Below are 57,244 nucleotides of genomic sequence, written 5' to 3'. Positions count from 1 at the left end.
AGCTCCGTGCGGCCGGCACCGACAAGGCCGCCGATACCGAGTACCTCACCGCGATGCAGATCGAAAGAGACGTCCTTGACCTTCGGAAGCCGCGTCAGCCCAGCGACGGAGAGGACAGCTTCGTTCCGCACATAGTCCTTGTGGTGGCTGAGCTTTTCGACTGCACCGCCGACGATTGCCTCGACAAGGCTTGCGCGCGTGAGATCGGGCTTGTCGATGACTGACACAAAATTGCCGTCTCGGAAAACGGTCACGGCGGCGCAGAGCCTCAGAATCTCGTCAAGCCGATGCGAGACATAGAGGATCGCAACGCCGGAATCGCGCAAATCCTCGACGATCCTGAACAGCTTTTCGCTTTCAGCCGCAGAGAGCGAGGCTGTCGGCTCGTCCATCACGATCAGCCGTGCCTTGCGCATCAGCGCCCGGCAGATGTTGATGAGCCAGTTTTCGGCCGTCGATAGATCCTTCACCTCCGCATTCAGCGGCGCGGTGATGCCGACGCGCCGGGCGATGGGCTCGACATCCCGCGCGATCGCCTTCCAGTCGACGAAGCCGAAGCGTGTCTTCTTCGGCAGCCCGAGCATGATGTTTTCCAGGACAGTCATGCCCGGAATGAAGGCGAGTTCCTGATGGATAAAACTCATGCCGAGATCGGTAGCGGCAGCCGGATTGGCAATCGTTACGGGGCTGCCATCGATCAGGACTTCGCCGGCGTCGGGATGGGTCAGTCCCGCCAGCACCTTGATAAAGGTTGATTTCCCGGCGCCGTTGGCGCCGACCAGCCCGTGGATTTCACCGGCGCCCAGCGTCAGCGACACGCCCTTCAACGCTTGTGCGCCACCATAGGCTTTCCTGATGCCATGGGCAACGAGAAGCGGAGGCGTTACGGACGCCTCCTTTTCCGGATTGGACGCGAGCATCGCTACTCTTCCATTTCCTGTTTCAAGCCGGCTTACTGCACCGCGTCCGGATGCTGCTTCAGGAAGTCCGCCACCGTATCCTTGGTGATCAGGACGGCAGGCACTTCCACCGCCTTTGGCTTCCAGTCCGCGCCGGCTTTTTTGATGTCAGCCACCAGCTTAATCATATTGTAGCCTTCGGTGTAGCTGTCTTCCCAGGCGGTCGCGGTCATGTGACCGTTCTTGATGTTTTCGATAGCCTGCGCATTGCCGTTGACGCCGTAAACGGTCACGTCGTCGCGGCTCTGGGAGCGAAGCGAACCGATCGCGCCGATCGCCGGATCGTCCCAGCAGCCCCAGATGGCGAGCTTGCCATCACCGGGGGGATGCGATGCCAGCCATGCGTTGGCATATTGCGCGCCATCCTCGAAATAGCCGGGGATACGCACCTCGTTCTTCGCGACCTTGATGTCAGGATATTTCTGCAGCATCTGATCCATCAGCGCTTCGCGATTACGGCAGACCTCGCCGGTATGATAGGTCAATGCCAGAAGCTCGCCCTTGCCGCCCATGTCGTCGATCATCTTCTGGATGACCGGTTCGGCGATCGGTGCACCGGATCCATTGGTCGCAGCCACGCTCAGGCCGAGGCCGCCGCCCCAGGTGACGACAGGAATGTTGGCTTGCTTTGCCGCATCGAGACCCGCGCCGATCGACGAGGCAGGAAAGACGAGATCGGCAATCGCGAAGGCGCTGCGCTGCGCGAAATTCTGGATCGCCGCATTCGCCTGGTCGGCGCTGCCGGCGGCATCGACCACAGAAACATCATAGCCGAGTTCTTCCGCCGCCTTCTTGGCGCCGTTGATATAGCGAACGTTGTTCGCTTCGGTTGCGGCGATCGAGACGATGCCGATCAGCGGCTTGTCCGCCGCATGTGCCTGAAAGCCTGCCATGGCCGCTGCGGCGACCAGGAAACCAAACCCAACGAATTTCATGGAACTCCTCCTCCCATCCAGCCGGCTTTGTTTGGCAAACACCAGCTAACCGTTTTGCTAGCATTCTCGATTTCTGTTGGTTTCGCAAGCGGATTTTCAGTTTTTTCTGGACAAATTCGCCGAATTGCCACAGCTTATCAGCGAAACGATTAGTTACAATGCTCCGGGTGGCGAATGGCGACAATCAGGGATGTGGCAAACCGGGCGCAAGTCTCGACGGCAACGGTGTCGGCCGTCGTCAATGATTCCGCCTATGTCAGCCCGGAATTGCGCACCCGGGTGCTTGCCGCGATCAACGATCTCAATTATGCGCCGTCGCAGGCGGCGCGCAGCCTGAAGCGCGGGCGCAGCCAGCTGATCGCGCTCGTGGTCGCCGATCTTGCCAATCCCTTCTTCGCGCGTCTGGTCTGGGCGGCGGAGGCGGCGGTGGCCGCCTGGGGCTATTCGCTCGTGCTCTTCAACAGCGACGAGAAACCGGAAAACGAACGCCGAATCCTCGCCCGCATCCGCGCACTCTCCTGCGACGGCATCATCCTCGTTCCAGTCGACGTGGTCACGGCGCAGCCGCAGCGCGACAGCGAGGGCGAGCAAATCCCGACCGTTCTGTTCGGCCGCACGGTCGAGGGACAAAAGACGGATACGATCACCATCGACAACATTTCCGCGGCCCGTCAAGTGACCAATTACCTCATGGATCTCGGCCATGTTAGGATCGGCACCATCACGGGCCCGTTGCATCTTACGACAGGACGTGGTCGTCTCGACGGCATGCTGGAGGCCATGCGGGCCCGCGGGCTGGAGCCGGCGCCCAATCACGTCAGGGCCGGTGAATTTCGCGAAGACACGGCCTATTCGGTCGCCCGCGAGCTGCTGACGCAGGCCGAACCGCCGACGGCGCTGTATGTCGCGAACGGTGTCATGGCACTGGGCGTCATGCGCGCTCTGGCGGATCTCGGCCTCAAATGTCCCGACGACATCTCGATCGCTTCCACCGACACCATTCCCGGCATCGGCGGACTGCGTCCGCGGCTGACCCGCACCGAGCATCCTGTGATCGACATGACCAACGAAGCTCTACGGCTGCTTGTCGACCGGATCAATCGCGGGACCAGCGTGGATGCCCGCAACGTCGTCTTCCAACCCTCGCTCGTCGTCGGGGAGAGCTGCGCGCCACTGAGGAACTTGGGAAAGTAGGCCTCGGCGCTAACGTTCCATTGCCCGCAAGATGCGATCGCATCGTCAATCCGGTCGCGACAGCTGGTGCGCTGCACCTAGACCATTCAACAGAAAAGCGCCGTCAATTATCGGTGGCGGGAGCGTGCGAGCACTCCAAGAAGTACGGCAAAGAGCACGACCCCTAACAGGAAACCGATCGATCCGCCCCAAACCTCGCCTGATGTCCCACCCAGCACGCCGCCGAGAACTCCCCCAATCAGGAGCAGAAGAACCGGAAACACGCAACCAATCATTGTTGAGATCCTGCGAACGATTGTGTTGATGGTCGAAATTCTAGGCCCATTGGGGCTGATGGTCATAGATAGCAATTGATATCAGATTGTCAGCGTGGACAAGCAGAGACACTGATAGTAGCTATACTTGTGTCTTCGACCGAAAGCACGGCTGGTGAAATACCGAGGAGACGCGTTTCGATGAAATCATGCGGACATCTGACGTTGATCCGGAATGTTGCTCCCCGGACGCTTGGTTGCGAAGAATGCCTCGAAATCGATCAGGGTTGGGTCCATCTCCGCCTCTGCAGGGAATGCGGCCATGTTGGCTGTTGCGACGATTCCGTAGGCCGTCATGCGACGGCGCATTTCCGAGAGACGGGTCATCCCATCATCGAGGGCTACGACCCGCCAGAGGGCTGGGGATGGTGCTATATCGACGAGACGGTGGTGGAGCTGCCGAACCAGACGCCACAGAGCGGTCCCATCCCGCGATATATTTGAGACCGAACACGATTATCGGAGGGCCGCCATGTCGACTTCTAGCAGCCGCATTGAGCAGATGTTCCCCGTTCTCACCGCCCGTCAGATGGCGACGGCCCGGCGCTTCGCGAGCGCGGATGCCCGCAAATTCGAAGCGGGCGAAACCATCTTCGGCTTCGGCGAAAAAGCCGCACCCATATGGATCATTCTGGAAGGCTCACTTGAAGTCTTCCGCCACGACGGCCCGTTGAACGAAACCGAGGTCGTCGTCCACAAGCCCGGTCACTTCACGGGCGAGGTCAGCCAGCTCGCCGGCCGGCCCTCGCTCGTCAGGGGTGTCGCGGGTCCCGAAGGATGCGTCGCCCTGCCCTTCGATGGCGCACATCTTCGCGCGATGGTCATCGGCTCGGCCGATATCGGCGAGCTGGTCATGCGCGCTTTCATTCTGCGTAGGGTGGCGCTGATCGACACGGGCGGCGCGGGCTCCATCCTTCTCGGGGTGCCGGGCAGTTCAGCCTTGACCCGCCTTCAGGGCTTCCTGACCAGGAGCAATTATCCGCATCTGGTCCTCGACTGCACGGTCGACGAAGAGGGGCAGGCCCTCGTCAAGAGGTTGGGGGTCGCACCCGAGGATGTCCCGGTAATGGTATGTCCGAACGGCACTGTTCTGAAACATCCGACTGAGCTCGAAGCGGCCATGTGTCTTGGCATCACGCCCGACATCGACCCCGAAGCGCTCTACGATGTCGCGATCGTCGGCGCGGGTCCTGCCGGGCTGGCATCCGCGGTCTATGCCGCCTCCGAGGGTCTGAAAGTCATTGTCGTGGACGAGCGTGCGGCAGGCGGACAGGCAGGCGCATCGGCGAGGATTGAAAACTATCTTGGATTCCCGACGGGAATTTCAGGCCACGCCCTTGCCGGACGCGCATTCAATCAGGCGCTCAAGTTTGGCGCCGATATCGCGCTACCCCTTGCCGTGCTCGACTTCCGGCCGGCCCAGCAACCGGGGGAGCCGCATTTCCTCCAGCTGACTGGGGAGCGATCCGTCCGCGCCAAGACTGTCGTCATCGCGTCAGGAGCACGCTACCGACGCCCGGCGGTCCAGAACATCGACACTTTCGAAGGAGCGGGAATTTCCTACTGGGCGACGCCCGTCGAGGCACGGTTGTGCCAGGGCGAGGAGATCGCCCTCATTGGCGGCGGCAATTCCGCCGGGCAGGCTGTCGCATATCTGGCGCCGCAGGTAAGAACGCTCCATCTCGTCGTGCGCAGGCCACTCGAAGAGACGATGTCGCGCTATCTGATCGACCGCATCGCCGCCCTTTCGAACGTGGTCCTTCATGTCGGCTGCGAGATTGCATCCGTGTCCGGAAACGATCGCACGGGACTGTCGGGCGCTGTCTTGCGCGATGCGGCGGCGGAACGAAGCCTAGAGCTCGCGCTGAGGCACCTCTTCCTGTTCATCGGAGCGGATCCGAACGCTGATTGGGTCAGATGCCGTGTTGCTCGCGACAAAAGCGGTTTTATCCTGACCGGCACCGACGCGGCGGCAGATCGGTCCGGCCAGCATCCCCATCCCCTGGAGACAAGCGTCCCCAACCTCTTCGCGATCGGCGACGTCCGGTCGGGTTCGACGAAGCGCGTGGCGGCGGCGGTTGGCGAGGGCGCGGCGGTCGTCGCCCAGATCCACGCCGCGCTCAAATCGATGAACAATCTTGCCGAGCAGCCGACCCTTCGGAGATAACCCGGACGGCGGGCCGTCGATCCCTCGACGGCGCCGAAACGCTCCTGACTGGCAAATGCCGCGCCGGTGGCAAGCGCGAATAGCCTACGCCCACCTGTAGCGGCTACGGCATTTTCGGTTCACGCACCTGTTCGGTGCGATATGCCGGAATTGGCCGCGACAGTATCCTTCATCGCGGCATCAGCGGCTTCCAGCGCCCGATCAATGTCGGCCGGCTGGTGTGCGGCGCTCAGAAACATATTGTGCTTCGGATGGAGGTAGATGCCACGCCGGAGCGCTGCTGCGCAGAAGGTGTTCGCGATCTTCAGGTCGGGATCGTTCTCGAAGCGCAGTATCGGCATTTGCGCCGGTCCTGTCTGATGCAGAACGACACCATGCCGTTCGGCGACGGATGCCAGCCCCTCTCTGAACCTTAGGCCCATTGCTTCCATATGCGCCAGAGCGTTGGTGCTCTTGAGGATGCCGATGGTCTTGATGCTGGCGGCCATCGCCGCCGAGCCGTACCAGAAGGAACCCGTAACGAAGATCTTTGACGCCCCGTCCAGCATGCGGCGATTTCCGGCAACGGCCGCAAGAGGCCAGCCATTGGCAATCGCCTTCGAATAGGCGCCGAGATCAGGCTTGACCCCGTGCATCGCCCAGCTGCCACGCACATCGAGGCGGAAGCCCGCGCGCACGTCATCGAGGATGAGAGCAGCACCGGTGCGGTCGCATATGCTTCGGGCATGCCTGAGGAACGCCGGATCCGGCATCTCCTGATCCCGGTTCAAGTCATGGCGAAATGCCGTGAGCAGTATGGCAGCCAGATCGTCACCGGCGCCGGTAACCGCTTCATCGAGGCTCTGGGCGTTGTTGTAGTCGAAGAAAATAACGTGGGCGCGGTCCTCTGCCGTCACGCCGACCACCGAGGGCGAACACCACGGAACCGCACCGTGATAGGAGCCGCGCGCGACCAGGATCTTGCGCTTGCCGGTGGTGGCGCGGCCTATGGTTACGCAGGTCGTTGTCGCGTCTGTGCCGTTCTTCTGGAAAAGAGCCCAGTCGGCATAGTCAATCGTATCGACGAACAGCTCGGCGAGTTCGACCATCCGCTCCGTCGGACCATTGGCGATATCACCCCTGGCGATTTCCGCGAGCGCGGCGGTATTGACCTCCGGATGTCTGTAGCCAAGGATATTGGGGCCCCAGGCACACATGAAATCGATATATTCGTTGCCTTCAGCATCCCAAACGCGGCAACCGTCGGACTTCGAGAAAAATTGCGGATACCCTGGGCCGATAGCACGGGTCGCCATATGGCCCCACATACCGTTCGGCACGACCTTGCTTGCGCGTGCGAGAAGCTCGCTGTCCCGGCTATTGGTCAAGCTTTGTTCCATTTTATTCTCCCTCTATTGCTGTCTAGCGCCGCAGCGCCTGTTTTTGTGAAACGAAGGGCGTCCAGACCGGCCCCGACGGCAAATCCGGTTTAGTCTCAGGCTCGGTGGTTGGCGGCGCAGTAATCACGGTTTCTCCGGCTCGATCGGATGGCCGCTGAAGAGTTGGCGAAGGATGGATTTCAGGATGCACGCACGGCCTGTCGACCGTAGGTTTTGTAACGCTCCTTGACCTCCGCCAGGTCGTCTGGGGTTAGAACCACGGGCTGCGCGAACGAGCGGCAGAGAATGTATTGGCGTGCCAGCGTTTCCAATTTCAGCGTCCGGCCGAAAGCCTCGGCGACTGACGTGCCGACCGCGACCATTCCATGATTTGCAAGCAGGCAGGCCGTGCGGCCCTCAATCGCTTCGACTGTCGCATCGGCAAGTTCGGGAGACCCGAAAACGGCATATTTGGAGCAGCGAATGTCATCGCCGCCAAAGCCGGCGATCATGTAGTGAAAGGCCGGCAGAGATTCGCGCGCGCAGGATAAAGCCACGCAGTGATCCGGATGGGCGTGGACGATCGCCTGGACTTCCGGGCGAGCCTTGTAGATCGAGGCATGCAGCGCCCATTCACTGGAGGGCGTTACCTCACTCGACCAGGTGCCGTTGAAATCCATTGCGACGACAAGCTCCGGCCGGAGCGACTTTGGGGGTACGCCCGTCGGCGTGATCAGCATGCCGGCCTCGAGCCTGACGCTGATATTGCCTGATGTCCCTGCATTCAGTCGAAGCGCCTCGGCTTCGTTCGAAGCGTCGACCAGGGATTGGCGAAGTCGTTCAGCACTAGCGTTCATGGATCAGCCTTTCGGGGGCCAGCGGGTTAGAAGGGGGTCTTCGGCGATGGGGTGACACATGTCCTCCAGAGCCGTGGCGAAGAGGTCGATGCTGCCGAGCTTGCCTGACTTCAGCATCAGTGCGATCGGGAAAGGCTCCGTCGCAACCGCACGGGAAAAGCCCGGTTCGCGATAAGGCCCGGGCTGCAGGTCGCGAATACCAAGCGCCCTGACGATGGCCCCCGACGTCTCTCCACCAGCAACGACCAATCGGCGAACGCCGAGCTCCAGGACGATGACTTTCGCGATCTCGGAGAGGATGCCTTCCGCTCGCGCGCCAAGTTCGAGCCGCCCATGGGCCGATTGCAGCTCATCGATACGATGCTGCGGCAACGCAGTGCTGATCGCGAAATTGCCTCCGCTGGCGATGGCGGAAACGGCAAACCGCCGGGCTTCCTCCACGAGGTCATGGCCGGCATAGGCCCGTGCGATATCGACGGTGCAGACCGGGCTCGTTGCACTGAACCGTTTGAGCTGGGCGGCGCTCTGTGGAGCAACACTGCCGACCAGCACTGCGCCCGGGCCATCCACCGGTGCAAGTCTTATCGCTGAAGCCTGTTCGACAAGCCCGCGTTCCAGCCATATCGGCGGCAGATGGGCTGTCACCGACGAATTGCCGGTCAGGAAGCGCATATCGGCGCTGGCGCGTGCCAGGGCCGCAAGATGGTGTTCGTAAAGCGTATCCGCGATGAAGAGCGACTTTCCGGCTCGGGCTGCCTGGTCCTGGGCGTTGGACCTGATAGCGTCCGGCCCTCGGTCCACGACGGTGTAGTCGATCAGCCCGACAGACCTCCGGCTTTGGCCCTGCAGCACGCGCACGAGGTTCGAATCCGTCATTGGCGTCAGTGGATCAAAGCGCTTCGACGATTCTCCGAGGAGTTCCTCGCCTCCGAACATGTGCCCCTGGTAGACGGTTCGCCGGGTCTCGCAGAGCGCCGGCACGAAGAAGGCCTGATCCGTGCGCAGCCGCTCCATGATGGCTTCAGCACAAGGCCCGATATTGCCACCCGGCGTGGAGTCGAAGGTCGCGCAGTATTTGAAGAATATCTGCCGGGCGCCGCGGTCGAGCAATATGTCGAGGGCTGCAAGCGTCGACCGGACGGCATCCTCCACGGGGGCAACACGTGACTTCAGAGCGATGACGTGGGCGGTCCGAATATCCGCCGGCATCTCGATCCCCACGGATAGGGATGTCGGAATTCCGCGCGCGACCAGCATTGAGGCCAGTTCGAGCCCGCCGGTCAGGTCGTCGGCGATCACGCCGAACACGAGGCCGGGTCGGGTGCCGTTGTTCGTTTCCATCACGCCACCTCTCCGAGATTGGTTTCGGGGAAGTGGCAAGCAGCCTTGTGTCCGTTTTCGATGTCTCCGAGTTGCGGAACGACCGTCGAGCAAATCTCCTGCGCTTTCCAGCAGCGCGTGCGGAAAGGGCAACCGGAGGGGACATTGAGCGGACTGGGCACATCGCCTTTCAGCGTAATGCGCTGGCGCACGCGCTCGGCATCCGGGTCAGGCAAGGGAGCGGCGGAAAGCAGCGCCTTCGTATAGGGATGGGCCGGGTTTTCATAGATCTGCCCGGCCTTGCCGATCTCGACGACCTTGCCGAGATACATCACCGCGACGCGATCGGACACATGCCGGACGACGGCAAGATCATGCGCGATGAAGACATAAGCGATGCCAAGTTTTTCCTGCAACTCCTCAAGCAGGTTGAGCACGCCTGCCTGCACAGAAACGTCAAGCGCCGAGACCGGCTCGTCCAGCACGAGGATTTCCGGATTGAGCGCCAGGGCGCGAGCGATGCCGACGCGCTGCCTCTGCCCGCCGGACAGTTCATGCGGGAAGCGTTGTCCGTGCTCTGGCGCCAGCCGGACGAGGTCCAGCAATTCCGCCGCCCGCTCCAATGCCGGTTTGCCGGTAGTGCCTATGAGACGCAGCGGCTCGGCGATGATGTCTCGAATGCGCATGCGTGGATGCAGCGATGCGAGCGGGTCTTGGAATACGATTTGCAGATGGCGCCGGAACAGACGCATCTCGTCGGCGGAAAGCGTGGCGAGATCGGTGCCCTTGAAACGCACCTCGCCGGATGTCGGCTCGACGAGCCGCAGCAGACAGCGGCCAAGTGTCGATTTCCCGCAACCGGACTCCCCGACCACGCCCAGCGTCTCACCCTTGAGAAGATCGAAGGAGACACCGGCGACCGCTTTGACCGTTCGGACGGATTGCCATCCGAACAACCCGCCCTTGATTGCGAAATCCTTGGTCACATCACGGACGGAAAGGACCGCCTCGGCGTTTTGGGGTTCCGATAAAACAGTGGAATTCATCATCGTCCCACGCTCGAAATCTGTTGATCGGAGGCGCTGCCGTGGAGCTCCCCGGCGAAATGGCACGCACTCATGACGCCATCGATCTGCTTTAGCGGAGGCTCATCCGACCGACAGATATCGCGGGCCATCGAGCAGCGGGGATGGAACGGGCAGCCATGCGGCCGCGTGCTCAGCAAGGGAGGGCTACCGGGAATGGGCTGAAGCGTGCCTTCCCTGCCGCTGATGGTCGGAAGGCAGGACAACAGCCCGCGCGTGTAGGGGTGTCTCGATCGATAGAAGATCTCGCGAACCGGTCCCTTTTCCATCACCTTGCCGGCATACATCACGATGACAGTGTCTGCCGCGCCCGCCACGACGCCGAGGTCATGCGTGATCAGTATCAGCCCCATCGAGAACTGATTTTGCAGATCCTTGAGGACTTCGAGGATCTGAGCCTGCACGGTCACGTCGAGCGCGGTGGTCGGTTCGTCGGCGATCAGGACTTCGGGATTGTTTGCGACAGCCATGGCGATCATGACGCGCTGGCGCATGCCGCCGGAGAACTCGTGGACATATTGGTTGGCCCGGACCTCCGGCTGCGGAACGGAGACGAGTTCGAGAAGCTCGATCGCCTTCTGCTTTGCTTTTGCTGCCGACATGCCGGGATTATGGAGGCGCAGCGCTTCGGCGATCAGTTTGCCGACGGTGATGACAGGATTGAGCGCCGTCATCGGGTCCTGGAAAACCAGGCCGATCTTGCTGCCCCGCAACTGCTGAAGCCGGCGTTTGGAAGCGCCGATAAGTTCCTCGCCGTGAAGCTTGATCGAGCCCGAGAGCTTCGATTGTGACGGCGGCAATCCCATCACCGCGCGCATGGTAATGGATTTGCCGGAGCCGGACTCGCCGACGATCCCGACGACCTTGCTGGCTTCGGCAACGAAATCGACGCCGCGGACGATTTCGACGCCGTTGCTGAGGGTCACGCGGAGATCGCGAACGTCAAGCAATGGTTCATTGTTCACCATTGATCAACGCTCCCTCGGATCGAGTATGTCGCGCAGCGCGTCGCCAATGAAATTGAAGCCGAGGCCAAGGGACAGGATTGCGATGCCGGGCCCGAAAGCGATCCACCAGGAATAGAAATGGGCGGCTCCGTCGGAAATCATCGCACCCCATTCAGGGCTTGGGGGCTGGGCGCCAAGCCCGATGAAGCTCAGCGAGGCTGCCAGCAGCACCACCTGCCCGAAGTCCATGGTCGCGCTGATGATCGTTGGGGTCCACGAAAGCGGGAGGATATGCTTGGTCAGCAATCGGAAAGATGTCGCGCCGCCGGCGCGCGCAGCCTCAATATGATCGCGTGATATGACATCCAGCACCTGCCCTCGCATCAGCCGGGCATAGACCGGCCACCATACGGCGATGACGGCGATCGCGGCGTTCTGCAGCCCAGGCCCGAGCGATGCCGCAACGGCCATCGCCAACAGAACCGGTGGAAAGGCAAGCGTCACATCGACGAGACGCATGATCACGCCGTCGACCCAGCCTCCGAAAAAGCCGGCAATTGCCCCAAGCGCCGAACCGATCAGCACCGAACAGATCACGACCACGGCGGAAATCGCGATGGAGTAACGCGCGCCATAGAGTGTGCGCGTCAGCACGTCACGGCCCAGCGCATCCGTGCCCAGCCAATGTTGCAGCGACGGTTCCTGCAATTTCCGGCCGATGAGCTTCAGCGGATCGTAGACGCTCCACATATCGATGGTCAGGGCGACGAAGATCCAGAAGACGACAATCGCCAGGCCGATGATCAAGACCGGCCGCATTGTAATACCCGACTGTTTTGATGTTCTTGCGCTCGCAGAGATGGACATTCGATCACCCCAGCTCCAGACGCGGATTGGCAAAGGCGTAGGCGACATCGGTCACCAGGTTCGCCAGGAGGAAGGCGGAAGCCCCGATAAGGGAAACACCGATGATTGCCGGGTAGTCCAGCGTCCGTGCGGAATCGACCGCATAGGAGCCGATGCCCGGCCATGCAAAGACCGTTTCCGTCAGAACGGCTCCGGTGATGAGATAGGCGAAGGAATATCCAATGATGGTCAGGGTCGGTATCATGGCGTTCGGAAGTGCGTGGCGTAGAAGGGTCCTTGCCTCACCTGCGCCCTTGGCCCGTGCGGCCAGGATGTAATCCTGCCCCAGGGCATCGAGCATGCTTGCGCGCACCAGCCGCGAGATGATGCCCGTCACCGACCAGCCAAGGACGAAGGCCGGCAGGATGAGATGATGAAGCGCATTCAGAAAGGTGCCGAACTGCCCGGCAATCAGCGCATCGACCGTATACATCCCGGTCACGAAATCCGGCGGGATCGCACGGGCGTCGAGTCGGCCCGGCCCCGGTATGACCCTGAACTTCACGGTGAACAGATAGAGGAACAACAGTCCTGACCAGAAGACCGGCACGGTGGACCCGAACAGGGCCACGAATCGCGCAAGATAATCCGCTGGCCGATCGCGGAACCGCGATGCGAGGACGCCGAGCGCAATGCCGCTCAGCGTACCGAAGAGCATCGCGAATATGACCAGTTCCAGCGTCGCGGGAAGTCTTTCGGCGATATCGGTCAGCACCGGCCGGCGCGTTCGGAAGGATGTCCCGAGATCGCCCGTCACGAGATTCCCGATATAGACGACATACTGTTCGGGCAAGCTCCGATCGAGACCCCATCTTTGCTTGGCGGCGGCAACGACCTCGGGATTGTTCATTTGCCGCTCGCTGACCAGAGCGGAAAGAGGGTCCGCCTGCGTAAAGTGCGACAGAAAGAAAGCGACAGTCGCCACGCCCAACAGCAGCAGGGGGATCGAGATCAATCGTCGAAGGACATATTGGGTCATGGCACTCGGAATTTCCTTGTTATTTTCCCTCGTCGGCCTGCAACCATGCCAGAAACACGGACGAGGAATAGCGAGGGTTTCGAACCCCGCGTCAGGCGCACGGAGCCGATGGTACACATTGGCACGGCTTCGCCAACGATGACGACGTCGATCCCCTTCTCGGGAAGACGATTTAGATCCGAGACAACCAGCGCCCACGCACCGGAGGCCTAAGCCTCCGGTAGGTTCTTGATCGGCGACATCAGGTCCTTACTTGGCCGTGATGTCCGAGAGTACGATATTGCAGCAGGCCGAGAAACGCAGACCGCTGACGCCTTTACGGGAAACGAAAACGGCATCGGGACTGACGATCGGCAGGATCACGCGATCATTCGCCATCATCTCGCCAAGCTTACCGAACAACTTGCTGCTCTCGTCGCCCTTTGCAGACAGGGCTTCGGCAAGAAGTTTCGGCGTTTCCGGATTGGCGAGCGTCGGATCATTCTTGCCGCCGGAACGCTTGTACCAGACGCTGCCGTCCATCATCGCGAAATATTGCGCATATTGCGACGAACCGTAGTAGTCCGGCGCAAAGAAGACAGCCGTCACAGGAATACCGTCCGCGTTGATCTTTTCTCGCCAGACGGAGAATTCGACCGGCTGCAGATCGAGCTTGATGTTGATTTCAGCCAGGTCCTGCTGGACCTTCTGCATCATCAGCGAGTAGTCGACGCCGTATTGATTGACGTTCGGATAGGTCGCGTTCAGCGTGAAGCCATCGGCAACGCCCGCCTCGGCCATCAACTTCTTCGCCTTTTCGACATCGTGCTTGATCGGCTCGCCGACGCCGCCGCCGGGGAAACCGATCGGCAGGGGAGAACTCAGGCGCTTGCCCTTGCCGTCGACGGTCAGATCGATGATCCCGTCATAGTCGATCGCGCTGGCAATCGCCTCACGGATCTTTGCGTCCAGCGGATGCGGCAGGTTCTTCGCACCAGGGCTAACGGCGAGATAGACCATGTTAAAGGACGGCTTGGTCTCGACCACGATATTGGGGTCGGTAATGTCCTTTGCCGTGGTCGGATCGACCTGCATGGCGATGTCGGCGCTGCCGTTTTGCAGCAACTGCGTCTGGCTGACGGCATCCTTGCTCTGAAGGAAGACGAACTCGCCGACCGAGGGCTTCTTCCGCCAGTAATTCTCGTTCCGCTTCAGGCGCAGTTCACTGTTGGGGCTGTAGCTCGACAGAGTATAGGGGCCGGCGCCTGCCGAATTGGCCAGCAGCCACTGTTCGGCGTTGTCCTTGGTGCTTGCGTCCGCATCCGCATCGCCGCCATGGGCCATGACGACGTCGGAATTAATGATGCCCGTATAGGGAGCGGTCAGCGAGCCAACGAATTCCGAATCTGCCACCGAAAGGGTGATGACGACGGTTGCGGCATCGGGCGCGTCGATCGACTTCACATTGTCCAAGAGGTAGGCCATGCCTCCCTTCAAGTTCTTCAGTCGTTCGAGGGTCCATTTGACGTCCTTGGCTTCGACCGGCGAGCCGTCGGAAAACTTGGCGGCAGGGTCAAGCTTGAACGTTACGACCTTCTGGTCATCGCTCGTGCTCCACTCTTTCGCAATCATCGGAACCAATTTGTTGTCTGGCGAAAGATCGACCAGGCGATCATAGACAGAGCTGAGGTAGATCTGACAGGTGTCGCAGGTTGCTCTGGATGGATCGAGCGAGTTGAGATCCATATCGCGAGCAATGACGACGGGCTTGCCGGCATCCTGCGCAAAACCTGCGATCGGGGCTCCGAAGACCGAGGCAAGAAGCGCCGCAGCGAGCGCAACCGAAGCCGTCCGGCGGCGTGTTTTCCCTAAGGAAATATCCGACCTTACAAATGACATCTAATATTCTCCCGTTCCACCAATGGGGTCCAAGCGCAACAATCTTGCTTGCCTGATGTTGTTTGCGCGCAGGAATAATGGCATCGATCCCAGCGGACGAGATTGACAAATACGAACCATATCGTGCAATTTACGAAGAAGATTATTGCTGTGCGCAACATGTTTGCGACGTCTTTCGGTTGGAAAATGGACGACACCAACAGCCTGGTCAGTACGCTTCCCGCAGGGGCGGAGCGGAAGAAATCGATCGCCGTAATCATCGGTAGAGAACCGTCGCTTCACAGTATTCTCGTCGCCGTCGAACCGTTCCGGGCGGCAAACAGGGTCGGAAAAGCGCACCTCTTCAGCATCGACTTTCTATCCGCCGATCCGGCTGAAGCGCCGACGAGCATGGACATTGCCGTACCGCTGACGACGACCTTGGAGGACACGAGAAAATACGATCTCGTCATACTGATGATAACCTACACGGTTGCCGACGACGCCAAGGGAAAGCTCTTTCGCTGGCTTCGCAGACAGGCGGCGAGCGGCGCGCATCTTTGCGGAATGGATACGGGACCGCTCGTGCTTGCCGAGGCAGGGCTGCTCGATGGCTACACCGCAACCGGCCATTGGACCGGGATGGCCTCGCTGAAAGAACTGTCTCCCGGCAGCAGCATCGTCGAGCAGCTTTATGTGACGGATCGGAACAGGTCGACATGTGCGGGGCAGGCAGCGAGCCTGGATTGCTCGATGTCGCTGCTGAGAAGAATGAGTGGCGATACGCTCTATCATCTCGTTTGCAACGAGTTGGTCTATACGGCGCCCCGTGCACCGGAGACACGTCAGCGAGACATGGTGAACGGGCAGTCCTGGCTGGCCAATCCGACCTTGCTGCGGGCGCAACGCATCATGCAGGAAACGGTTGAAGATCCCCTGAATATGGAGACGGTGGCCGAGCGATGCGGTGTTTCAGCGCGCGAGCTTCAGTATCTTTTTCGACGGTATCTCAATACCAATCCCAAAAAGATGTACATGGCCTTCCGGCTGCAGCATGCAAAAGAACTGCTTCTTTATAGTTCGATGAGCATTCAGGAGACAGGATTGGCGAGCGGTTTTGCGACCCCTTCCGCCTATTACCGTGCATTTCGTGCCGTCTATCAGAAAAGCCCGCAGGAATATCGAAGCGATTTCGCCAAAAATAAGTCTGCCATGTACGGGCGCAATTTGTACTGACGTCACTTGCAGGCACATGATCGGTCCGGCAGATGTTGCAACTATGCCGCATCTCGAAGCTTAGTCGAAAATTTCGCCAGATTTGACTTGGCGCGCGGGCACAACCGATCTAGGGTTGATCATCATCAACACGGTTCTAGGGGGTTTTCGATGGCTAATTTTTCCAACTCCCCAGTGGCTTCCGCGACTATCGCCTGAAGCCGTCGGCGTTTTCCAACGCGACAGAACCTGATGGACTGGTGTTAACCTTCCGGTCGATCGTTCCCCACCAAACCATTTCGCGCGGTTTTGCGCGGACATCCATTTCATTATGACGGGGCCGGCGAAAGCCGGATACAGCAATGTCTCTTGGATTCAAATCCCGCCGCGGCGGGGCTTTTCGCAGCGTTTTCCGCTATTGCTGGGCTCATTGGAAGCATCAGCCTGTTTGCGCCTCCTTCATGTTGTTCACAGCGATGCTGTCGACACTTGCCGATGTGCTGACACCCCTATTCTCCGGCCGGCTGGTCGATGCCGTGGTGTCGGGCCAGGCGAGCGACGTCACAACGTGGAACGACGCCTTCAACGCCTTCTGTTGGCTGATGGCATTGTCGATCGGCGCCGTCATCTTGCGGCAGGTCACATTCACGGCGATCATTGGCTTCACGCTGAAGTCGATGTCGGAGATCGCAGCGGATTCCTTCTTTCATATTCAACGCTTTTCCAGCGACTGGCATGCCAACAGCTTTGCCGGCTCCACCGTTCGCAAGGTGACTCGCGGCATGTGGGCGCTCGACCTGCTCAACGATACCGTTTTCGTTGCGCTGTTCCCGTCGCTGGTGATGCTCATTGGCTCGACCATTCTGATGACATGGTATTGGCCGGTGATGGGGTTGCTGGTCGGCGTCGGATCCGTGTTGTTCATCGCGTTCACCGCGACCATGGCTTTGCGCTATGTCGCGCCGATGGCCAGCATGGCCAATAGCTGGGATACACGCCTTGGCGGCGCGCTCGCCGATGCCGTGACCTGCAATGCCGTAGTCAAGGCCTTTGGTGCCGAGGACCGGGAAGACAAGCGTCTCTCCTCGGTGATCCGCAAGTGGCAGGATCGCACGGCGCGCACCTGGTCACGGGCGACCCTCAACGGTACCTCGCAGAACGCGCTGCTTACCCTGTTGCGCGGCTGCGTGCTGGGCCTTGCCCTTTGGCTTTGGGCCAATGGCAAGGCCAATGCCGGCGACATCACCTTCGTACTGACGGCTTTCTTCATCCTTCAAGGCTATCTGCGTGAAATCGGCATGCATATCCGCAACCTGCAGCGCTCGGTGAACGACATGGAGGAACTCGTCACCATCCATGCGCAGCCTTTGGGCGTGGAAGACGTTCCGGGCGCGCCAGCCCTCCATGTGAAGGCGGGCCTGATCACGTTCGATCATGTCACCTTTCACTATGGCAACCATCATGCGCCGCTTTACAGGGACTTCTCGGTCACCATCGAACCGGGCGAGCGGGTTGGTCTCGTCGGCCATTCCGGCTCGGGAAAGACGACATTCGTCAAGCTGATCCAGCGCCTGCACGACGTCAACCAGGGCGCTGTGTCGATCGACGGGCAGGATATATCGAAAGTGGCGCAGACATCCCTTCGCCGCCAGATCGCCATCGTGCAGCAGGAACCTATCCTGTTTCACCGCTCGCTGGCCGAAAATATCGCCTATGCGCGGCCGACGGCCACCCAGGCGGAGATCAGGACGGCTGCGCGGCTTGCCAGCGCCCATGATTTCATCGAGGCGTTGCCAAAGGGTTATGCGACGCTCGTCGGCGAACGCGGCATCAAGCTTTCCGGCGGCGAACGGCAACGCATCGCCATCGCCCGCGCATTCCTGGCCGATGCACCGATCCTGATTCTTGACGAAGCGACCTCGAGCCTCGATTCGGAATCGGAGATGCTCATCCAGCAGGCAATGGAGAGGCTGATGGAAGGCCGCACGACACTCGTCATCGCTCACCGGCTGTCGACCGTGCGCGCGCTCGACCGGCTGCTGGTCTTCGAGCATGGACAGATCGCCGAAGAGGGCACCCATGCCAGCCTCATTCGCCGCAAGAGCGGGATCTATCGCGGGCTATTCGAGCGCCAGGCGCTGGAGCTGACAAGGGGCATCGCGAGCTAAGGCCGGTGTTTCCAGGGAGGACAGACAGGTGTTGTCCGCAGTCTCGAAGTGGTGTTCCGGACGGGAATGTCCGGAACGGGCTTTGCGGACCGCGAAAGGACGATGCAGGCTATGGTCTCAAACATCCGTTCACAGGTGCGGAAGGAACGCCCCGGTAATTGCCGCTGCGTGATGCAGAAATCCAATCGATGTCATCAGGCTGTTAATCGGCAGCAATAGAAATCAACCCGGATTGCACAGCTGTGCAAAAAGGTGATCGCGATGAGCCGAGAGCAGTTTCTTACGCTGCATGATGTTACATGCTCGTATGGCTCGGCGGCGATTCTTCGCGACATCAATCTCTCCGTCGGCCGTGGCGAATTCGTTGCTTTGCTCGGCTCCTCGGGATGCGGGAAGACAACGCTGCTTCGCGTGCTGGCTGGTTTTGTCAAACCGTCGGCCGGCGAGGTTCGCGTCGATGATCGCATTGTGACCGACGAGCCACCCAACAAGCGTTGCATGGCGCTGGTATTTCAATCCTATGCGCTCTGGCCGCATATGACGGTTGCGCAAAACATCGGTATGGCCTCAAGCTGAAGCGTGTGCCGCGGCGGGAGATCGACGATCGGGTCGCCGCCATGGAAAGGCTCCTCGGACTGGAGGGGCTGGGTGCCCGCAAGCCGGCGGCACTTTCGGGCGGCCAGCGTCAGCGTGTCGCGCTCGGCCGTGCGCTCGCCGTCAATCCCCAGATCCTGTTGCTCGACGAACCCTTGTCCAATCTCGACGCCCGCATCCGCCTGACCGTGCGCCATGAATTGCGAGTGCTGCAGAAGCGGCTCGGCATCACCGCGATCCATGTCACGCACGACCGCGAAGAGGCGATGGTCATGGCCGACCGCATCGTCATCCTCAATGCCGGCCGCATCGCCCAGCAGGGCACTCCGGAAGACGTCTACAATCGGCCGGCCTCCTCCTTCGTTGCCGCTTTCATGGGCGCGGAAAACGTGCTGTATCTGCAGGGAACCGCCGAGACCGATCGTTTCCTTATTGGCGGGGGGGACAGCCAATCTCGCTGCCGCCGTCCCCCTGCTCGACCGGCCGCTTGTCAGCGGCATCGTTGAGGCCCGGTTCCGCCCCGAGGCGGGCAGGCTCGTTCCGGCTGGCCAAGCGGCGCTTCCCGGCCAGGTCGTCTTCCACGGCGAGGTGACAGCGGTCAGCTATCCCGGCGGCCATTGGCGCCATGCCGTACACCTCGGCGAACACGAAGTCCTGGCCGATGCCGAAAGGGCGTTTGCGCCCGGCGAGAAGGCCGATGTCCATGTCGCCGCCGAATCCCTCTTCCTTTTCAATCCGCCGGACGCAGCGCCGGTCTCCTCCATTTCCCGGGCACCGGCCGGGGAAGTTCACGCCTGATCCTTCAACTCTTGGAGAATTACTCATGAAGAGATTGACTTATGCAGCAATCGCCATCGCTCTTGCCGCCCTCCCCGTGAAGGCCGAGGAGCTAACGGTCGTTACCGCCGGCGACCAGAACATGGTCGACTACATCAACCAGTATCTCGGACCGCTCTTCGAGAAGACCTATCCGGGCAACACGGTTCGCGCCGTCGGCACCGGCCCCGGCGATGCCGGCTCGCAGAAAATCCTGGAGCGTTTCGACGCGCAGTCCGCCGCCGGCAGCAAGACCTGGGACGTCGACGTCGCTGTCGTCCATGAAAAATTCGCCGGCCCCATGGTCCAGAAGGGCTATCTCGAGAAGTATCGCAGCGATATCGACACCGGCAAGCTCGTCACCCGCGACAATGCCAACAACGCCCTCGGCTCCAACGTCGGCGGTTACGTCATGCCGATGTTCAACAGCCAGACGGCGATCGCCTACAATCCTGCCGTCGTTCCGAATCCGCCGAAGAGCTATGTCGAGCTTGTCGACTGGGTCAAGCAGCATCCCAAGCAGTTCGGCTATAACGGCATCAAGGGTGGCGCATCCGGTGTCAGCTTCGTCATGGGCTGGATCTACGCTTTCGGCGCGGGCGATGCCAACAACCTGATGACCGGCCCGTTCAAGCAGGAAGAAACGACCAAGTGGGGCGATGCCTTCAAGAGCCTCGCCGAGTTCAACAAGAACGTCACGCTGACGCCAGGCAATGCAGGCACGCTCGACATGCTGAACCGCGGCGAGATCGCCATGGGTCCGGTCTGGGTCGACATGTTCTACTCCTGGCAGGCCAACGGCCAGCTGTCGCCCGACCTGAAACTCGTCCTGCCGGCTCCGGGCATGCCCGGCCAGCCGATGCATTACGTCGTTCCGGCCGAGGCCGCCCATAAGGACCTGGCGGAGAAGTTCGTCGCGCTCGCCACCAGCCCTGATGTTCAGGCGAACGGCATCGTCAAGCAGTTCAACTGGTATCCGGGCATCGACGCCAACTTCGTCAAGCCGAAGCTGGACCAGGCGACCTGGAACAAGCTGTTCGTCGACATCACGCCGGACGATCTCGCCACCAAGGGCAAGCCTTTCCCGATCGCTCCGTATAATGATGCGATCCTGGAAGCCTATGAGAAGTCTGTGAAGTAAGAAATCCCTCTTCTTCCCGGGCGAGAAGCAGGTAATCGCACACGAGTAAAAAGACCCCTCCCAACCCTCGCCACAAGGGGGAGGGCTAGCTCGTCGCACCGCCGAAACCTCAAGTGAGGACGAGCGGTTGCCGCGAGTCTTCTCCCCCCCATGCGGGGGAGATGGCCGGTAGGCCAGAAGGGGTCTTTTTCTCCAAATGATTGCCCGATCCCCCGGCGGGAAGAAGAGACCACCGTCATTGCTGTCGCTTCGAGTTCGAACGCCATGTCCAAACGTCTTCTCGCTCTCCTGCTCGTGCTGCCCGCGCTGGCGGTGATCGGGCTGTTGTTCATCCTGCCGCTGGTCATGTCAGCGGTCGGCGCCTTTGAAGTCGAGGGTGGATATGGCCTTGGCAATTTCTACAAGACCTTTGATCTCTATACCGACGACATCGTCTTCTCGATGCTGATCGTCGGCCTCTCGACCATACTGATCGGGCTCGCCTCGATCGCCATCGGTGGCTATCTGACGCTCGGCGAGCATCCGGTTGCCGTCGCCATCCTGCGCTGGCTCTATCGCTGGCCGATGTTCGTCCCCTTCATTGTCGTCGGTCAGATCCTGCGCACGTTCCTTGCCAAGAACGGCATGATGAACAATGTTGCGATCAGCCTCGGCCTGATGACGCCGCTCGATGCCGTCAGCCTGCTCGACTGGCGCGGTATCGTCATCGCCTTCGTCTGGAAGCAGACGCCCTTCGTGGCATTGCTGGTGGCCGGCGCCATGGCCTCGATCAACCGCGACACGATCGAGGCGGCGCGCAATCTCGGCGCCTCGCGCCTGCGGTTGCTCTTCGAGATCGTCGTGCCGCAGGTCGCCGTGACGCTGACGGTCGGCCTCATCCTCTCTTTCGTGACGATGATGTCGGTTCTGTCCGTACCGCTGATGATCAATGCGCAGTCACCGACCATGCTGACCGCCGACATCGCGTTTCGCATCAACACCTATGGCGATTACGGCGTCGCCAATGCGCTCGGCCTCGTCTCGCTGGTGCTCGCCTCGTCGGTCGCCTGGATCTATCTCCGCCAGAACATCAAGGAGCGCACATGATGGTATCGGCTTCACCCACCAGCGTGCCGCAATGGCGCCCGGCCGTTCTTTGGTGGCTTCCGCGTGGCATCATCTTCGGCCTGATGGCCTTCTTCATCTTCGGTCCGATCGCCAACATGCTGCTGTGGACCGTGGCGGAGAAGTGGTATTTCCCGCATAACCTGCCGCTGCAATATGGCTTCAGCTATTGGACGCGCGTGTTCGCGCCGCGTGGCGGGGCAGTGGAATCGCTCACCAATTCCCTGATCGTTGCGCTGCTGACGGTGGTCGTCTCGCTGTTGCTTGCCATTCCTGCCGGCTATGCGCTGGCACGAGTGAAGCTGCCGCTGCGCGGCCTTATCCTTCTCGCTTTCCTTATCCCGCAGGCCTTTCCCAATTTGACGGTTTACGTCAACGTCGCGCGTATCTTTTACGAAATTCGTCTGAATGGCACGATCCCTGGCGTGGTGCTGGTGCATGTGTCGCATGGCCTAGTCTATGCAGTGTGGATCGCGACCGCGGCCTTTTCCGCGGTCGACCAGGAACTCGAGCAGGCGGCACGCTCGCTTGGCGCCGGCGCCTTGCGTGCTTTCCTCGATGTGACCCTCCCGCTCGCCGCACCGGGCCTGATGGCGAGCGCGATCTTCGTCTTCCTGGAAAGTCTCGACGAATTCACCGGCAGCTATTTCGTCGGCGCGCCCGACGTCAATATGCTGCCGCTGCTGCTCTACACCGCCGGTGCCGGCGGCAACTACCAGATCGCCTCGATCACGGCCCTCCTGTTGCTGGTCCCATCCATCGCCTTTATGTTGATCGTCGAACGATTCCTGAAGGCCGATGTGCTCTCCAGGGTCGGGCATTGACGGAACGGGAATGACCGACGACGCGACGAATTCCATCAAGCCGACGCGCCGGGAGCGCATGCGATTTGTCAGCGCCGAACAGGTGGCGCGTCTCGCCGGCGTATCCCGTTCGGCGGTTTCGCGTACCTTCACGCCGGGTGCCAGCGTCGCGCCCGCAACCCGCGAGAAGGTGCTGCGCGCCGCCGATATGCTCGGTTATCATGTCAATGATCTCGCGCGCGGCGTGCTTGCCAACCAGAGCCGTCTTGTCGGCATCGTTGCAACGCGCCCGGAAGTCGGTTTCCGCGCGCATCTGGTGGCCGCCCTTACGAAGTCGCTGATCCAGCGAGGCAGCGTCCCGATCTTGATCAACACCGGGCAGACCGAAGAAGAGATGCTCGCGGCCCAGAAGATATTGATCGGCCATCGTGCTGAGGCGACGATCATTCTTTCCGGCTCCCCGCCCGCGAGCTTTTTCGAACTGGCACATCGCAATGGCCAGCCATTGGTGGTGATCGGACGTTCGGAACCGGGGGCTGACCATGTGCGCGCCGGCAATTCGGAGGCGTCTCGCAAGGCGGCAGAAGCCTTTTTTCGGCAGGGACGTCGGCGATTGGCCGTCGCCGGCTCTCTGTCCGGCACGCCGAGTATTGCCGAGCGCGAGACGGCCTTCACAACTGCGGGGCGTGAACTCGGCCTTGAGGTCTCGCTCGGCCGTGGCGCCGATTCCGACTACGAAGGTGGCGTAAGCGCTGCTCGTCTTCTGTTTTCAAAGCAGCCGTGCCCTGACGCCGTCTTTTGCGCCAACGACCAGATCGCATTCGGCCTGATGGATTTCGTGCGCGCGAAAGTCGGATTGCGCATTCCCGAAGATGTGGCCGTTATCGGCTTTGACGACGTTCCTGAAGCCGGCTGGCTCAGCTACCGGCTAACCACCTTTCGCCAGGATCCGCAGATCATGGCTCAATGCGCAGTGGAGCTTGTCGAGCGGCGCTTGATGGATCCCGATCTGCCGCCAGCCAATGAGCGTGTCGTCCCCGCCCTCGTTAGCCGCGGCAGCTTTGTAACGGCAGAGGGAGAGCTCGGCTAGGTCCCAGACCAATCGACGGAGGGGCGGGCACAATCGTTCAAGCAGCTGGCGGCTTTCCTCGCGCCCTCTGATGCCCGGCCGCCTTCGCCTCTGCAGCGACGCGCACGCCTGCTGGGGTAGTCACGGAAGCGCGTTTGACGAGTGAGCATTCCAGCTTCGTGATCGGGTAGCGGCGCTCCCGTTGCGAAGTCGAGGTATCGAGATGTTCGATCGCCCATTGCCCCATTGCCAGATGCGGGAGGATCGATGTCGTGAGCGGCGGGACGAGATGGCGGGAGATTTCCTCGTCGTCATAGCCGACCACGGACATGTCTTCGGGTATGCGCAGGCCCGCTTCCTTCAGCGCTTCGTAGCATCCGATGGCGGTACGGTCGTTCTGGCAGAAGATCGCGGTTGGAGGATCGGCAAGGGCAAGCAGCTTCATCGTCGCCGAGTAGCCGGCGCTGGCCGACCAGTCGCCCTCGATGACCAATTCCGGATCGAAGGGAATATCGGCCGTGGCGAGCGCCCGGCGATAGCCGGTCAAGCGATCCTGTGCTGCCTGCATCCAGGGTTCGCCCGTTATCGTCGCGATCCGATGATGACCATGCGCGATCAGATGTTTGGTGGAGGTCTGGCCGCCGGCGATTTCGCTTGGGACGACGGCGGGAAAGGCATAGTCGGCCGTATAGCAATTGAGCAGGATGATCGGAATATTGAGGTCCTGGAAATAGTCCGGCATCTCCACCTCGCGGGTGAAGATCGTCATGTAGATCAGAGCCGAAATACCACTGCTGGTGAGCGCCTTGATCGCACGCGGCTCCATGACGGGATCGCTCATGGTCTGGGCAACGAGCAGCACGTTTCCGGCATTCCAGGACGCCTGGCGTGCGCCCTCGATGGCAACGACCGCTTCGGGGCTTGTGGCGAGCTGATCCACCGCAAAGCCAATGATGCCGTCGAGCTTTGAGGCGGTGACCAACCCCGGCGGCGTAGAAAAGACGGGGGCGACATAGCCAAGCTGGCGGGCTGCTTCGGTGACCCGGTCGCGGGTCTGCTGCGAGAGACGCATGCCGGGTGTGTTGTTGAGCACGAACGAAACGGCGGCCTGCGAGCATCCAGCCGCCTTGGCGATATCCGTCATGGTGACCCTGTTGCCGAGACGCCGACCTCGCCTCCTCGGTTCCCTGCCGTCCTCCGGCTCGCGGTCACTGTTCGCGGCAATTGTCCTTCTCATCAAACTATCTCATCCCCTCGGGCGAAAGCCTCGCGGCTCGCGCCGCCCTCCATAGCGCTAATTTTTATTAGCATTATTCGCAAGACATCGGCAACCACTGCCGAAATAAACGGCAAAAATCGAGGAATTTTAACACATTTCTCAAAATTCACTAAATTATGATGCAATTTCAATAATATGATTATTTGCAAAAATCTCGTATTCCGAAGCTGCTAATTCTATTTACTAATCAAAATTAGTCGTATAGCGTTGCTTCCGTGATTGGACGTTGCGCTTCATCTCGCTTTGCGAGAGACCCTAGGAGGGGGTTCGCACGACGGTTGATCGCGAATTCGCAACTGGACCCCTGGAGACGGGTCTATGGGAGGGACTATCATGAGACATGCATTGCGTGGTGCTGCCGTTTTTGCGGCGGGGTTGATGCTGGCTACCGCGATGTCGACAGCCTCTTACGCTGCCGACAAGCCGACGCTGGCCTTCGTGGTCAACGGTGCTTCGGACTTCTGGAAGGCCGCTGAAGCCGGCGTCAAGAAGGCGCAGGCAGAACTTCCGGACTTCGATCTGGAACTGAAGTATCCCGAACAGTCCTCCGTTGCGATCCAGCAGCGACTGATGGAAGACCTGGTTTCAGCAGGCGTCAAGGGCATCATGGTTTCGGCCGTAGATCCCAAGACCTCGACGGATGGTCTCAACAAGATCGCCTCCGAAACCGCGCTCTTCACGACGGACAGCGATGCGCCGAATACCAACCGTATCGCCTATATCGGCTCCTCGAACGTCGATGCCGGCAAGCAGGCGGCTGAGATCGCCAAGAAGGCGATGCCGAACGGTGGCAAGTGCATCGGCTTTGTCGGTCTGCTCGGCGCCGACAATGCCAAGGAACGCATCCAGGGCATGAAGGACGGCATCGCCGGAACGAAGATCGAACTGACGGATGTGCGCGGCGACGATATTGACCAGACTCGCGCCAAGAAGAATGTCGAGGACGCGCTCGTCGCCAATCCTGATGTCACCTGCATGGTCGGCTTCTATTCCTACAACACACCGAGAATCTACGAAGCGCTGCACGAAGCCGGCAAGCTCGGCCAGATCACCGTTGTCGGTTTCGATGACGATCCGATCACGCTCGGCGGCGTCAAGGAAGGCACGATCGCCGGCACGGTCGTGCAGCAGCCATTCCTCTGGGCCTATCAGGGCATGAAGATGATGGCTGCCTACACCAAGGGCGACAAGTCGGCCATCCCGGCCAACAAGCTGCAGATCATCCCAACCGTGATCATCGGCAAGGACGATGTCGACAAGTATGCTGCCAATCTGAAGGCAATGGCCGGCAAATAAATGCGGCAAAGGAACAGCGTCGGCTTCAAGCCCCGGCGCTGTTTCATGTGTCGATTGCCGCCAGGTGCCCAGATCGTGCCGATAGCCCTGCAGGCTGTGGATCCGTCATGAACGAACTTTCCGATACCTTGGCTTCGGCCGAAGCTGCATCGCCGTTCCTCAGCCTTTCCGGGGTCGGCAAGACCTATCCGGGCGTGGTCGCGCTCGACGGCTTTTCCATGGAGATCAGTCCCGGCGAAGTGATCGGCCTCGTCGGCGAGAACGGCGCCGGCAAATCGACTCTGATGAAGATCCTCGGTGGCGTCGTGAAGCCGGATCGGGGAAAAATCACGATCGACGGTGCGGAGCACGCCGCGCTGACGGTCGAAAGCAGCCTGGGTTCGGGGATCGCCTTCGTTCACCAGGAGCTCAATCTTTTCGAAAATCTGGATGTTGCAGCCAATATCTTTCTCGGCCGCGAGCCGTTGCGTGCAGGGCCGCTGAAGCTCGTCGATCGCGCCCGCCTGCGCCAACTGGTCGCCCCTTTGCTGAAGCGCGTTGGCGCGAATTTCTCGGCCGATACGCCGGTCGCATCGCTATCGCTTGCCCAGCAACAGATGGTCGAGATCGCCAAGGCGCTCTCCATCAATGCGCGCCTTGTCATTCTCGACGAACCCACCTCCAGCCTGCCGCTGGCCGAGACGGAAAAATTGCTGGCCGTCATCGATGCGCTGAAAGCCGAGGGCATCAGCGTCATCTTCATCTCCCATCGGCTGCATGAAATCGAGCGCGTCGCCGACCGCGTTCTTGTGCTTCGTGACGGCAATCTCGTCGGCACGCTGCAAAAGAGCGACATCAACCACGACCGCATGGTCAAGCTTATGATCGGCCGCGCGCTCGCGGCGCGCAATGTGGAGGCGAGCCGAGCACCGGGCAAGACGGCGCTGAAGATCTCCGGCCTCAGGACCGCGGCCTATCCCGGCCATTCGGTCAATCTTGACATCAGATATGGTGAAATTCTGGGCCTCGCCGGCCTCGTCGGATCGGGCCGGACGGAGCTTGCCCGCGTGCTCTTCGGCATCGACAGGAGCTACGGCGGCACGACTGAAATGGACGGAAAGGACATAAAGCTGACCTCGGCGACAAAGGCGGTCGCATCCGGCATCTTCCTCGTGCCCGAGGATCGCAAGCTCAGCGGCATTCTTCTCGATCTGCCGATCGCCCAGAACATCTCCCTGCCCAACCTTCCCGCTCATGCCAGCCGGTTCCTCGTGTCTTCGGAGCGGGAGACTGCGGCCGCCGAAGTCCAGCGCAAGCGGCTCTCCATCAAGGCACCCTCGGTCGGAACCCGCACCGGCACGCTCTCGGGCGGCAATCAGCAAAAGGTCGTTTTGGCAAAATGGCTGGCGATGAACCCCAAGGTTATGATCTTCGATGAACCCACACGGGGTATCGACATCGGCGCCAAGAGCGAGATCTATACGCTGATGCGCAATCTCGCGGATGTTGGCGTGGCGATCCTGATGATCTCCAGCGACATGGAGGAGGTCATCGGCGTCTCCGATCGCATCGCGGTTATGCATGAGGGGCAGATATCAGGCATTCTGGATAAGGACGACTTCAGCCAGGAGAACGTGCTTCTGCTGGCCGTCGGCAAAGCGATACACTAACGGCCGCGGCCAAATCGAATGGATATCCGATGAGTAAGAAAGATTTGGGACTGCTCCTGTTGATCATCGTCGTCGGCATCGTCGTGACGCTCATCAATCCGCGCTTTCTGCTGCCGATCAACCTTGCCAACACGTCGAACCTCATCGGCCTTTTCGGGATATTGTCGATCGGCCAGGCCTTCGTCATCATCACCGGCGGCATCGAACTCTCCGTCGGCTCGATGGTGGCCCTGCTCGGCGTGCTGTTCATCGATTTCGTCGCCAATCAGAACATGCCGTGGGCGCTGGCGCTTGTGGTTATCCTCGCGCTTGGCGGCGTGCTCGGCGCGATCCACGGCTGGCTCATTACCCGGCTCAATCTTCAGCCCTTCGTCGTGACGCTGTGCGGCCTGCTGATCTATCGCGGTGCTGCGCGGTTCTACACAGCTGATGGCACCGCCGGCTTCGCCTTCGGCCAGAATTTCCCTTCTTTGGAATTCCTGACCGCCGGCCGGCCATACGGCATTCCCAACACATTTATTGCGCTGCTGATCATCGCGATTGTTATGTGGGTCGTGCTGCATCGCTCCGTCTTCGGCCGCTATCTCTATGCCATTGGCAAGAACGAGGAGGCTGCCAAATATTCCGGTATCCGCACCGGAAAGATGGTGACGATCGCCTATATCATCTGCGGTGTGCTGACGGCGCTCTCGGCCATCTTTTTTGCCATGTACACCCGCTCGATCTCGCCGGCGAGCCACGCTCAATTCTACGAACTCTATGCGATCGCCGCGGCCGTGCTCGGCGGATTTTCGCTGCGCGGCGGCGAAGGCTCGCTGATTGGCGTCATCCTCGGTACGGTTCTGCTGCAGGAACTGCAGAACCTCGTCAACCTGCTCGGCATTCCTTCGTCGCTCAACTTTGCCGTCATGGGCGGCGTCATCCTGATCGGCGTACTCATCGACCAGCAATGGAACGCGATCCGCGCGCAGCGCCGGCTGGTTTCGGCAGCTCGGCAACAGGATGCCCGGGCGCCCGCTGAATAACAGCGGGCAACGCTCTAAGCTTTATCGGCAATCATGCTACTGGCCGCAGCAATGGCGCGCGCGATCGGTGCTCGTCGGTAATCCCAGATCGGTTCATCCGGTGGCGGCATGATGATCATGGTGGCATTGGCTTCGAAGAAGAGCAGATCGCCATTCTGGTCGATCGCAAAGTCTATGCCGCCGTAGTCAAGGCCAAGAGTGGTCTGTATGCTCTCCAGAGCCTCCATTGCCCCTTGTCCGATCGCCGCCGGCATATCGGCGAGAAAGGCTGCCTCTTCGTCGCGGTAACGCTGATGCTTGGCCATGTCAGCGGTGAAATAGTGCACCATCCAGTCGCGTGAAATCGCCAGATGCAGCGGGACGAGTTCGCCGCCGATCATCATCACCCGGTATTTGCGCGCCTGCCCTTCCGCGTCTCGGGCATCGAGATACTCGATCGCCAGCAGATGTTCGCCCGGCAGCTCGGCGAGAGCCGCATCCAGATCGGCGCCGCAGTCAACTTTTCGGAAGTATCGTCCAGTGTGATAGCCTGGGCTGCGCAGCAGCAGGGGATAGCCGAAGATTTCAGCCTGTTCCGGCACCTGAGCGTGTTTGACCAGCACCATGCGGGGTGCCCTGACATGCGGCAGGTTCCTCACGCGGTTGGCATTGGAAATTCGGTCCGTCCCACGAACGCGATCCGGCGGATTGACAACGGGGGCTTTACCCAAAGCCAGGACGCGGTCGGCCGCATCGAGTGCGGCCTGACAGATGTCGGCATCGCCGATGGCGTTGAAGATGACCTGATGCGGCGGAAGCGGTGTTGCCGTGTCGAAGCCTTCGACGACAAGCATAGAGACCGCGAACAGCTTGTCGCTGAGCACGAAGCGCGTCGGGATATTTCCGCCGACGGCCGACACCAGAACGAGCACCTGGCACGGCACACCTTCGCCTCGATAGGGCTGAAAGGTCAGCTCGGCGGGCCGATAGCTTTTCTGCCGATGGTCTTCAGCAGCTTCCCAATCACCGAGATTCTGCAGGAGATGGGCCATGCTGCGATGGACGTCGGGATGATCGGGAGCGAGACGAAGCGCGACTTCGAGTTCGGCGCCCGCCTCGGTGTATTCACCATTTGCGATCAGGGAATTGGCATAGTTGACACGGCCGATGACATTGTCCGGGTGCCGCCTCACTGCTTCAGCATAGGCAAGACGCGCGGCGCTGCGAAAATCGGTCTTCTCGAGAAGATTGCCGAGGTCGTTGAGGGCTCCAAAATGATTGATATCCACGGCAAGGATCGCCAGGTAACCCTGCTTCGCCTCGTCATATCGACCATTGGCCGCCAATAAGGTGGCCTCGCGGAACATCAGGGCTATGTCCGGCCGATCCCCGGTCGTTTCAATATCCGCGGGAAAAGTCTCTGACGTCACGCCACACTCCATCCGGCCGATCGCCACTCATGTCGACCGCCGATTTTTCTTATACTGTCGCCGCTCACAGATCGCCGCGCCGGATGACAAACTGCACCCGCTCTCCTGCGTAGCGGGTTTCGTGGTAGACGATCGGCCGTCCTTCCAGATCGATGTCGACGCTCTCCACGAACAACACCGGCGATGAATCCGACTGTTTCAGATGTTTCACATCCTCCGGCGATGGCATCCTGGCAGTGCAGCGCGTTACGTCGCGTCGGTAATCGGTCACGCCGTAGTGCGCCAAAGCCTTGGTCATCGAGTAATTTTCCCGGTATCTCTCCCCGAAACCCGGAAACCGCTCGGCGGAAAGATAGGTCTCGGCCACGGAAATCGGGATGTCGTCGGCTTCGCCGATCAATGAGATAAAAACGGCGAGGTCGCCTTCGGCCATGTTCAGCGTCTCGGCCGCCTTGCCGTGGGCCGGCCGTTCGTCGACGACGATGAGCGTGTGGGCCGGTTCGCGGCCCTGTGCTGCGACATTGGTGCTAAAGCGCGTCCGCTCGCCGATTTCATAGTCCAGCATCTCCGGAACGACATAGGAGCCGCCGCCCTTCCGCTTGAACAGCAGGCCCCGCTGCACCAGAGCTGCGATCGCTTGGCGCGCCGTATGCCGATTGACGCCGAATTCCTCGGCGAGATCGAACTCCGATGGAAGCCGGCCGTTTCCCTTGAAACGCCCGTCCTTCACCTGTTGTAAGAGAGCCGCCTCGATCTGTTTCCATAGCGGCCCGTCTCGCCCGTCATGCCGCACCTGTTCCGCTGCCATTCCTGCACCCGTCATTCTCTGGTCGACTCGCCGTCATATTATGGCGACCGGACGCCACCCGAAACCATTCAATTTGCCGCTGGTATCTAGCAGGCCATTGTCACGAAGCTGAAACAAAATCTGTCTAGACAGATTTCTGTCAAAGACAATTTTGAGTGAGCTGCGGACAATCGCGACATGGCCGAACTGAGTCTATCCAATCTGACGAAGAACTATGGCCTGACGCCAGTGCTTCGCGACGTCTCGCTCGACATTGCGCATGGCGAATTCCTGACGCTGCTCGGGCCGAGCGGCTGCGGAAAGTCGACGCTTTTGAGGATTATCGCCGGGCTGGACGTCCAGGATGGCGGAAGCCTTTCCATCGGCGGCAGGAACGTCGATGGCCTGCGCCCTCGCGCCCGCGACGTGGCCATGGTCTTCCAGTCCTATGCGCTTTATCCGCACATGACGGTCGCTGCCAACATGGCGTTGCCGCTCAGGATGAGACGCCTTTCGGCTGGGCAACGCCTGCCGCTCATCGGTCGTTTTCTTCCCGGTACAAGTCGGACCGGCGCCGAGATCGATGCTGCCGTTGCCACCACTGCCAATGCGCTCGGCATCGGCCATCTCCTCGGTCGCAAACCCGGGCAACTCTCCGGCGGGCAACGACAGAGAGTGGCGGTCGGGCGTGCGATGGTCCGTGATCCCACTGTCTTCCTGATGGACGAGCCGCTCTCGAATCTGGATGCCAAGCTGCGCGTCCAGATGCGCACTGAAATCAAGGAACTGCATAAACGGCTCGGCGTCACCTTCGTCTACGTCACGCATGACCAGGCAGAAGCCATGACGCTGTCCGACCGTGTGGCTGTCATGCTCGACGGCGAGCTGCTGCAGGTGGGCAAGCCGCAGGACATCTATGCCGATCCGACAGATCGGCGCGTTGCGGAATTCGTCGGCTCGCCGAAGATCAACATGCTGACGGCAGTTGTCCGCGAGCGTGGTCGGGTCGAGGCCGCTGGCATGGCGTTGCCGCTGATAGTCGGCCAGCCAGCGGGAACGGCGCTGACGCTTGGTATCAGGCCCGAAGCGTTCCAGCTCGGCGCTCGCGACGGTAAGGATGCCTTTCGCGGACGCGTCCGCCTTGTCGAACATCTCGGTTCCGACCTCTTCGTGCATCTTGACGCCGAAGGCCTCGAAGAGCCGCTCATCGCACGCCTGCCGGTGGAACAGACATCGGAGGCTGCAATTGGCAGGATGCTTGAAATGACGGTCGCGCCTGACCGCTTGCTGGTCTTCGATAAGACCGGGCGACGCCTCAGGCCGAGCGCAGAGATCGTGACGGTTCGGGGGTATGTCCGATGACGGTCACGGCAGACATTATGGTGAAGGAGCAATCTTCGCCAAACGGCGTCTCCAGCGCTGCGGCGAAAGCTGTGGCGCTCCACGAAATGATGGCGGCCTTGATGCTCGCCGGGCCCGCAACGCTCGCGCTGATCGCGCTCTTCATCCTGCCTGTTCTGTGCGTGTTCGGCATTGCCCTTACCGACTGGCAGTTCGGCGCAACGAGCCTGAATTTTGTCGGATCGGCCAATTTCCGCGCGGTATTCGACGATCCGGATTTTCGTACGTCCATCGCAAACACGTTCGTCTACGTGTTGATCGTTGTGCCTGCGACCGTCATTCTCGGCCTGCTGGTCGCAATTCTGGTCGAGAGCGGCGAGAGTCTGCGGTCCTTCTACAGGGCAGTGCACTTCCTTCCCTACATGGCCATGCTCGCCGCCATAGCGATTTCCTGGGAAGGACTTCTCCATCCGACAATCGGGCTGGTCAATCACGTCTTCGCTGCCCTTGGTCTTCCGACCGCCAACTGGCTGCGCAATGAAAACACCGTGCTCGCGTCGCTCGCCGTCATCGGCATATGGCAGAATCTCGGTTTCGCCATGGTGCTGTTTCTCGCGGGTCTCAAGGCAATCCCTGGGGATCTCTATGACGCAGCGAGCGTCGACGGCGCCGATCTCTGGCTTGATCGGCTAAGAACGGTGACATTGCCCATGCTCGGGCCGACGACAATGTTCGTCGTGATCGTCGTCGCCCTTGATGCCTTCAGGGTCTTCGACACGGTCCAAATCCTTACCCAGGGTGGGCCGAACCACGCGTCGGACGTGTTGCTCTACACGCTCTATCGTGAAGGCTTCAACTATCTGCGCACCGGCTACGGCGCTGCCGTCACCATCGTCTTCCTGGCAATTGTCGTCACGCTGACGCTCGTCCAGGCCCGCATCATGGACAGAAGGGTGCATTATTCATGAGCCCTTCCCGCTCCTATCTCGGCGGCCTCGGCCGGCATGCGGCCCTGTTGCCGACGACCCTTTTTGCGCTGGTTCCCTTCATCTGGATGCTCAGCCTCTCGCTGAAGCCACCGGAAGAAATCTTCGGCTCGCCCTTCGCTCTGCTGCCGCAGCATTGGGATGCCTACGAGAATTACAGCAAGGCGCTCAAGGCTGCGCCATTGGCACGCTTCATGCTGAATGGCGGCCTCGTCTGCTTCGCCATACTCGTCCTGCAAATCCTCCTCTGCGCGCCCTGTGCTTATGCGCTCGCAAAGCTGAAATTTCCTGGCCGCGACCTGCTTTTCGGCCTGGTGCTTATCGGACTTCTGCTGCCGCATCAGGTGCTCGCGCTGCCGCTCTTCATCCTCTGCTACAAGCTCGGCATTCTCGACAGCTATGCCGCGTTGATCCTGCCTTTCATCGTCTCCCCCTTCGGCATCTTCCTGTTTCGCCAGTCGTTCAAGTCGATCCCGGACGACATCGTCCAGGCCGCGCGGCTCGATGGTCTTTCCGAATTCGCGATCGTCTGGCGCATCATGGTGCCGATGGCGGTGCCTGCGCTCATCGCCTTTTCGATTTTCTCGGTAGTCGCCCACTGGAACGACCTCTTCTGGCCATCGATCGTCATCAAGACCAGAGATCTCATGCCGCCCTCGCTGGGCGCAGCCGCCTTCAGAAATGTCGAGGCGGGCTATGATTTCGGTCCGCTCATGGCCGGCGCAGTGGTCATCGTATTGCCGCTTCTCCTTGCCTTCGTTCTCGCCCAGCGGTGGTTCATCGAAGGGCTCGCTTCCTCTTCACTCAAATAGATTCAGCACGGAGTTTTTCATGCAAACCTTTGCCAGATCCATCGCGCTTGCAGGTCTGCTCGGCCTGACGGCCGGGTTCGCCCACGCCGCAGACACCACGATCAATGTTCTCTATGCCAATGACCGCACCACCGCCGAGGCCCACGAGGAAATCAAGACTCGTTTCGAAGCGGAGAATCCCGGCATCAAGATCAGCTTCCTGGCACCTGCCGACAGCTATGAGACCGCGACACAGAACCTGCTCCGCGGCGCGCTGATCGGCGATTTGCCTGATGTCGTCTTCCAGGGCCAGAATCTGATCCGCAGTCTGGTCGATCGCAACCTTGCCGTACCGCTGAACAGTTTCATCGAGGCCGATGGCGGCGCGGAGAAACTCGGCTACGACGCCGGCATGTTGCGCATCGGGACGCTGAAAGATCGCTACTACGCCATCCCCTTTGCCGTTTCGACACCGCTCGTCTATGTCAATCTGGATCTCGTAAAGGCGGCAGGCGTCGATCCGGATCACTTCCCGACCAATTGGGCGGACATGGTGGCACTCGGCAAGAAGCTCAACGACCCGGCAAAGGGCGTGACGGGTTTCTATTTCCAGTGGGACGTCACCGGTAACTGGATGTTCCAGAGCCTCGACTTCAGCTATGGCGGCCAGATGCTGAGCGCCGATGAAAAGACCGCCACGCTCGACAGCCCCGCCGGAATGAAGACACTGGAAACGCTGGAAAGCTTCGCCAAGGCCGGCATGCCCAATCTTCCGTCCGCCCAGGCACGACCGGCTTTCGCGGCCGGCAAGATTGCCATCTTCGGCGACTCCAGTTCCAATCTCGGCAAGGCAACGACGATGATTGGCAAGAATTTCCAGTTCCGGACCTATCCCTTCCCGCTGCCATCAGCCGACGCCAAGCTGCCGGCCGGCGGCAATGCGGCGGTCATGCTGACGAAGGATGCCGAAAAGCAGAAGGCGGTCTGGAAGTACATCAAGTTCGCCACCGGTCCGATCGGCCAGACGATCATGGCACGCCACACCGGCTACCTGCCGAGCAACAATATCGCCATCCAGACGGCCGATCTGCTCGGCGACTACTATGCATCGCAGCCAAATTGTCAGACCAGCATCAAGCAGATCCCCATCCTCACCGGCTGGTACGCATTTCCAGGACCGAACGGCCTGAAGATCATCGACGTCATCAAGAACCATCTCGAAGCGGTCGTCATGGGCAAAAAGACCGCCACGGAGACTGCCTCTGCCATGAACCGCGACGTCCAGGCTCTGCTGCCATGACCTCGACTGAAACCAATACCGCACAGGACGCAGCCGCCAGCCCCTATGAGGGGCTGGCTTCCAACTACAACGAAGCACGCCCGAGCTATCCGGATGTATCAATTGCAGATCTCGCCGGAACGACCGGCCTTGTCGTCGACGTGGGAGCTGGCACCGGCATCTTCACCCGTCAACTCGCCCGTGCCGTGCCGCAAGCCGAGGTGATCGGCCTCGAGCCGAGCGCAGACATGCGGCGCATGGCGCAGACCGCCTCGGGTCATCTGGGCAACGTCACGTTCCAGATCGGTTCGGCGGAGAAACTGCCCTTCGACGATGAAACGGTTGCAATCGTTACGGCCGCCACCGCAGCCCACTGGTTCGACCGGCCGGTCTTTTACGCCGAGGCCTTCCGGTGCCTCGGAAAGGGTGGCCGCCTGGTCATCCTTCAGAATATCCGCCGATGGTGGGACAGCGATTGGCTGGCTGCCTACGAGGACCTGCATGAATCCACCGTGGGCAACTATCGCCGAGGCACCTTTCCTGCTCCTGAGGGGCAGTGTCGGGCGCTCGACGTTGCCGCAGAACTCTCTGCGCATGAGGGGGTCTCGTCGGTCATGACGCAGGATTTCGAATGGCGCACCACGCTTTCGGAAAAGGATTTCGTCAGCTTCAGCCTTTCCTCGACGATCACCCAGCGCGCCATCGCTGCAATCAGCGAAACCGCTTATCTCGAAAGGCTGGCGCGGCTGATGGATGCTCACTCCGACGGTGGCATCCTGCCGATCGACTACGTAACCCGCGTCGTCACAGCCACGCGGGCCGACGATCCGGCCGCCTGATATCATTCTCTACGAGCAACGAGTTTTTCTATGCAAATGACTGCCGATCAGTTCCGCATCATCCAGATTTCCGATCCGCATCTCGGTCGTCGCCGGCCCTTCTTTCAGCACAATTGGGAAGTGCTCGTAGAATTGCTTAACGCGGAGACCTACGATCTCATCGTCTGCACCGGCGACATGTCGATAGAAGGCGCAGAATTTGAAGACGAGCTTGTCTTTGCAGCGCAGCAGTTCGAGCGTATCCGAGGCCCGGTTCTCTTCACGCCGGGAAATCACGATATCGGCAACAGTCTGCCTGACGTGCGCGGCGGCGAAACGGCGATCACCGCCGCCCGCTGCGACGCCTTTGTCAGGTATTTCGGGCCTGATTTTTGGTCTCGCGACATCGGCAGCCACTGGCGGCTGGTCGGCCTCAACTCGATGCTTCCGGGAAGCGGTCTCGACGGCGAAGCGCAGCAACAGGCAATGATCGAGGAGGTTGTCGCGAGTGCAGCAGGACGCCGCCTGATGGTCTTCAAACACAAGCCGCTCTACGTGCGCCAACCCGACGAAACGGCCATGACCCAGAGCGCGCTCTATCCCGAGCATCGAGCCCGATTGAAGGACACCCTGTCGTCAGCCGGAAACGCGCTGATCTGCAGCGGCCACATCCACGATTACAAGACGGCATCATGGGAGGGTCTCGACCAGATTTGGGCGCCGTCAACGGCCTTCGTCATCGATCGCGACGGTTTGCTCCATCCCCTGCATGGCATCCGCCGCACCGGTTATCTCGTCCACACGCTCGCTGGAGATAAACACAGCCACGAATTCGTCGAGCCGGACCGCTTCCTCAACATCGATGTCGGAAACTGGATGCGGGCTCCTGAAACCTTCCACGCTCGTTATCACGCAGAACCGCTCCGCGGCCTCACTCTTGCAGATGGCCAGCAGAGCTGAACTGCCGATCGGCAAATTTCACGCTTCGGCCGTGCGATGTTCCTCACGCGCGGCCTCCCAGACCTCCCATGCCGCATCGGCGTTCATCGCGGCAATGCCAAGGCCCACCACGATATCCGGCCACACGGAATGCCAGACAAACGCGGTGACGAGGCCGGTTGCGATGATTGCAAGGTTCGCATAGACGTCATTTCGCGCCGACAGAAAGGCGGCTCGTGTCAAACCTCCGCTATGATGCCGATATGCGGTCAGCAAAAGCGCGCAGGTGACATTCACTGCCAATGCGCCCAAACCGGCCAGGCCAAGGGCAAGAGGCTGCGGCGGCACCGGATTCATGAAGCGCTCATAGGCCGTCCAGGCAGTCGCCAGGCCGGGAACGAGCAAAATCAGGGCAAGCAGCATGCCCACTTGGGCACGCGATCGGGCAGTCCACGCAAGCGCGACCACGATGAGCAAATTGATTGAAGCATCTTCGAGGAAATCAACGCTGTCCGCGAAAAGCGATACGGACCCTATCGCCAGCGCAACCGCAAATTCGATCCCGAAGTAAGCCAGGTTCAAAAGCGCCACGACGAGAACTATACGACGGAGCGGTCGGTTCATTTCCGTTTTCATGAAATTCTGCACACCTCGAATCTCAACGAGAGATCCACAGCTGATCTCAACGACGCCATAGCTCATTTGGAAACGCTTCCCAACCTGTTTCGTTGGCATCGCTGCTCGCCACCGGTATGAACGATGCCGCGAGGAGGCGTCGAATGGATTTTCGATACCCTGCTCTTGAACAACGGAACTGATCCGTCGATCCATGACAACCGTCCAGATACCATCTGTGCGGAGGTGTACATTCTTGCTCATTGAAAACCAGGCGCGCCATATCGCAGGTAGGCGAGCAGAAGAGCGGCGGAAAGCGATACGGCGAGGGGCATATTGGTTCCCTGTGCAAATCGGCCGAGCAGAAGACCGGTGGCGACTACCAGCATACTAACCGGCCATGTGCCGCCGCTGAAGGCCAGGCCGAGGGACGTGATGCAGACGGCAGACGCCAACATCGGGAGTGGCCGCGTGGCATTTGCGACAGATGCTGCGCCGTCGAAAATAGCGATGAAGCAGTTCCAGCTCAGTGCGATCGAAATGATAAGCAGGACGGGGGCGATGGCGTGTATCTGCATCAGGCGCCCACCATCATCGAAGTCGAATTGCCTTGGACGTCAATCGCGTCTCTTGCGGTTTGGCGCTCCGCCAGGGCTCGGCCGACGGCGATCAGGACCGGATGATCGTAGCCGATCTCGTTGATGCCTTCTCCGAGCCTCGCTAGCGTTCCGTGCCATTGACGTTCGGCAGGACGACTGACATTGCTGACGATGACTGCAGGTGTTGAAGGCGACGCGCCGGCTTCAACGAGGCGCTCGGCGATAAGGCATGCCGTCCGCCCGCCCATATAGAACACATTGGTGGTCTTCGGATCAGCGATCGAGCGCCAGTCCATATCGTCGGGCAAGACGCCGCTGCGCGAGTGGCCGGTGATATAACGAACGGATTGCGCGTGGTCCCGGTGCGTGAGCGACAGGCCGAGACCCGCTGCCATCGCGCTTGCGGCTGTGATGCCCGGAATGACGTCGACGGGAATATTCTGCCGCTCGAGGCAGGCGATCTCTTCGCCGGCGCGACCGAAGATCATCGGGTCGCCGGACTTCAGCCGGACGACGCGTTTGCCTGCCCTGGCGAATTTCACCATCATCTCGTTGATGTCCTCCTGCCGGCAGCTGGTGCGACCCCCTCTCTTGCCCACGAGCATGCGTTTTGCCTCGCGGCGAGCGAGTTCCAGCACGTCGGCCGATACCAGATCGTCGAAGAGAATGATGTCGGCCGCCTGCAGCGCGCGCACCGCCTTCAGGGTCAGGAGTTCCGCGTCCCCCGGCCCTGCCCCGACGAGCGTCACGCAGCCGCCTTTCGCGGCAGCGGCCTTTATCCCGCGCGCTGACTCGAGAAGCTGCTTCTCGGCGTCATGACTGGGCACATCCCTGAACGCATCATCTGCAAACCTCTCCCAGAAAATGCGCCGTTCCGAAGTCGTTTTCAGCTGCCGATTGACATGGTCTCGCAGGGACCGGGCGATTTGCGCCCAGGACTGAATGGCGCGCGGCAGCAGCGTCTCGATCTTCCGGCGGATCGCCTGCGCCAATATCGGCGCGGCACCATCCGTCGAGATCGCGACGACGACGGGCGAACGATTGACGATCGAGCCGAACTGAAATTGGCAATAGGCCGGCTTGTCGATCACGTTCACCGGTACCCCGAGCGAGCGTGCCGCATCGAAGAAGCACCTGGCTTCGGCGTCCTCGTCGAAATCCGCGATCGCGAGCTCGGCGTTCACAAGATCGGGCGGCGCCCAGCGTCTGCGGTGGTGGACAAGGCTGGCGCTGGGGTGGCGCAACGGACTCGTGAGAAGGATTTGAAGACCATCGCCCGCCTCCTCGGTGAAGACCTCGACCTGCGCCCCACAGGCTAACATCAGTTCCGCTTTCCAGGCGGCAGCGTCGGAGCCGCCGACGATGACCACGCGCTTTTTCTCTAGCGTCCAGAAGACAGGAAGCTTCGCAAGCGGCTCCATGCGCGAGGAACCTTCACTCGGCGGCTTGGGTAAGGCATGCATCGATGATCCCCCTGATCTCGGCGCGGCAGGAGCCGCAATTGGTGCCCGCGTTGAGTTGCTTGCCGACAGCCTCAACGCTGTGGCAACCTCCACGAACGGCGGCGACGATCTGGTTGACGCCGACGCCGAAGCAGGAACAGACGGTTGCGCCCGGATCAGGCTTGTCCGCGCCCGGTCGCCCGGCGATGAGCGCGAAGCGCTTGCGAATATCCGTGTGGTTGGCGACAAGCTGCGAGATCGTCCAATTGCGGGCAACCGGTACCGGTTCGGGCGCCAGAAACAGAGCCGCGAGCAAACGATCGCCGGCAAAGAAGGCAAGTCTCGTCACGCCAGTCTGCGCATCGGCGTAGCCGAGAGGCTCGATGTCCTCGGCTATGGCAAAGGTCGCGCGGCACCATGAGCACCAATCGGTTTCCGCCTCATCGAAGGCCAGCTCCATCCGCCATCCACCATCGGCCTTCGCGATCGCCCAATAGGCGGCATCAAGCGGCGCCGGTTGTTCGACCGAGAGCCCGAAGCCGTAGCGTGCCACTTTGAACGGTCGTGCGGTGACCGCGACATTCTTCGATGCGGGCTGACCCGAGATTGGGTCTGTCCGCGGTGCAACGAGTGCATCGATGCGTCCCCTGGCGGCAAACTGATCGTTCCAGTGCATGGGAACGAAGATACTGCCCCGGGCCTGTCGTTCGGTGATTAGGGCGCGGACGACCGCCTTGCCATAAGGGCTCTCGATCTCGACGAGATCCGCCTTGCCGACGCCGATGTCGATCGCATCGCGCGGATGCAGTTCGGCAAAAGGCTCGGCGATGTGAGACGAGAGACGCGCGCTTTTGCCCGTGCGCGTCATCGTATGCCAATGATCGCGAACCCGCCCGGTATTCAGCGTGAAGGGGTAATTGGGATCGGTCCGGTCCATGAGGACTGGATTGACCGCGACGAACCGGGCTTTGCCGTCGGCGTGGTAGAAACCACCCTTTGCGAAGAAGCGCGTTTCAATCGCCTTGCCGCCCTCGGGCTGCGGCCACTGGAAAGGCTGAAACTCATCGTAGCTGCTGGAACCCATGCCGGCATAGGCGCCGATATCGAAATCGCGTCCACCATTATTCTCGAAGGCGGACAGAGCAGCATGCTCGCTAAAAATCTCGGCGCTGGAGGCGAATTGAAACCCCGCGTAGAAGCCCATGCGGCGGGCGACTTCCGCCAGCTGCCACCAATCGGCCCTCGCCTCTCCCGGCGTTTCGAGGAAGGCGCGCTGACGGGAAATCCGCCGCTCCGAGTTCGTCACCGTTCCGTCCTTCTCGCCCCATCCGAGCGACGGCAGTAGGACATGGGCATGCCGCGTCGTATCCGTGTTCTTCAGCACATCGGAAACGACCACGAAGGGACAGGCCTTGATCGCCGCCTCGACGGCATCGGCATCCGGCATGGAGACGACGGGGTTGGTCGCCATGATCCAGATCGCCTTGATGCGTCCGTCCGCAACCGCCTTGAACATGTCGACGGCCTTCAGGCCGGGCTTCTCGGCGATCCTCGGCGCGGTCCAGAAGCGCTGGACACGGTCGCGATGCTCTGGATTTTCGATATCCATATGGGCGGCAAGCATGTTGGCAAGCCCGCCAACCTCGCGTCCTCCCATGGCGTTTGGCTGGCCCGTCAGGGAGAACGGTCCCATGCCCGGCCGGCCAATGCGGCCGGTCGCGAGGTGACAGTTGATGATGGCGTTGACCTTATCGGTCCCTGACGCCGACTGGTTGACGCCCTGGCTGTAGCAGGTGACGACCCGCTCTGTAGTGGCGAAGAGGTGATAGAACTCGCGCAGCTGCATCGCCGGCAGGCCGGTGAGATCCAGGAGATCGCTGAAGGAAATCGTGGCGGATGCTGCAAAGGCGTCCGCAAAGCCACCCGTATGCTCGGCGATATAATTCTGGTCGACCGCGTTTTCGGAGATCAGATGCGCAAACAGCCCCGCAAAGAGCGCGACATCGCCATCCGGCCGGATCGCCAGATGCATATCCGCAATATCGGCCGTCATCGTCCGGCGCGGATCGATGACGACGATTTTCATGGCCCGACGCGCTGCCTTGGCAGCAGCCAGCCGCTGGTAGAGGACAGGATGACACCAGGCGAGGTTGGAGCCCGCAAGGATGACCAGGTCAGCGAGCTCGATATCCTCGTAGGTTCCTGGCACCGTGTCGGAACCGAAGGCGCGCCGATGGCCGGCGACGGAGGAGGACATGCAGAGGCGTGAATTGGTGTCGATGTTGGCAGAGCCGATGAAGCCCTTCATTAGCTTGTTGGCGAGATAGTAGTCCTCGGTCAGCAATTGGCCGGAGACATAGAAGGCAACGGAATCAGGTCCGTGCTCGACGATCGTCTGCGAAAATCGCTGCGCGACGAGGTCAAGCGCCGTGTCCCATTCGACCCGTTTCCCCGCTATTTCGGGGTGGAGAACTCGCCCGTCGAGATCGATGGTTTCGCCGAGCGCCGAACCCTTCGAGCAGAGCCTTCCGAAGTTGGAGGGATGGTCGGGATCGCCCTGCACGGAGACTGTGCCGTCCTCGGCGACCTTGGCGATCACGCCGCAGCCGACACCACAATAGGGACACGTTGTCCTGACCTCTTTCTCCATTATTCGGCCGCCATCATTATGCTTCCGAGGGCGATGGAGAGAGCCCCATTCTCGTTGCGAACGGGGATGGTGCGGACCGCGCCGTGATCGGCGCCGAGCGCCTTGCCCGTTTCGAGCGAGATCACCCAATTATGCAGCGGGCAGGTCACGGCTTTCGCATGGACGATGCCCTGCGAAAGCGCCCCGCCCTTGTGCGGGCAATGATCCTCGATTGCGAAGACCTCGTTTTCAGCGGTCCGGAAGACCGCAATTTTGCCTTGCGGTGTCTTCACGCAGCGCGCGCCCCTCAGCGGAATATCGGCGACATCGCCGATCGGATGCCAGGTTTCCTTTGGCCAGTTCATGTCCATCTCCTCACTCGGCAGCCTGCGGATAGCCGATCGTCGCCATCGGCCTGAACTCGTGCTTGTCCTTGCCGGAAACACGCTCCGACCAGGGATCGACCTGGGCAAATGTCTGCGAGAAAACGAAGCGGTCGTAATAGGCCTTGCGCTTCTCCGCATCGCCCATGATCTGGCGGCGGATTTCGTCGAGGCCGACGCGCTTTGCCCATTTGTAGATACGCTCGAGATAGCGCGCCTGTTCGCGATACATCTGCGTCAGCGCCACGATATGCTCCAGCGCCTCGTCTTCGGTCCTGACGAGGCCGAGAACTTCGGTGCCCTTGATGTCGAGGCCGGCGGCACCCGCAAAGTGGATTTCGAACCCGCTGTCCACACAGATCACGCCGATGTCCTTGCAGGTTGCCTCGGCGCAATTGCGCGGACATCCTGACACCGCCATCTTCAGCTTGGCGGGCGTCCAGGAGCCCCACATAAATTTTTCGATGCGGATGCCAAGGCCGGTAGAGTCCTGCGTGCCGAAACGGCACCAGTCTGAGCCGACGCAAGTCTTCACGGTGCGCAGACCCTTTGCATAGGCCTGGCCGGAGACGAAACCGGCCTTGCCGAGATCGGCCCAGACACCAGGCAGATCTTCCTTCTCGACGCCGAGCAGGTCGATGCGCTGGCCGCCTGTTACCTTCACCATCGGGATTTCGAACTTGTCGACGACATCGGCAATAGCGCGAAGTTCGCTCGACGAGGTGACGCCGCCCCACATGCGCGGTACGACCGAAAAGGTGCCGTCCTTCTGGATGTTGGCGTGAACGCGCTCGTTGATGAAGCGCGACTGGTAGTCGTCGGCATATTCGTCCGGCCAGTCGCAGACGAGGTAGTAATTGAGGGCGGGACGACATTTGGCGCAGCCGCACGACGTCTTCCATTCAAGCTCCTGCATGACGGCCGGGATGGTCTTCAGCCCCTTGGCCTTGATGAGCCGGCGAACGTCGTCATGACCGAGCTCGGTGCAGGTGCACATCGGCTGGACGGCAGCGGGGTTGTAACTGTCGCCAAGCGTCAGCGTCATCAGCTGTTCGACCAAGCCCGTACAGGAGCCGCAGGAGGCGGAGGCCTTGGTGTGAGCGCGCACGTCGTCCAACGACGTCAGGCCTCTGGCCGTGATCGTAGAGGTGATCTTGCCCTTGCAAACGCCGTTGCAGCCACAGATTTCCGCATCATCCGGCAAGGCTGCAACGGCCGCCATAGGGTCCAGCGGTGACCCTCCCTGATAAGCCTGGCCGAAAATCAGCGTCTCGCGCATGTCGGCGATGTCGGTCTGCTTTTTCTTCAGATCGTTGAACCAGGCGCCATCGGCAGTCTCGCCGTAAAGCACAGTGCCGATGATCCTGTTGTCCTTCAGCACGAGACGCTTGTAGACGCCGGCGGATGCGTCGCGCAGCACGATTTCCTCGCGATCGTCGCCATCGGCGAAGTCGCCGAGCGAGAACAGATCGATGCCTGTCACCTTTAGCTTGGTCGGCGTGTCCGAATGGACGAACGCGGCCGAACTGTCTCCGGACAGATGCGAGGCCGCCACGCGCGCCATTTCATAAAGTGGGGCGACGAGACCGTAGACCATGCCGCCCACCTCCGCGCATTCACCGAGCGCCATGATGCTGCCGTCCGAGGTCTGCATGCCGTCATCGACGACGATGCCGCGGTTGACGGCGATGCCGGCGTCCTTGGCGATTCCGATATTCGGGCGAATGCCGACGGCCATGACGACAAGCGTGGCGGGAATGATGCGGCCGTCATCAAGCTCGATGCCTTCCACACGCTCCTTGCCGACGATCGCCCTGGTATTGGCCTTGCAGATCACCTTGATGCCGCGTTCCTCGACGGCCCTTTGCAGAAGATAGCCAGCGGCTGGGTCGAGCTGGCGCTCCATCAGCGTCGGCATGACATGCAGGACGGTGACGTCCATACCGCGGGAAGCAAGGCCGGCAGCGGCTTCGAGGCCGAGGAGGCCGCCGCCGATAACGACCGCCTTCTCGCGCGACTGGGCGGCCAGCAGCATCGCCTGCACGTCGTCGAGGTCGCGATAGGTGATGACGCCGGGCAGATCCTTGCCCGGAACAGGGATGATGAAGGGAACGGAGCCGGTGGCGATCACCAGCTTGTCGTAGCTCTCCGTGATGCCGTGGTCCGAAGTAACGGTCTTAGCGGTCCGATCGATCGCAACGATCTTGTGGCCCTTGTAGAGCACGATGCCGTGCTTAATATACCAGCCGTCGCCGTGGATGATGATCTGCTCGTAGTCCTTTTCGCCGGAGAGCACCGGCGAAAGCATGATGCGGTCGTAATTGACGCGCGGCTCGGCGTTGAAAATGGTCACCTGGTAGCGGCCGGGTGCCTTTTCGAACAGGTGTTCCAGCATGCGGCCGGGCGCCATGCCGTTGCCGATAATGACAAGTTTCTCAGTCATGGTTTGAAATCCTTGGCTCAGGTTGCTGCAACGGACTGCGCGGAGAGACTGCGGCGCTCGATCTGCTTGACTGACAGGTGCATCCAGACGAGCGAGACGATGATGATGGCAAAGAGCAGCAGGAAGCAGCTGGACCATAGGCCAGTCATGTCCTTGAGGTAGCCGAAGGCGATCGGCAGGACGAAGCCGCCAAGGCCGCCCATCATGCCGACCACGCCCCCGACCGCGCCGACGCTATCGGGATAATAGGCGGGGATGTGCTTGTAGACCGCTGCCTTACCGAGGCTCATCACGAAACCGAGACCGAAGATGACGACGATGAAGACGGCGGGCGTGATGCCGGTCGAAGTGCTCGTCGCGGCAGGGAAAGACAGGATGAGCGTCGCGACGGCGGCAACGGCGAACATCACATACATGACGCTGCGGGCGCCCTTCTTGTCCGAGACTGCACCGCCGAAAGCACGGAAGATACTGCCGGGGATCGAATAGGCAGCGGCGACCATGCCGGCCGTTTCGAGATTGAAGCCGTAGACGCCGACCAGATAGCGCGGAAGCCACAGCGAGAGGGCAATGAACCCGCCGAAGGCAAAGAAATAGTAGAGCGAGAAACGCCAGACCTGCAGGTTCTTCAAAGGCGCGAACTCCTTTGCCAGGCTTTTGGGCGCGCGCCCGTTCTGCTGGCGATGGCGAAAGGCAGGATCGTCGGTCGTGGTGAACCAGAAGATGACCGCCATCAGCGCCAGGACGCCAGCCCAGATTTGAGCTACGGCGGGCCAGCCCCAAGCCAGCAGGACAAATGGGGCAGCGAACTTCGTGATGGCTGCACCGACGTTGCCAGCGCCGAAGATGCCGAGCGCCGTTCCCTGTTTCTCTGCGGGAAAGAACGGCGAGACATAGGCGATACCAACGGCGAAAGTTCCCCCGGCAAGACCAACGCCGAGACCTGCAAGCAGCATCTGCGCATAGGTATGGGCATAGGAAAGCAGGAATGTTGCAACAGCAGCAGCCAGCATTGTGAGCGTAAAGACGAGGCGCCCGCCGTAACGCTCCGTCCATATCCCGAGAACGATGCGGACGAGCGAGCCCGTCAACACGGGCGTGCCGACCAGCAATCCGAACGCGGCTTCGCTCAGACCCAGATCCTGCTTGATACGAATGCCGATGATCGCAAAAATCGTCCAGACGGCAAAACAGAGGGTGAAGGCGACCGTGGAGATCCAGAGTGCCTTGGCGGGTTCGTTGGCGGATATGGATTGCGATTTCTCTATGACAGACATGGCTTCTCCGAGGCCCGACAAGGTCGTGCCGATCCATCGTTGCGGTTGAAAACAAAAAGCCGCTGCTCAGGGTGCACGGGCACGGAAGGTGCGCGCGTATAAACCTGGTCAGCGGCTTTGCTTGAGGCGCCCGTCGTTGGACACCGAAATCCTGTGGCCCATGGGGCCTGATAGTTTTAGATGCAAGGCACGTGCCAAGTTTAGAACTGCAACGTTTTCAGCGATTTCGATTGAGATGCCCGCCGCCGGCACAATGCCATGCCGCAAAAGCGGTCGCATAAAATGCCAAAAATTGTGCAGCGCTTATAAATTAGGCTTTGAGCACGCTGCGCCTTTGAGCGGCAACATAGTCGTCCACACGGTCGGGATCGAAAAGATTGCCGTCGAAAAAGCCGTCAGGCCCCAATGTCAGCGAACCAGTTGAACCGACGGGGGTCTCAATTTGCAGCGCGCCTTCGACCTTGGCACTTGCCGCCGGCATCGCGATACCGAGCGTCTTCAGTGCTTCGCGGTAGATATCGGGACGATAGGTATTGCCGGCGACCTGTTGATGCGAGGCGCTGTGGGCAATCTGCTGCCAACGTACCATCTGGGTGTAGAACCAGAGGGCGTGGCTCTTCCAGGGGAAGGTTGCCGCCTTCGCGTTCGGAACGAAGAAGTCCTTGATGGTCCTTGTTTCGCCGCTGCCGATCGGCAAAACGCCTGTCAGCGCCGGCAGCAGCAATTCGGCCGGCCGATCGATGTAGATCGGTGCGGCGAGAAGAGTTGCGAGCTCCTGGCGGTTGCCTGGGTCGGCGCACCACAGCGAGGCCTTGTAGAGCGATCGCAGAAGCGCCGCCAATGCTTCCGGGTGCGCGTCGCCCCAACGGCCGTTCACGCCAAGCACTTTTTCCGGGCTCGACTTCCAGATCTCCGCCTTGACGGTTGCCAGATGCGCGCCGCGTTTCAATATGCCGAAGCTGTTCCACGGCTCGCCGACGCAATAGCCGTCGATCGCGCCCTCCTGAAGCGCATCGCCCATATCGGGAGGCGGCACGACGAGAATCTCGATCTCCCGATCGGGATCGATGCCGCTCGCCGAAAGCCAGTAGCGGAGCTCGTAGTTATGGCCGGAATAGGGATGAACGACGGCAAAGCGCAGCCTCTCAGCTCTGGATTCCGAAACGACCTTTCGAAGCGCCATTCCATTCGTGCGGGCGTCGAGATCGTCGGTCGCTCCATGAGCGACCATTTGGCGCCAGAGTTCGGCGGAGACAGTCACGCCGTTGCCGCCGAGACCGAGTGCCATCGGCACGATCATCCGCGGTGCCGGCGCCGTCAGCCCGAGATTGCAGGCGATCGGCATCGGCGCAAGAATATGGGCAACCTCGAAATGTCCAACCGCCAACCGGTCCCGGATCGTTGCCCAGGAGCGTTCGCGCACGAGCGTCAGGTCGAGATCTTCGCCTGCCGCAAATCCCTTCTCTTTTGCGACAACCAGAAGTGCGCTATCGAGAAGAGGCAGGAAGCCGGCGGTTATCTGATAGCTGTCGCTCATACATCTTCTCCCGGATCGAGAAGGCTTGCGGCCGTGATGAGGCTTTGCGCAATCTCGACAATCTTCCTGTTCTGGTTCATGGCGGTCTTCCGCAGCAGCCCGTAGGCGGCTTCTTCGGAGAGACCGCGCGAACGCATCAGCAGCCCCTTGGCGCGATCGATCACCTTGCGGTTTTCGAGCTCGCCGCGCGTCTCCTCCAGTTCACGGCTCAAGCGTGAGAAGGCGTTGAACCGACTGATTGCCATCTTGAGGATCGGCCGCACACGCTCCTGCTTCAGCCCGTCAACGATATAGGCAGAGACCCCGGCTTCGACCGCCGCTTCGATAGAGGCTTCGTCCGACCGATCGACGAACATGGCGATCGGCCTTTGAACCGCGCGTGAAATCTGGAAGAAGCTTTCGAGCATGTCGCGGTTCGGATTTTCGAGGTCGATCACGATCACATCGGGATTGATCTCGGCAATGCGTCGAGCCAGGCCGTGCATGTCATCGATGATCGTCACCCGATCGTAGCCGGCCTCGCGCAGCCCGACATCGATGATCGAAGCGCGAATTCGATTCTCGTCTATGACAAGGACATTGAGACTGCTGTGCTTCATCGGCAGTACCATGCTGATGTCAAAACCTGGATTGCAGTGGGCTCAGGAGCGCATCACCGGACGACATGATTTCAAGCACTCCGCTGGCCAACTGCTTCGTAGCGCTTCCAATATGTAGCAGTTATAACAGGCAAAAAGCATAGAAGGTCAGTTTTAGCAACCTCGGCGTATTCTCATCCATCCAGCCCGAGATCAAGGGATGGTGGGTTACGTCGCCGACATGCAGAGATACGAGATCCGCGCGAATTTTCTCGCCCCCGAAATCCTGTGCATATTTTCACAATGGCTGAGAGAATGACCAATTTTCCGCCAACCGCCCGTCCTCTATCGATTGGATGAAGCCGAGGAGTGGGGAGTAACCCGCGCCGCCCCTGAGAACCTAAGCGTCGTGGAAATGCCAAACGACCGTCCCTCCCCACCCCCCAATCGAGACGTAAAATCCAAATAGATACCGGTGCTGGGCCCGCTGTGTCGTGGGTGCGTCGCCTAGTTCATCTTGCTGTGAATATCTTCGTGAAGCATTCTGTGCGGCCACCTGTCGTGAAACGTTGGTTTTTGCGACTTCGAAAAATTCAGTCGTAAAACTGTCGCTTTAATTGAGATTTTTGCGACAAGGGCGGGGGAACGGATGCTGCATCACATTTCGTTTGGTGTCTCGAACATCGAATGATCAGCCGCGTTCTATGACGCGGCTTTTGCGCCGCTCGGCTATACACGAGTTTGGGAAGACCTAAATCCCGACTCAGGCCAAGCGGTTGGCTACGGTCCTCCTGATGATGGCGACAAATTCACCATCAAACTTCGAGGGAAGGATGCTCGGTGTCCGGGGCTGGGTTTCCATCTTGCCTTTGCCGCTCCCAGCCGAAACGCCGTCGCCTTGTTCCACGAGGCAGCACTGGCTCATGGCGGTCGAGACAATGGAGGGCCAAGTCTACGGCCTCATTATGGACCTAACTATTTTGCAGCCTTCATCATCGATCCCGATGGATACGAAATTGAAGTTGTTTGCAAAGCACCTGAATGATCGTGTCGCACAAATCCTAGTTGTCGCGACAAAATCGTGATCACCGATTTTTCAAGGGAATATCTGTTGCAAACTTCTCGTCGTTGATCCGATCTGTCTGCTCCCTGAGCGACACGCCACCAACAGCCCGCTGACGAGAAAAGTCGAATACTGGCGCCCCACCGCAGTAAAGGCGGCTGCCGTATCTCGTTTCCTGCTTGGTCAAAGTCCCGCCAGATAGCGAGTGAGCTCCCGGGTCGTCATGACGCGGGCGAGTGCTGCGCTTTGCCCAGACCACATGTTGCTGAAATCCGAGCGGCCCGCCTTCTCAGTGATGGCCCGTAGGGGAGTGAGAGCGCCGCCCGCGGTCGGAAACGCCGGCGCGATGTCGGCGAGCGGCCCGATCTCTTTCATCAGCCGGTTCATGAATCCGCGGGCCGGCCGACCGGTAAAGAGGTTGGTCAGCGCCGTCTTGTCATCGCCGCCAGCAAGCAACGCCTTGCGGTGGAATTCGCTTACCTTCGCCTCCGGTGTCAGCAGATAGGCCGTGCCGACTTGAACCGCCGACGCACCCAGTGCAAATGCAGCATTAACACCTCGCGGATCGGCGATGCCACCGGCGGCGATCACAGGAACGTTCACCGCATCTACGATCTGCGGAACGAGAGCAATCGTGCCAACCTGGGTACCCATGTCGTCGCTCAGGAAGTTCCCGCGATGACCGCCGGCCTCGTAACCCATCGCAATCACGGCATCGACTCCGTGGTCGGCAAGCCATCGCGCTTCCGCAACCGTTGTCGCGGATGCGATAATCTTTGCGCCCGTGGCTCTTACCCTGCCGAGAAGCTCAGCGTTCGGCAGGCCGAAATGAAAGCTGACGACCTCTGGTCGATACTTTTCGACCAAGCCGCAATAAGTGGCGTCGAACGGCGCACGATTGGAAGACGGGACAGGATCGGCTGGGTTCAAACCGAGTTCGACATAATAGGGTGCTAGCGCCGCCCGCCACTTCATTTGAGCGGCAGCGTCTGGTTCCGGATCGACGTGACTGAAGAAATTGACGTTGATCGAGTTGCGGGTTGCGGCGCGGATCTGATCCATCGCCTGCGTCATCTGTTCGATCGACAGCATCGCTCCGGGCAAGGACCCGAGGCCGCCGGCCTCACTCGCCGCAATCACCATCTCTGGTGTGGTGGCACCGGCCATGGGCGCTTGAATGATCGGCAATTCTATGCCGAAGAGTTCGAGGATGCGGCTGTCTTTCCAGTTGGCCATTGGTGGGCACTCCCTTCCACTGTGCGGCGCCGGCCGCATCCTAGATTGTTACTTCGCCTTGGCGGCAGCCTGCTGCCGGCGATATTCCGGCGTTGTCACGCCGCCCACGCCCCAATTTTCCAGTTCTACCTCATCGATCACGACAAAGGTCGAGTTATGTGGCTTGCCCATGACCTCGAACAAAAGGTCGCTGACGCCCTTGATCAGGGCCTTCTTCTGCTCCGGAGTCGTAGCACTGGCACCTGGCGCAGTCCCTTCACGTGTCACCTTGATATTGACGTATGGCATGGTCTTCACCCTGGTTCTGTCATTCGGCCGCTTTGTCCGACGTGACGGTTGCTGATCTTCGACAGCAACGGTGTCATTGCCGTCGCATTCCAACTTGCAGGCCCGGTCAATGTAGGCCGGCTCCGATGTCGGGCAATCGTCAGCTCGACATGGAAATCTACTCGCCCGAAAAAGCCGACCGGGGCGGCGGACCATCAACCGCCCCGGTCGCAACTATTTACCAACGGCCGGCGTGCTGACCGCCGTCGACATTGATTGTTTCGCCAGTCAGGAACTTTGCCTGCTCCAGATAAAGGACGGCCTGGACGACGTCATCGATTTCGCCCATACGGCCCATCGGGTGAAGGCCATTCAGGTATTCGTGCGTTTCCGGCGCATGCATCGGCGTCTTGATAATGCCCGGCGCAACCGCGTTTACGCGGATGCCCTTCTTGGCATATTCGATGGCCAGTGAGCGCGTTGCCGCGTCAAGACCGCCCTTCGTCAGCATCGCGACGCCGGCCGGGATATCGGAAATCGCCTGATGCACCAGTGTCGTGGTGATCTGTACGATGTGACCGCTATTGCGCTTCAACATGTCCTGAAGGGCAAACTGGGTAATGTTGAAGAAGCCGTAGATGTTGGTGCGGAGGATATTGGCAAGATCCTCGGGCGTGTGGTCCACGAAGGGCTTGCTGATAAAGATGCCGGCATTGTTGATCAGCGTATCGACGCGACCGAAGCGCTCGATAGCCGTATCGACAACCTTCTTTGCGACATCCCGGTCACCGATATCGCCCGCAACCGCAATCACACCGTCATCGCTGGACGGCTTGATGTTGCGGGAATTGGCGACGACGAGGAAACCTCTTTCGCGGTAGCCTTGCACGAAACCTGCGCCGAGGCCCTGCGATGCGCCGGTGATGATGGCGACTTTCTGTTCATTGCTCATGGTATGCTTCTTTCCTTGTTTGACTGATCCGCCACACGGGCACGGGATCAGCCGGCTTCGAAAACAACCGGCTTTCCCTTTTCGAAGAGGGTCAGACGGTCGGCGAGTTTGAATGTCGAAAAGGTCTGGGCCAGTTGATCCTGGCTTTCCCGGAAATGGACCCAGCCTTCGTTATGGGCGGCCACCAGCTTCGCTCGTGGAAAGGCATGTGCCGCCTCCAGCGCGTCTTCGCTGCCCATTGTCATGTGAAAGCGTCCGCGCGGCTCCGCCGCGCCGGTAAACATCAGAACGACCCTCGGTGAAAATTGTCGCGACACCTCCGCAGTGCCGTCGAACCAGACCGTATCGCCGGTGACATAGATGAGATCTCCCGGCTTCTCGGCGCCGAGAGCAAAGCCAACCACGTCTCCGGAAATGGGCTCGATCCCGACTGGACCATGGCGGGCCGGCGTTGCCGTCACGAACAGCCTCTCACCATCCTGTCCTTCGAAACCGCAGGTTTCGAAGGGCGCTAGGCCAATCGCGTTGCCGCCAAGCCGCTCCGCGCCAACCTTGGTCGTGTAGATTCGACCGACCGTCGGCAGCATGGCGCGGCCGGACGCGTCCAGATTGTCGTAGTGCTGATCGTGGCTCAGCAGAACCGCATCGAGCTTGCCGATTTTCTCAACGCTCAGGGCGGGACCAGACGTCTTTTCAAACCGAACTGGTGTCTCGCGGTAGAGCCCCGGTGGATCGAACGTTGGATCGGTCAGTATCCGGAGCGAACCATATTCGATCAGGACGGTCGGACCTCCGATCAGTGTCAGTTTTAGATCTTTCAATGCCATTTGAGCCAGCCTCACTTGGTTACCGACTGAAAATAGTACGCTGGCATTCTGTGTGTAATTCGCTATTATCTCTCAATGGCTGATAAAAAACGCACAGAGCCAGATTGGCAGGATGTCCGAGTATTTTTGGCGCTCGGCCGACACGGCAGCTTGTCCGCGGCGGCGCGGACCCTGTCGGTGAACCACGCCACCATCGCGCGGCGCATCCGATCGCTGGAGACTACCCTCGGCGAGAAGCTGGTCGAGCGGCGACCCGAAGGTTATGTGCTGACACCTGCGGGGACGCAGGCGCTCGCTGCAGCCAGCGACATGGAAACCGCGATCCAGACGCTTGGCCGAGGCAACTCCGACGGCTCCCCCAAAGGCCTGGTTCGCGTCAACGCCCCGCCCGGCCTTGCGCTGGGCTTCCTTACTGAACGCCTGGCTGCCATCCCGCATGAATTTCCGGGGTTGGATATCGATCTTGCGACGGATCTGCGGTCCGTCAGCCTGGAACGGCACGAAACGGACATCGCGATTCGCCTTGGCCGGCCACAAGACGGAGACTTGATGGCCAAGCTGCTCTTGTCGATGGGGTTCGGGTTCTACGGCACTCCGAAGGCCTGCCGACATGTAGAGGCAGGCGGCGAACCCCTCTTCATCGGCTTTGACGAGGCAAACTCCTACGTGCCGGAGGCTGCCTGGCTCGCCCGCGAGTTCCCGCAGGCGCGACTTGTGTTTCGGGCAAACAATCAGGTAGCGCAGGCCATGGCGGCAAGGTCCGGTATCGGGCTGGCTTTGCTTCCGAATTATATCGGCAGGTCGGATCCGAAGCTGCAGCGCTGCTTGTTCGATCCCGCGCCGCCGCCACGCGAAATCTGGATGCTGACGCGCCGCCAGGACCGAAAAGACCTGCCAATTCGTGCTGTTACCGATTATGTCGCGCGCATATTTGCTGAAGAGCGATCGCTATTTGATGCGTGAGCACATGCGTTCCACCGACCCGCACCACCGCGCTTGCACCTTGGGGGTCGGATCGCCTCGACCAGACTGATCAGTCCGGCGCTCCTCGACGTAGTTGGCGACCGTCACTTTTGTCTGAGGATTTTTTCATTTCTGTCGATGATGAGCGCCTTCGTTGCGTCTGACGCGTTGGGACCGGGCTCGAAGCGAATCTGACGAAAGGACAGTCGTTCGCCCGACTGGGCAATAATCGATACAGGCTCGACGGCTTCGCGATACGCTTCGTCAACCAGCGAAATATGCGGCTTTCCACCGGGAGCGAGCCATTTGTCACCCCATTGCTTCAGCACGACAAGGACAGGGTAGAGCTCCTCGCCCTTCCTGGTCAGTCGGTAGCCGCTGATGCCCGGCTTCTCGGGAAGCGGGAAGCGCTCGATGATGTCGAGTGCGGTCAAGCGCTCCAGCCTTGCCGTAAGCACGTTCCTCGCGATGCCAAGCCGTTTTTGAAATTCATCGAAGCGCATGGAACCGTATGTGCACTCCTGAATGATGAGGAGAGACCACCATTCCCCGACTTCGTCGAGGGCGCGGGCCAGTGAACAGGCCATGTCGGAGAGGCTTTTTCTTTGCATGCGCTGTTTGTATCAGAATACAGTTGCGTGAAGCAACTCTTTTGCGTGGTTTCATGACGCAACTTCGCTGGGGACGATCCCTGCGTCACAATTTCAGTTTAGGAGTGTCGCCATGGATCGGCGCCTTCTTATGTTGGCTCTCAGCATGTTTTCGCTGGGAACCGGCGGCTTTATCGTAGCCGGGGTCCTGCCCCAGATTTCCAACACATATGGCATCACGGTCGGTGCGGCTGGTCAGATGACCACGGCCTTTGCGTTGACCTACGCGGTCTTGGCGCCGCTGGTGACCGCAGCGGCCGCCAGCGTTCCGCGCAAGCGCCTCCTGATCTCCGGGCTTATAATCTTCGTTCTCGCAAACATTGCTACCGCCCTCGCCCCAACCTACGAGCTCGCGCTGATCACGCGTACGGTCGCAGGGCTTGGAGCCGCAATGTTTGCGCCGACGGCAACCGGAGCGGCTCCCATGCTGGTCGCCCCGGAGCGCCGCGGTTACGCCCTGTCCGTCGCGGTCGCCGGCTTGACCTCTTCGACCGCTCTTGGTTCACCAATGGGCGCCATCATCGGAAGCTTCGTGGATTGGCGTTGGGCCATGGTATTTGTCGCGGTGCTGGCGACTATCGCCACCATCGGCGTCCAGACCTTCATCGGCGATATGCCGCTTTCGCCCAAGGTGTCGCTCGCCAATCGTTTTGCTCCTTTGGCGGACTCTCGTGCCAGCCTGACGCTAATCGGAACGCTCCTGAATCTGGCGGGAATTTTCGTTGTCTACACTTACTTCCCGGTCGTGTTTGATCGCGCTCACGGAGGCAATGCGATCACGCTTGCCTGCCTGCTTGTCCTGTGGGGCCTTGGTGGCACTGCATCAAACCTTCTCGCGGGCCGTCTGATCGACGTCGTCGGCAACAGGAGGGTTCTTGTGCTTCTCCTTGTCGTCAGCGTCGTCGTCACCGGGTTGCTTCCGCTCGCCGGAGCAAATCTGCCGGCGGCGACCATTGCGATCGCGCTCTGGGGTGCGTGCGGCTGGGGCATCCTCGTTGCGCAACAGCATAGACTTGTGACGGTGGCCCCGCATGCCGCGCCGATGGTGCTGGCGCTCAATACATCCTGCACCTATCTCGGCATTTCCGCCGGCGGCGTATTCGGCGCGTTCTTCATCCCGACGATCGGCGCCCACAATCTAGGCTTCATCGGTGGCGCGGTGACACTGGTCGCTTTCGGGATCGTCGAACTGGCGACCTGGCGCATCAACGCAGCAAACACCTCGCACAACAGCGAAGTGGCTGCTGCCTGATAAGCCCTCCATGGCAAGCGCAGAGCGACCGCGATCAAACCTGCACTTTCCCCTCCCCGATCGTGAAAGCAGCCTCATGCAATCGCGGTGGGGAATCAAAAGCCCGTTGGAGGACTCCCTTGGGCTGCATTGATGCAATGAATGTCTTCGTGGGTCCCTCGACGAGCGAAGTCTGTCGCGAGTTGCGCCTCGTATTGGCCCCTCGCCGTCGGCCGTCAGCTGAGGGGCCTTCGCGCCGATGAGGCTCAGTGACCATCGATCATGCCGCCGTCGACATGGAGGATCATCTCTCACGTGGAAGATCCAGCTGCCTCCGCCTCGACGAACCGAAAACGGACTTACCGACTTGTCTTTCATCGCGCGGATCGGCGCGGTTGTTCCTATTTGCCGCGCTTCTTTTTCGCTGACGCACCTTGCCCATCCGTGTCGAGCGCTGCAGCATCGAGGGCAAGGGCCGAAGGCTTGGCCAAGCCAATCTCTTTCGTGATGGCCTCCGCCGTCGAAAGCACGGCCCGCCTGATCTCCTCGATCCTCTTCTCGTCAACGCCGGCGACGAAGGGAACGCTGACGGCTGCAATGACGGTGTTTTCATAGTCGCGCACCGGAGCGGCGATCGCGTGAACGCCGGACATCTGCTCGCCCATGTCCCGCGCCCAGCCGGTGGCGCGGATGTGTTCCAGCTCTTCCAACATGCGATCCGGATCGGAAATCGTGTGACTGGTGAAGCGCTCGAGCTTGGTCAGCCGGCGATCGATATCCTCCTGTGCGGAGAAGGCCAGAAGGACCTTGCCGGCGGCGCCGGCATGGAAAGGCAATCGCTGGCCGGCCGCGGCCGTCAGCGCATATTGGCCATGGCCCTGCGCGGCCGCGACGACGAGGATATTGTCGCCTGATGGAACCGTGAGCTTGCTGCCCTCCCCTGTCAGCTCCGAGATCCTGTTCAGATGCGGCTGCGCGATCGCCAGCAGATCGTAGCTCGCGACATTCGGCGCCACATGGGCGGCAAGAGTGAGAAGACGACGCCCGAGCGTATAGCTGCCGGCGGGCGAGCGATGGACGAAATCATAGGCACTCAGGGTGTTCAGCATCCGATAGACGGTCGTGCGCGAGAGCTTCACCGCCTTGACGACGTCGCGGATCGTCG

At 60.5% G+C, this 57,244-nt stretch carries 51 protein-coding genes and 1 pseudogene (2 of these 52 only partly in view); 24 read left to right on the top strand and 28 right to left on the bottom strand.

Going from position 1 to position 57,244, the window contains the following annotated elements:
- Positions 1-920: the 5' portion of a sugar ABC transporter ATP-binding protein gene (locus DTW90_RS17600; RefSeq protein WP_149339807.1), read on the bottom strand. It extends 628 nt beyond the left edge of the window; the window shows 920 of its 1,548 coding nt (coding positions 1-920); it begins with the start codon at positions 918-920; the stop codon falls past the left edge of the window.
- A 32-nt stretch (positions 921-952) separates the two neighbouring features.
- The gene (locus DTW90_RS17595) at positions 953-1,894 is read right to left on the bottom strand and encodes a sugar ABC transporter substrate-binding protein (RefSeq protein ID WP_149339806.1); all 942 of its coding nucleotides are present in this window, start codon (positions 1,892-1,894) and stop codon (positions 953-955) included.
- A 174-nt stretch (positions 1,895-2,068) separates the two neighbouring features.
- Here DTW90_RS17595 and DTW90_RS17590 point away from each other — a divergent pair, with 174 nt between their 5' ends.
- From DTW90_RS17590 to DTW90_RS17580, 3 genes are all read left to right on the top strand, one after another.
- Positions 2,069-3,088, top strand: coding sequence for a LacI family DNA-binding transcriptional regulator (locus DTW90_RS17590; protein ID WP_132522837.1), 1,020 nt, complete (start codon positions 2,069-2,071; stop codon positions 3,086-3,088).
- A gap of 455 nt (positions 3,089-3,543) precedes the next feature.
- Positions 3,544-3,846: a UBP-type zinc finger domain-containing protein gene (locus tag DTW90_RS17585; RefSeq protein WP_132522839.1), complete on the top strand. Its 303-nt coding sequence runs from the start codon at positions 3,544-3,546 to the stop codon at positions 3,844-3,846.
- A 28-nt stretch (positions 3,847-3,874) separates the two neighbouring features.
- Positions 3,875-5,569, top strand: coding sequence for an FAD-dependent oxidoreductase (locus DTW90_RS17580; protein WP_149339804.1), 1,695 nt, complete (start codon positions 3,875-3,877; stop codon positions 5,567-5,569).
- 119 nt (positions 5,570-5,688) lie between these two features.
- Here DTW90_RS17580 and DTW90_RS17575 read toward each other — a convergent pair whose 3' ends face one another.
- The 8 genes from DTW90_RS17575 to DTW90_RS17540 all read right to left on the bottom strand — a co-directional run bounded on the left by DTW90_RS17575 (position 5,689) and on the right by DTW90_RS17540 (position 14,899).
- Positions 5,689-6,948: an aminotransferase class III-fold pyridoxal phosphate-dependent enzyme gene (locus DTW90_RS17575; protein WP_149339802.1), complete on the bottom strand. Its 1,260-nt coding sequence runs from the start codon at positions 6,946-6,948 to the stop codon at positions 5,689-5,691.
- A gap of 179 nt (positions 6,949-7,127) precedes the next feature.
- Positions 7,128-7,784, bottom strand: a complete 657-nt coding sequence (locus DTW90_RS17570) for a class II aldolase/adducin family protein (RefSeq protein ID WP_149339800.1) — start codon at positions 7,782-7,784, stop codon at positions 7,128-7,130.
- A 3-nt stretch (positions 7,785-7,787) separates the two neighbouring features.
- Positions 7,788-9,125, bottom strand: coding sequence for a 3-oxo-tetronate kinase (otnK, locus tag DTW90_RS17565; protein ID WP_246664969.1), 1,338 nt, complete (start codon positions 9,123-9,125; stop codon positions 7,788-7,790).
- Positions 9,125-10,150, bottom strand: coding sequence for an oligopeptide/dipeptide ABC transporter ATP-binding protein (locus DTW90_RS17560; RefSeq protein ID WP_132523315.1), 1,026 nt, complete (start codon positions 10,148-10,150; stop codon positions 9,125-9,127). The genes otnK and DTW90_RS17560 overlap by 1 nt, the downstream gene beginning before the upstream one ends.
- The gene (locus DTW90_RS17555) at positions 10,150-11,157 is read right to left on the bottom strand and encodes an ABC transporter ATP-binding protein (RefSeq protein WP_149339797.1); all 1,008 of its coding nucleotides are present in this window, start codon (positions 11,155-11,157) and stop codon (positions 10,150-10,152) included. Before DTW90_RS17555 ends, DTW90_RS17560 begins: the two co-directional genes overlap by 1 nt.
- A 3-nt stretch (positions 11,158-11,160) precedes the next feature.
- Positions 11,161-11,955, bottom strand: coding sequence for an ABC transporter permease (locus tag DTW90_RS17550; RefSeq protein ID WP_246664964.1), 795 nt, complete (start codon positions 11,953-11,955; stop codon positions 11,161-11,163).
- A gap of 52 nt (positions 11,956-12,007) precedes the next feature.
- The gene (locus tag DTW90_RS17545; protein WP_149339794.1) at positions 12,008-13,021 is read right to left on the bottom strand and encodes an ABC transporter permease; all 1,014 of its coding nucleotides are present in this window, start codon (positions 13,019-13,021) and stop codon (positions 12,008-12,010) included.
- A gap of 249 nt (positions 13,022-13,270) precedes the next feature.
- Entirely contained in the window at positions 13,271-14,899 is a 1,629-nt protein-coding gene (locus DTW90_RS17540; protein ID WP_132522853.1) for an ABC transporter substrate-binding protein, read from the bottom strand.
- Positions 14,900-15,001: 102 nt separating this feature from the next.
- On the opposite strand from DTW90_RS17540, the gene DTW90_RS17535 reads away from it, so the two are divergent.
- The 9 genes from DTW90_RS17535 (at position 15,002) to DTW90_RS17505 (ending at position 23,809) form a co-directional block, all read left to right on the top strand.
- Complete coding sequence (locus tag DTW90_RS17535) at positions 15,002-16,114, top strand: helix-turn-helix domain-containing protein (RefSeq protein WP_149339792.1); 1,113 nt, start codon at positions 15,002-15,004, stop codon at positions 16,112-16,114.
- A gap of 341 nt (positions 16,115-16,455) precedes the next feature.
- Positions 16,456-18,261 carry an ABC transporter ATP-binding protein gene (locus DTW90_RS17530; protein ID WP_149339790.1) on the top strand — a complete coding sequence of 602 codons (1,806 nt, stop codon included), beginning with the start codon at positions 16,456-16,458 and terminating at the stop codon, positions 18,259-18,261.
- 261 nt (positions 18,262-18,522) lie between these two features.
- Complete coding sequence (locus DTW90_RS38050) at positions 18,523-18,837, top strand: ATP-binding cassette domain-containing protein (protein WP_281025526.1); 315 nt, start codon at positions 18,523-18,525, stop codon at positions 18,835-18,837.
- 41 nt (positions 18,838-18,878) lie between these two features.
- On the top strand, positions 18,879-19,361 hold the full coding sequence (locus tag DTW90_RS38045) for an ABC transporter ATP-binding protein (protein ID WP_281407576.1): 483 nt from the start codon (positions 18,879-18,881) through the stop codon (positions 19,359-19,361).
- The gene (locus tag DTW90_RS37620) at positions 19,288-19,653 is read left to right on the top strand and encodes a TOBE domain-containing protein (protein ID WP_245512675.1); all 366 of its coding nucleotides are present in this window, start codon (positions 19,288-19,290) and stop codon (positions 19,651-19,653) included. The genes DTW90_RS38045 and DTW90_RS37620 overlap by 74 nt, the downstream gene beginning before the upstream one ends.
- A 25-nt stretch (positions 19,654-19,678) precedes the next feature.
- Complete coding sequence (locus DTW90_RS17520; protein WP_149339789.1) at positions 19,679-20,812, top strand: extracellular solute-binding protein; 1,134 nt, start codon at positions 19,679-19,681, stop codon at positions 20,810-20,812.
- A 264-nt stretch (positions 20,813-21,076) separates the two neighbouring features.
- Positions 21,077-21,898 (top strand): ABC transporter permease subunit, encoded by an 822-nt coding sequence (locus tag DTW90_RS17515; RefSeq protein WP_132522859.1) that lies wholly within the window; start codon positions 21,077-21,079, stop codon positions 21,896-21,898.
- Positions 21,895-22,740 (top strand): ABC transporter permease subunit, encoded by an 846-nt coding sequence (locus DTW90_RS17510; RefSeq protein ID WP_245512677.1) that lies wholly within the window; start codon positions 21,895-21,897, stop codon positions 22,738-22,740. The genes DTW90_RS17515 and DTW90_RS17510 overlap by 4 nt, the downstream gene beginning before the upstream one ends.
- 10 nt (positions 22,741-22,750) lie before the next feature.
- On the top strand, positions 22,751-23,809 hold the full coding sequence (locus DTW90_RS17505) for a LacI family DNA-binding transcriptional regulator (RefSeq protein ID WP_132522861.1): 1,059 nt from the start codon (positions 22,751-22,753) through the stop codon (positions 23,807-23,809).
- A 37-nt stretch (positions 23,810-23,846) separates the two neighbouring features.
- On the opposite strand, the gene DTW90_RS17500 is transcribed toward DTW90_RS17505, so the two are convergent.
- On the bottom strand, positions 23,847-24,932 hold the full coding sequence (locus tag DTW90_RS17500; protein ID WP_245512689.1) for a LacI family DNA-binding transcriptional regulator: 1,086 nt from the start codon (positions 24,930-24,932) through the stop codon (positions 23,847-23,849).
- A 468-nt stretch (positions 24,933-25,400) separates the two neighbouring features.
- Here DTW90_RS17500 and DTW90_RS17495 point away from each other — a divergent pair, with 468 nt between their 5' ends.
- The 3 genes from DTW90_RS17495 to DTW90_RS17485 all read left to right on the top strand — a co-directional run bounded on the left by DTW90_RS17495 (position 25,401) and on the right by DTW90_RS17485 (position 29,037).
- Positions 25,401-26,363, top strand: coding sequence for a sugar-binding protein (locus DTW90_RS17495; protein WP_132522865.1), 963 nt, complete (start codon positions 25,401-25,403; stop codon positions 26,361-26,363).
- A 107-nt stretch (positions 26,364-26,470) separates the two neighbouring features.
- Positions 26,471-28,012 (top strand): sugar ABC transporter ATP-binding protein, encoded by a 1,542-nt coding sequence (locus DTW90_RS17490; RefSeq protein ID WP_132522867.1) that lies wholly within the window; start codon positions 26,471-26,473, stop codon positions 28,010-28,012.
- A 29-nt stretch (positions 28,013-28,041) separates the two neighbouring features.
- Entirely contained in the window at positions 28,042-29,037 is a 996-nt protein-coding gene (locus DTW90_RS17485) for an ABC transporter permease (RefSeq protein ID WP_149339788.1), read from the top strand.
- Positions 29,038-29,051: 14 nt separating this feature from the next.
- Here DTW90_RS17485 and DTW90_RS17480 read toward each other — a convergent pair whose 3' ends face one another.
- Positions 29,052-30,446, bottom strand: coding sequence for a tetratricopeptide repeat protein (locus DTW90_RS17480; protein ID WP_188079964.1), 1,395 nt, complete (start codon positions 30,444-30,446; stop codon positions 29,052-29,054).
- A gap of 64 nt (positions 30,447-30,510) precedes the next feature.
- Positions 30,511-31,254: a phosphonate metabolism transcriptional regulator PhnF gene (gene phnF / locus DTW90_RS17475; RefSeq protein ID WP_165927812.1), complete on the bottom strand. Its 744-nt coding sequence runs from the start codon at positions 31,252-31,254 to the stop codon at positions 30,511-30,513.
- 177 nt (positions 31,255-31,431) lie between these two features.
- On the opposite strand from phnF, the gene DTW90_RS17470 reads away from it, so the two are divergent.
- The 6 genes from DTW90_RS17470 to DTW90_RS17445 are packed head-to-tail and all read left to right on the top strand — an operon-like array spanning position 31,432 to position 37,408.
- On the top strand, positions 31,432-32,595 hold the full coding sequence (locus tag DTW90_RS17470) for an ABC transporter ATP-binding protein (RefSeq protein ID WP_132522875.1): 1,164 nt from the start codon (positions 31,432-31,434) through the stop codon (positions 32,593-32,595).
- The gene (locus tag DTW90_RS17465; RefSeq protein ID WP_246664963.1) at positions 32,592-33,542 is read left to right on the top strand and encodes a sugar ABC transporter permease; all 951 of its coding nucleotides are present in this window, start codon (positions 32,592-32,594) and stop codon (positions 33,540-33,542) included. The genes DTW90_RS17470 and DTW90_RS17465 overlap by 4 nt, the downstream gene beginning before the upstream one ends.
- Positions 33,539-34,372 (top strand): carbohydrate ABC transporter permease, encoded by an 834-nt coding sequence (locus DTW90_RS17460; RefSeq protein WP_132522877.1) that lies wholly within the window; start codon positions 33,539-33,541, stop codon positions 34,370-34,372. Before DTW90_RS17465 ends, DTW90_RS17460 begins: the two co-directional genes overlap by 4 nt.
- A 19-nt stretch (positions 34,373-34,391) precedes the next feature.
- A complete protein-coding gene (locus DTW90_RS17455) occupies positions 34,392-35,651 on the top strand; it encodes an ABC transporter substrate-binding protein (protein WP_149339784.1) in 1,260 nt (419 codons plus the stop codon).
- Positions 35,648-36,469: a class I SAM-dependent methyltransferase gene (locus tag DTW90_RS17450; RefSeq protein WP_132522881.1), complete on the top strand. Its 822-nt coding sequence runs from the start codon at positions 35,648-35,650 to the stop codon at positions 36,467-36,469. Before DTW90_RS17455 ends, DTW90_RS17450 begins: the two co-directional genes overlap by 4 nt.
- Before the next feature lie 30 nt (positions 36,470-36,499).
- A complete protein-coding gene (locus DTW90_RS17445; RefSeq protein ID WP_132522883.1) occupies positions 36,500-37,408 on the top strand; it encodes a metallophosphoesterase in 909 nt (302 codons plus the stop codon).
- An 18-nt stretch (positions 37,409-37,426) separates the two neighbouring features.
- On the opposite strand, the gene DTW90_RS17440 is transcribed toward DTW90_RS17445, so the two are convergent.
- The 9 genes from DTW90_RS17440 to DTW90_RS17400 all read right to left on the bottom strand — a co-directional run bounded on the left by DTW90_RS17440 (position 37,427) and on the right by DTW90_RS17400 (position 48,911).
- Positions 37,427-38,011, bottom strand: coding sequence for a cation transporter (locus DTW90_RS17440; protein WP_132522885.1), 585 nt, complete (start codon positions 38,009-38,011; stop codon positions 37,427-37,429).
- A 251-nt stretch (positions 38,012-38,262) separates the two neighbouring features.
- A complete protein-coding gene (locus tag DTW90_RS17435; protein ID WP_132522887.1) occupies positions 38,263-38,580 on the bottom strand; it encodes a hypothetical protein in 318 nt (105 codons plus the stop codon).
- Positions 38,580-40,064, bottom strand: a complete 1,485-nt coding sequence (gene cysG / locus DTW90_RS17430) for a siroheme synthase CysG (protein ID WP_149339782.1) — start codon at positions 40,062-40,064, stop codon at positions 38,580-38,582. Before cysG ends, DTW90_RS17435 begins: the two co-directional genes overlap by 1 nt.
- Positions 40,036-42,693, bottom strand: a complete 2,658-nt coding sequence (locus DTW90_RS17425) for a nitrate reductase (protein ID WP_149339780.1) — start codon at positions 42,691-42,693, stop codon at positions 40,036-40,038. The genes cysG and DTW90_RS17425 overlap by 29 nt, the downstream gene beginning before the upstream one ends.
- The gene (gene nirD / locus DTW90_RS17420) at positions 42,693-43,043 is read right to left on the bottom strand and encodes a nitrite reductase small subunit NirD (RefSeq protein WP_132522891.1); all 351 of its coding nucleotides are present in this window, start codon (positions 43,041-43,043) and stop codon (positions 42,693-42,695) included. The genes DTW90_RS17425 and nirD overlap by 1 nt, the downstream gene beginning before the upstream one ends.
- Before the next feature lie 4 nt (positions 43,044-43,047).
- Positions 43,048-45,498, bottom strand: a complete 2,451-nt coding sequence (gene nirB / locus DTW90_RS17415; RefSeq protein WP_149339778.1) for a nitrite reductase large subunit NirB — start codon at positions 45,496-45,498, stop codon at positions 43,048-43,050.
- 17 nt (positions 45,499-45,515) lie between these two features.
- Positions 45,516-46,775: a nitrate/nitrite transporter gene (locus DTW90_RS17410; RefSeq protein ID WP_149339776.1), complete on the bottom strand. Its 1,260-nt coding sequence runs from the start codon at positions 46,773-46,775 to the stop codon at positions 45,516-45,518.
- Positions 46,776-47,085: 310 nt separating this feature from the next.
- Positions 47,086-48,312 (bottom strand): CmpA/NrtA family ABC transporter substrate-binding protein, encoded by a 1,227-nt coding sequence (locus DTW90_RS17405; protein WP_132522897.1) that lies wholly within the window; start codon positions 48,310-48,312, stop codon positions 47,086-47,088.
- The gene (locus DTW90_RS17400; RefSeq protein WP_132522899.1) at positions 48,309-48,911 is read right to left on the bottom strand and encodes an ANTAR domain-containing response regulator; all 603 of its coding nucleotides are present in this window, start codon (positions 48,909-48,911) and stop codon (positions 48,309-48,311) included. The genes DTW90_RS17405 and DTW90_RS17400 overlap by 4 nt, the downstream gene beginning before the upstream one ends.
- 628 nt (positions 48,912-49,539) lie before the next feature.
- Between DTW90_RS17400 and DTW90_RS17395 the strand changes: the two are divergent.
- Positions 49,540-49,935: pseudogene (locus DTW90_RS17395) on the top strand (VOC family protein).
- Between the two features lie 201 nt (positions 49,936-50,136).
- Here DTW90_RS17395 and DTW90_RS17390 read toward each other — a convergent pair.
- The 4 genes from DTW90_RS17390 to DTW90_RS17375 form a co-directional block, all read right to left on the bottom strand.
- Positions 50,137-51,189, bottom strand: coding sequence for a nitronate monooxygenase (locus tag DTW90_RS17390; protein WP_132522903.1), 1,053 nt, complete (start codon positions 51,187-51,189; stop codon positions 50,137-50,139).
- 48 nt (positions 51,190-51,237) lie between these two features.
- A complete protein-coding gene (locus DTW90_RS17385) occupies positions 51,238-51,477 on the bottom strand; it encodes a 4-oxalocrotonate tautomerase family protein (RefSeq protein WP_132522905.1) in 240 nt (79 codons plus the stop codon).
- Between the two features lie 217 nt (positions 51,478-51,694).
- The gene (locus DTW90_RS17380) at positions 51,695-52,408 is read right to left on the bottom strand and encodes an SDR family oxidoreductase (RefSeq protein WP_149339774.1); all 714 of its coding nucleotides are present in this window, start codon (positions 52,406-52,408) and stop codon (positions 51,695-51,697) included.
- Positions 52,409-52,455: 47 nt separating this feature from the next.
- Positions 52,456-53,235, bottom strand: coding sequence for an MBL fold metallo-hydrolase (locus tag DTW90_RS17375; protein WP_149339772.1), 780 nt, complete (start codon positions 53,233-53,235; stop codon positions 52,456-52,458).
- 75 nt (positions 53,236-53,310) lie between these two features.
- On the opposite strand from DTW90_RS17375, the gene DTW90_RS17370 reads away from it, so the two are divergent.
- Complete coding sequence (locus DTW90_RS17370; protein ID WP_132522911.1) at positions 53,311-54,198, top strand: LysR family transcriptional regulator; 888 nt, start codon at positions 53,311-53,313, stop codon at positions 54,196-54,198.
- 104 nt (positions 54,199-54,302) lie between these two features.
- Here DTW90_RS17370 and DTW90_RS17365 read toward each other — a convergent pair whose 3' ends face one another.
- The gene (locus tag DTW90_RS17365; RefSeq protein WP_149339770.1) at positions 54,303-54,809 is read right to left on the bottom strand and encodes a helix-turn-helix domain-containing protein; all 507 of its coding nucleotides are present in this window, start codon (positions 54,807-54,809) and stop codon (positions 54,303-54,305) included.
- 112 nt (positions 54,810-54,921) lie between these two features.
- On the opposite strand from DTW90_RS17365, the gene DTW90_RS17360 reads away from it, so the two are divergent.
- On the top strand, positions 54,922-56,100 hold the full coding sequence (locus DTW90_RS17360; protein ID WP_149339768.1) for an MFS transporter: 1,179 nt from the start codon (positions 54,922-54,924) through the stop codon (positions 56,098-56,100).
- Positions 56,101-56,480: 380 nt separating this feature from the next.
- Here the strand turns inward: DTW90_RS17360 and DTW90_RS17355 are convergent, their stop codons facing one another.
- Positions 56,481-57,244, bottom strand: partial view of an IclR family transcriptional regulator gene (locus DTW90_RS17355; protein ID WP_188079963.1) — the 3' portion only. It continues 100 nt past the right edge of the window; 764 of the gene's 864 nt are visible here — the last part of the coding sequence; its start codon lies beyond the right edge, outside the window; it ends in the stop codon at positions 56,481-56,483.

The organism is Neorhizobium sp. P12A, assembly GCF_008365395.1.
GTDB lineage: Bacteria > Pseudomonadota > Alphaproteobacteria > Rhizobiales > Rhizobiaceae > Rhizobium.
Note: the sequence above shows the minus strand (reverse complement) of the source record. Positions and strands in the feature narration are given on the sequence as shown.

Excerpts from the sequence above, each read along its gene's own strand:
- DTW90_RS17595 (WP_149339806.1), bottom strand. The coding sequence starts at position 1,894 with ATGAAATTCGTTGGGTTTGGTTTCCTGGTCGCCGCAGCGGCCATGGCA.
- DTW90_RS17590 (WP_132522837.1), top strand. The coding sequence starts at position 2,069 with ATGGCGACAATCAGGGATGTGGCAAACCGGGCGCAAGTCTCGACGGCA.
- DTW90_RS17585 (WP_132522839.1), top strand. The coding sequence starts at position 3,544 with ATGAAATCATGCGGACATCTGACGTTGATCCGGAATGTTGCTCCCCGG.
- DTW90_RS17580 (WP_149339804.1), top strand. The coding sequence starts at position 3,875 with ATGTCGACTTCTAGCAGCCGCATTGAGCAGATGTTCCCCGTTCTCACC.
- DTW90_RS17575 (WP_149339802.1), bottom strand. The coding sequence starts at position 6,948 with ATGGAACAAAGCTTGACCAATAGCCGGGACAGCGAGCTTCTCGCACGC.
- DTW90_RS17570 (WP_149339800.1), bottom strand. The coding sequence starts at position 7,784 with ATGAACGCTAGTGCTGAACGACTTCGCCAATCCCTGGTCGACGCTTCG.
- otnK (WP_246664969.1), bottom strand. The coding sequence starts at position 9,125 with ATGGAAACGAACAACGGCACCCGACCCGGCCTCGTGTTCGGCGTGATC.
- DTW90_RS17560 (WP_132523315.1), bottom strand. The coding sequence starts at position 10,150 with ATGAATTCCACTGTTTTATCGGAACCCCAAAACGCCGAGGCGGTCCTT.
- DTW90_RS17555 (WP_149339797.1), bottom strand. The coding sequence starts at position 11,157 with ATGGTGAACAATGAACCATTGCTTGACGTTCGCGATCTCCGCGTGACC.
- DTW90_RS17550 (WP_246664964.1), bottom strand. The coding sequence starts at position 11,955 with ATGCGGCCGGTCTTGATCATCGGCCTGGCGATTGTCGTCTTCTGGATC.
- DTW90_RS17545 (WP_149339794.1), bottom strand. The coding sequence starts at position 13,021 with ATGACCCAATATGTCCTTCGACGATTGATCTCGATCCCCCTGCTGCTG.
- DTW90_RS17540 (WP_132522853.1), bottom strand. The coding sequence starts at position 14,899 with ATGTCATTTGTAAGGTCGGATATTTCCTTAGGGAAAACACGCCGCCGG.
- DTW90_RS17530 (WP_149339790.1), top strand. The coding sequence starts at position 16,456 with ATGTCTCTTGGATTCAAATCCCGCCGCGGCGGGGCTTTTCGCAGCGTT.
- DTW90_RS38050 (WP_281025526.1), top strand. The coding sequence starts at position 18,523 with ATGAGCCGAGAGCAGTTTCTTACGCTGCATGATGTTACATGCTCGTAT.
- DTW90_RS38045 (WP_281407576.1), top strand. The coding sequence starts at position 18,879 with ATGGAAAGGCTCCTCGGACTGGAGGGGCTGGGTGCCCGCAAGCCGGCG.
- DTW90_RS17520 (WP_149339789.1), top strand. The coding sequence starts at position 19,679 with ATGAAGAGATTGACTTATGCAGCAATCGCCATCGCTCTTGCCGCCCTC.
- DTW90_RS17515 (WP_132522859.1), top strand. The coding sequence starts at position 21,077 with ATGTCCAAACGTCTTCTCGCTCTCCTGCTCGTGCTGCCCGCGCTGGCG.
- DTW90_RS17510 (WP_245512677.1), top strand. The coding sequence starts at position 21,895 with ATGATGGTATCGGCTTCACCCACCAGCGTGCCGCAATGGCGCCCGGCC.
- DTW90_RS17505 (WP_132522861.1), top strand. The coding sequence starts at position 22,751 with ATGACCGACGACGCGACGAATTCCATCAAGCCGACGCGCCGGGAGCGC.
- DTW90_RS17500 (WP_245512689.1), bottom strand. The coding sequence starts at position 24,932 with ATGACGGATATCGCCAAGGCGGCTGGATGCTCGCAGGCCGCCGTTTCG.
- DTW90_RS17495 (WP_132522865.1), top strand. The coding sequence starts at position 25,401 with ATGAGACATGCATTGCGTGGTGCTGCCGTTTTTGCGGCGGGGTTGATG.
- DTW90_RS17490 (WP_132522867.1), top strand. The coding sequence starts at position 26,471 with ATGAACGAACTTTCCGATACCTTGGCTTCGGCCGAAGCTGCATCGCCG.
- DTW90_RS17485 (WP_149339788.1), top strand. The coding sequence starts at position 28,042 with ATGAGTAAGAAAGATTTGGGACTGCTCCTGTTGATCATCGTCGTCGGC.
- phnF (WP_165927812.1), bottom strand. The coding sequence starts at position 31,254 with ATGGCAGCGGAACAGGTGCGGCATGACGGGCGAGACGGGCCGCTATGG.
- DTW90_RS17470 (WP_132522875.1), top strand. The coding sequence starts at position 31,432 with ATGGCCGAACTGAGTCTATCCAATCTGACGAAGAACTATGGCCTGACG.
- DTW90_RS17465 (WP_246664963.1), top strand. The coding sequence starts at position 32,592 with ATGACGGTCACGGCAGACATTATGGTGAAGGAGCAATCTTCGCCAAAC.
- DTW90_RS17460 (WP_132522877.1), top strand. The coding sequence starts at position 33,539 with ATGAGCCCTTCCCGCTCCTATCTCGGCGGCCTCGGCCGGCATGCGGCC.
- DTW90_RS17455 (WP_149339784.1), top strand. The coding sequence starts at position 34,392 with ATGCAAACCTTTGCCAGATCCATCGCGCTTGCAGGTCTGCTCGGCCTG.
- DTW90_RS17450 (WP_132522881.1), top strand. The coding sequence starts at position 35,648 with ATGACCTCGACTGAAACCAATACCGCACAGGACGCAGCCGCCAGCCCC.
- DTW90_RS17445 (WP_132522883.1), top strand. The coding sequence starts at position 36,500 with ATGCAAATGACTGCCGATCAGTTCCGCATCATCCAGATTTCCGATCCG.
- DTW90_RS17440 (WP_132522885.1), bottom strand. The coding sequence starts at position 38,011 with ATGAACCGACCGCTCCGTCGTATAGTTCTCGTCGTGGCGCTTTTGAAC.
- DTW90_RS17435 (WP_132522887.1), bottom strand. The coding sequence starts at position 38,580 with ATGCAGATACACGCCATCGCCCCCGTCCTGCTTATCATTTCGATCGCA.
- cysG (WP_149339782.1), bottom strand. The coding sequence starts at position 40,064 with ATGCATGCCTTACCCAAGCCGCCGAGTGAAGGTTCCTCGCGCATGGAG.
- DTW90_RS17425 (WP_149339780.1), bottom strand. The coding sequence starts at position 42,693 with ATGGAGAAAGAGGTCAGGACAACGTGTCCCTATTGTGGTGTCGGCTGC.
- nirD (WP_132522891.1), bottom strand. The coding sequence starts at position 43,043 with ATGGACATGAACTGGCCAAAGGAAACCTGGCATCCGATCGGCGATGTC.
- nirB (WP_149339778.1), bottom strand. The coding sequence starts at position 45,498 with ATGACTGAGAAACTTGTCATTATCGGCAACGGCATGGCGCCCGGCCGC.
- DTW90_RS17410 (WP_149339776.1), bottom strand. The coding sequence starts at position 46,775 with ATGTCTGTCATAGAGAAATCGCAATCCATATCCGCCAACGAACCCGCC.
- DTW90_RS17405 (WP_132522897.1), bottom strand. The coding sequence starts at position 48,312 with ATGAGCGACAGCTATCAGATAACCGCCGGCTTCCTGCCTCTTCTCGAT.
- DTW90_RS17400 (WP_132522899.1), bottom strand. The coding sequence starts at position 48,911 with ATGAAGCACAGCAGTCTCAATGTCCTTGTCATAGACGAGAATCGAATT.
- DTW90_RS17390 (WP_132522903.1), bottom strand. The coding sequence starts at position 51,189 with ATGGCCAACTGGAAAGACAGCCGCATCCTCGAACTCTTCGGCATAGAA.
- DTW90_RS17385 (WP_132522905.1), bottom strand. The coding sequence starts at position 51,477 with ATGCCATACGTCAATATCAAGGTGACACGTGAAGGGACTGCGCCAGGT.
- DTW90_RS17380 (WP_149339774.1), bottom strand. The coding sequence starts at position 52,408 with ATGAGCAATGAACAGAAAGTCGCCATCATCACCGGCGCATCGCAGGGC.
- DTW90_RS17375 (WP_149339772.1), bottom strand. The coding sequence starts at position 53,235 with ATGGCATTGAAAGATCTAAAACTGACACTGATCGGAGGTCCGACCGTC.
- DTW90_RS17370 (WP_132522911.1), top strand. The coding sequence starts at position 53,311 with ATGGCTGATAAAAAACGCACAGAGCCAGATTGGCAGGATGTCCGAGTA.
- DTW90_RS17365 (WP_149339770.1), bottom strand. The coding sequence starts at position 54,809 with ATGCAAAGAAAAAGCCTCTCCGACATGGCCTGTTCACTGGCCCGCGCC.
- DTW90_RS17360 (WP_149339768.1), top strand. The coding sequence starts at position 54,922 with ATGGATCGGCGCCTTCTTATGTTGGCTCTCAGCATGTTTTCGCTGGGA.